The sequence below is a fragment of the Mesorhizobium intechi genome, assembly GCF_002879535.1.
Lineage (GTDB): Bacteria > Pseudomonadota > Alphaproteobacteria > Rhizobiales > Rhizobiaceae > Mesorhizobium > Mesorhizobium intechi.
This window is the reverse complement of the sequence record NZ_PNOT02000223.1, coordinates 1-52,094: the sequence shown is the minus strand read 5'-3', so window position 1 is coordinate 52,094 and position 52,094 is coordinate 1. Positions and strand designations below refer to the sequence as shown.

Annotated in this window: 55 protein-coding genes; 33 read left to right on the top strand and 22 right to left on the bottom strand. The window is 63.6% G+C overall.

Annotation, left to right across the window (positions count from 1 at the left end; genetic code table 11):
- Positions 1-8: 8 nt before the first annotated feature.
- Positions 9-320 carry a hypothetical protein gene (locus C1D09_RS19610; protein ID WP_143975868.1) on the bottom strand — a complete coding sequence of 104 codons (312 nt, stop codon included), beginning with the start codon at positions 318-320 and terminating at the stop codon, positions 9-11.
- Between the two features lie 68 nt (positions 321-388).
- Between C1D09_RS19610 and C1D09_RS19605 the strand changes: the two genes are divergently transcribed.
- A complete protein-coding gene (locus C1D09_RS19605; protein WP_143975867.1) occupies positions 389-1,441 on the top strand; it encodes a LacI family DNA-binding transcriptional regulator in 1,053 nt (350 codons plus the stop codon).
- On the opposite strand, the gene gndA is transcribed toward C1D09_RS19605, so the two are convergent.
- The 6 genes from gndA to C1D09_RS19575 all read right to left on the bottom strand — a co-directional run bounded on the left by gndA (position 1,438) and on the right by C1D09_RS19575 (position 7,291).
- A complete protein-coding gene (gene gndA / locus C1D09_RS19600; protein WP_143975866.1) occupies positions 1,438-2,865 on the bottom strand; it encodes an NADP-dependent phosphogluconate dehydrogenase in 1,428 nt (475 codons plus the stop codon). The two genes, C1D09_RS19605 and gndA, sit on opposite strands and share 4 nt — an antisense overlap.
- A gap of 166 nt (positions 2,866-3,031) precedes the next feature.
- On the bottom strand, positions 3,032-4,645 hold the full coding sequence (locus tag C1D09_RS19595) for a copper resistance CopC/CopD family protein (protein ID WP_167514680.1): 1,614 nt from the start codon (positions 4,643-4,645) through the stop codon (positions 3,032-3,034).
- Positions 4,646-4,723: 78 nt separating this feature from the next.
- The gene (locus C1D09_RS19590; RefSeq protein ID WP_143975864.1) at positions 4,724-5,242 is read right to left on the bottom strand and encodes a YcnI family copper-binding membrane protein; all 519 of its coding nucleotides are present in this window, start codon (positions 5,240-5,242) and stop codon (positions 4,724-4,726) included.
- 38 nt (positions 5,243-5,280) lie between these two features.
- Positions 5,281-5,820, bottom strand: coding sequence for a copper chaperone PCu(A)C (locus C1D09_RS19585; RefSeq protein WP_143975863.1), 540 nt, complete (start codon positions 5,818-5,820; stop codon positions 5,281-5,283).
- Between the two features lie 96 nt (positions 5,821-5,916).
- The gene (locus C1D09_RS19580) at positions 5,917-6,267 is read right to left on the bottom strand and encodes a DUF2946 family protein (protein ID WP_143975870.1); all 351 of its coding nucleotides are present in this window, start codon (positions 6,265-6,267) and stop codon (positions 5,917-5,919) included.
- Positions 6,268-6,388: 121 nt separating this feature from the next.
- Positions 6,389-7,291 (bottom strand): GntR family transcriptional regulator, encoded by a 903-nt coding sequence (locus C1D09_RS19575; RefSeq protein WP_143975862.1) that lies wholly within the window; start codon positions 7,289-7,291, stop codon positions 6,389-6,391.
- Positions 7,292-7,543: 252 nt separating this feature from the next.
- Between C1D09_RS19575 and C1D09_RS19570 the strand changes: the two genes are divergently transcribed.
- The 6 genes from C1D09_RS19570 (at position 7,544) to C1D09_RS19545 (ending at position 15,192) form a co-directional block, all read left to right on the top strand.
- Positions 7,544-9,049, top strand: a complete 1,506-nt coding sequence (locus tag C1D09_RS19570) for a UxaA family hydrolase (RefSeq protein ID WP_143975861.1) — start codon at positions 7,544-7,546, stop codon at positions 9,047-9,049.
- Positions 9,050-9,111: 62 nt separating this feature from the next.
- The gene (locus C1D09_RS19565) at positions 9,112-10,110 is read left to right on the top strand and encodes an aldo/keto reductase (protein ID WP_143975860.1); all 999 of its coding nucleotides are present in this window, start codon (positions 9,112-9,114) and stop codon (positions 10,108-10,110) included.
- A 329-nt stretch (positions 10,111-10,439) separates the two neighbouring features.
- Positions 10,440-11,435: an ABC transporter substrate-binding protein gene (locus C1D09_RS19560; RefSeq protein ID WP_143975859.1), complete on the top strand. Its 996-nt coding sequence runs from the start codon at positions 10,440-10,442 to the stop codon at positions 11,433-11,435.
- A 157-nt stretch (positions 11,436-11,592) separates the two neighbouring features.
- Positions 11,593-13,146: a sugar ABC transporter ATP-binding protein gene (locus C1D09_RS19555; protein WP_143975858.1), complete on the top strand. Its 1,554-nt coding sequence runs from the start codon at positions 11,593-11,595 to the stop codon at positions 13,144-13,146.
- Positions 13,143-14,111 carry an ABC transporter permease gene (locus C1D09_RS19550; protein ID WP_143975857.1) on the top strand — a complete coding sequence of 323 codons (969 nt, stop codon included), beginning with the start codon at positions 13,143-13,145 and terminating at the stop codon, positions 14,109-14,111. The genes C1D09_RS19555 and C1D09_RS19550 overlap by 4 nt, the downstream gene beginning before the upstream one ends.
- Before the next feature lie 64 nt (positions 14,112-14,175).
- Positions 14,176-15,192 carry a zinc-binding alcohol dehydrogenase family protein gene (locus C1D09_RS19545; protein WP_143975856.1) on the top strand — a complete coding sequence of 339 codons (1,017 nt, stop codon included), beginning with the start codon at positions 14,176-14,178 and terminating at the stop codon, positions 15,190-15,192.
- Positions 15,193-15,207: 15 nt separating this feature from the next.
- On the opposite strand, the gene phnF is transcribed toward C1D09_RS19545, so the two are convergent.
- Positions 15,208-15,957, bottom strand: coding sequence for a phosphonate metabolism transcriptional regulator PhnF (phnF, locus tag C1D09_RS19540; RefSeq protein ID WP_143975855.1), 750 nt, complete (start codon positions 15,955-15,957; stop codon positions 15,208-15,210).
- Positions 15,958-16,076: 119 nt separating this feature from the next.
- Here phnF and phnG point away from each other — a divergent pair, with 119 nt between their 5' ends.
- From phnG to fosX, 4 genes are read left to right on the top strand one after another with little or no spacing between them, the layout of a single operon-like run.
- Positions 16,077-16,538 carry a phosphonate C-P lyase system protein PhnG gene (gene phnG / locus C1D09_RS19535; protein WP_143975854.1) on the top strand — a complete coding sequence of 154 codons (462 nt, stop codon included), beginning with the start codon at positions 16,077-16,079 and terminating at the stop codon, positions 16,536-16,538.
- Positions 16,538-17,149: a phosphonate C-P lyase system protein PhnH gene (gene phnH, locus C1D09_RS19530; protein WP_143975853.1), complete on the top strand. Its 612-nt coding sequence runs from the start codon at positions 16,538-16,540 to the stop codon at positions 17,147-17,149. The genes phnG and phnH overlap by 1 nt, the downstream gene beginning before the upstream one ends.
- A 1-nt stretch (position 17,150) precedes the next feature.
- Positions 17,151-18,263: a carbon-phosphorus lyase complex subunit gene (locus C1D09_RS19525; RefSeq protein ID WP_143975852.1), complete on the top strand. Its 1,113-nt coding sequence runs from the start codon at positions 17,151-17,153 to the stop codon at positions 18,261-18,263.
- Positions 18,260-18,679 (top strand): FosX/FosE/FosI family fosfomycin resistance hydrolase, encoded by a 420-nt coding sequence (fosX, locus tag C1D09_RS19520; protein ID WP_143975851.1) that lies wholly within the window; start codon positions 18,260-18,262, stop codon positions 18,677-18,679. The genes C1D09_RS19525 and fosX overlap by 4 nt, the downstream gene beginning before the upstream one ends.
- A gap of 2 nt (positions 18,680-18,681) precedes the next feature.
- Here the strand turns inward: fosX and C1D09_RS33200 are convergent, their stop codons facing one another.
- On the bottom strand, positions 18,682-18,888 hold the full coding sequence (locus C1D09_RS33200) for a hypothetical protein (RefSeq protein WP_167514679.1): 207 nt from the start codon (positions 18,886-18,888) through the stop codon (positions 18,682-18,684).
- A gap of 65 nt (positions 18,889-18,953) precedes the next feature.
- Here C1D09_RS33200 and C1D09_RS19510 point away from each other — a divergent pair, with 65 nt between their 5' ends.
- From C1D09_RS19510 to phnE (C1D09_RS19470), 9 genes are all read left to right on the top strand, one after another.
- Positions 18,954-19,853 carry an alpha-D-ribose 1-methylphosphonate 5-phosphate C-P-lyase PhnJ gene (locus tag C1D09_RS19510; RefSeq protein ID WP_143975849.1) on the top strand — a complete coding sequence of 300 codons (900 nt, stop codon included), beginning with the start codon at positions 18,954-18,956 and terminating at the stop codon, positions 19,851-19,853.
- Positions 19,850-20,626 carry a phosphonate C-P lyase system protein PhnK gene (gene phnK, locus C1D09_RS19505; RefSeq protein ID WP_015315654.1) on the top strand — a complete coding sequence of 259 codons (777 nt, stop codon included), beginning with the start codon at positions 19,850-19,852 and terminating at the stop codon, positions 20,624-20,626. Before C1D09_RS19510 ends, phnK begins: the two co-directional genes overlap by 4 nt.
- Positions 20,627-20,628: 2 nt before the next feature.
- Complete coding sequence (gene phnL, locus C1D09_RS19500) at positions 20,629-21,336, top strand: phosphonate C-P lyase system protein PhnL (protein ID WP_143975848.1); 708 nt, start codon at positions 20,629-20,631, stop codon at positions 21,334-21,336.
- Complete coding sequence (locus C1D09_RS19495; RefSeq protein WP_143975847.1) at positions 21,333-21,950, top strand: DapH/DapD/GlmU-related protein; 618 nt, start codon at positions 21,333-21,335, stop codon at positions 21,948-21,950. The genes phnL and C1D09_RS19495 overlap by 4 nt, the downstream gene beginning before the upstream one ends.
- Before the next feature lie 85 nt (positions 21,951-22,035).
- Positions 22,036-22,746: a DUF1868 domain-containing protein gene (locus tag C1D09_RS19490; RefSeq protein WP_143975846.1), complete on the top strand. Its 711-nt coding sequence runs from the start codon at positions 22,036-22,038 to the stop codon at positions 22,744-22,746.
- A gap of 233 nt (positions 22,747-22,979) precedes the next feature.
- Positions 22,980-23,837: a phosphonate ABC transporter ATP-binding protein gene (phnC, locus tag C1D09_RS19485; RefSeq protein WP_143975845.1), complete on the top strand. Its 858-nt coding sequence runs from the start codon at positions 22,980-22,982 to the stop codon at positions 23,835-23,837.
- Between the two features lie 90 nt (positions 23,838-23,927).
- Positions 23,928-24,836 (top strand): phosphonate ABC transporter substrate-binding protein, encoded by a 909-nt coding sequence (gene phnD, locus C1D09_RS19480; RefSeq protein WP_143975844.1) that lies wholly within the window; start codon positions 23,928-23,930, stop codon positions 24,834-24,836.
- 55 nt (positions 24,837-24,891) lie between these two features.
- Positions 24,892-25,863: a phosphonate ABC transporter, permease protein PhnE gene (phnE, locus tag C1D09_RS19475; protein ID WP_143975843.1), complete on the top strand. Its 972-nt coding sequence runs from the start codon at positions 24,892-24,894 to the stop codon at positions 25,861-25,863.
- Positions 25,864-25,973: 110 nt separating this feature from the next.
- The gene (gene phnE / locus C1D09_RS19470; RefSeq protein ID WP_143975842.1) at positions 25,974-27,341 is read left to right on the top strand and encodes a phosphonate ABC transporter, permease protein PhnE; all 1,368 of its coding nucleotides are present in this window, start codon (positions 25,974-25,976) and stop codon (positions 27,339-27,341) included.
- A gap of 125 nt (positions 27,342-27,466) precedes the next feature.
- On the opposite strand, the gene C1D09_RS19465 is transcribed toward phnE (C1D09_RS19470), so the two are convergent.
- Genes C1D09_RS19465 through C1D09_RS19455 form a run of 3 tightly spaced genes read right to left on the bottom strand, consistent with a single transcriptional unit; the run spans position 27,467 to position 30,655 of the window.
- Positions 27,467-28,318: a sugar phosphate isomerase/epimerase family protein gene (locus C1D09_RS19465; protein ID WP_143975841.1), complete on the bottom strand. Its 852-nt coding sequence runs from the start codon at positions 28,316-28,318 to the stop codon at positions 27,467-27,469.
- A gap of 41 nt (positions 28,319-28,359) precedes the next feature.
- On the bottom strand, positions 28,360-29,547 hold the full coding sequence (locus C1D09_RS19460; protein ID WP_143975840.1) for a Gfo/Idh/MocA family protein: 1,188 nt from the start codon (positions 29,545-29,547) through the stop codon (positions 28,360-28,362).
- A gap of 52 nt (positions 29,548-29,599) precedes the next feature.
- Positions 29,600-30,655 carry a sugar phosphate isomerase/epimerase family protein gene (locus C1D09_RS19455; protein ID WP_143975839.1) on the bottom strand — a complete coding sequence of 352 codons (1,056 nt, stop codon included), beginning with the start codon at positions 30,653-30,655 and terminating at the stop codon, positions 29,600-29,602.
- 401 nt (positions 30,656-31,056) lie between these two features.
- Here C1D09_RS19455 and C1D09_RS19450 point away from each other — a divergent pair, with 401 nt between their 5' ends.
- The 5 genes from C1D09_RS19450 (at position 31,057) to C1D09_RS19430 (ending at position 35,323) form a co-directional block, all read left to right on the top strand.
- On the top strand, positions 31,057-31,944 hold the full coding sequence (locus tag C1D09_RS19450) for a sugar phosphate isomerase/epimerase family protein (RefSeq protein WP_143975838.1): 888 nt from the start codon (positions 31,057-31,059) through the stop codon (positions 31,942-31,944).
- Positions 31,945-32,005: 61 nt separating this feature from the next.
- Entirely contained in the window at positions 32,006-33,175 is a 1,170-nt protein-coding gene (locus tag C1D09_RS19445) for a mandelate racemase/muconate lactonizing enzyme family protein (protein ID WP_143975837.1), read from the top strand.
- 2 nt (positions 33,176-33,177) lie between these two features.
- Complete coding sequence (locus tag C1D09_RS19440) at positions 33,178-33,897, top strand: FadR/GntR family transcriptional regulator (RefSeq protein ID WP_143975836.1); 720 nt, start codon at positions 33,178-33,180, stop codon at positions 33,895-33,897.
- A 2-nt stretch (positions 33,898-33,899) separates the two neighbouring features.
- Entirely contained in the window at positions 33,900-34,892 is a 993-nt protein-coding gene (locus C1D09_RS19435; protein ID WP_208760406.1) for a hydroxyacid dehydrogenase, read from the top strand.
- Positions 34,893-34,933: 41 nt separating this feature from the next.
- Positions 34,934-35,323, top strand: coding sequence for a hypothetical protein (locus C1D09_RS19430; protein WP_143975835.1), 390 nt, complete (start codon positions 34,934-34,936; stop codon positions 35,321-35,323).
- A 15-nt stretch (positions 35,324-35,338) separates the two neighbouring features.
- Here the strand turns inward: C1D09_RS19430 and C1D09_RS19425 are convergent, their stop codons facing one another.
- The gene (locus tag C1D09_RS19425; RefSeq protein ID WP_143975834.1) at positions 35,339-36,634 is read right to left on the bottom strand and encodes an amidase; all 1,296 of its coding nucleotides are present in this window, start codon (positions 36,632-36,634) and stop codon (positions 35,339-35,341) included.
- Between the two features lie 114 nt (positions 36,635-36,748).
- Between C1D09_RS19425 and C1D09_RS19420 the strand changes: the two genes are divergently transcribed.
- Positions 36,749-37,096 (top strand): GFA family protein, encoded by a 348-nt coding sequence (locus C1D09_RS19420; protein WP_143975833.1) that lies wholly within the window; start codon positions 36,749-36,751, stop codon positions 37,094-37,096.
- 16 nt (positions 37,097-37,112) lie between these two features.
- Here the strand turns inward: C1D09_RS19420 and C1D09_RS19415 are convergent, their stop codons facing one another.
- Entirely contained in the window at positions 37,113-38,021 is a 909-nt protein-coding gene (locus C1D09_RS19415; RefSeq protein ID WP_143975832.1) for an SDR family oxidoreductase, read from the bottom strand.
- Between the two features lie 98 nt (positions 38,022-38,119).
- On the opposite strand from C1D09_RS19415, the gene C1D09_RS19410 reads away from it, so the two are divergent.
- Complete coding sequence (locus C1D09_RS19410; protein ID WP_246135808.1) at positions 38,120-38,698, top strand: TetR/AcrR family transcriptional regulator; 579 nt, start codon at positions 38,120-38,122, stop codon at positions 38,696-38,698.
- A gap of 37 nt (positions 38,699-38,735) precedes the next feature.
- Here C1D09_RS19410 and C1D09_RS19405 read toward each other — a convergent pair whose 3' ends face one another.
- Positions 38,736-39,950 (bottom strand): MFS transporter, encoded by a 1,215-nt coding sequence (locus C1D09_RS19405; RefSeq protein WP_143975830.1) that lies wholly within the window; start codon positions 39,948-39,950, stop codon positions 38,736-38,738.
- Positions 39,951-40,133: 183 nt separating this feature from the next.
- On the opposite strand from C1D09_RS19405, the gene C1D09_RS19400 reads away from it, so the two are divergent.
- From C1D09_RS19400 to C1D09_RS19390, 3 genes are all read left to right on the top strand, one after another.
- Positions 40,134-41,120: an AraC family transcriptional regulator gene (locus C1D09_RS19400; RefSeq protein WP_143975829.1), complete on the top strand. Its 987-nt coding sequence runs from the start codon at positions 40,134-40,136 to the stop codon at positions 41,118-41,120.
- A 47-nt stretch (positions 41,121-41,167) separates the two neighbouring features.
- On the top strand, positions 41,168-42,139 hold the full coding sequence (locus C1D09_RS19395) for an AraC family transcriptional regulator (protein ID WP_143975828.1): 972 nt from the start codon (positions 41,168-41,170) through the stop codon (positions 42,137-42,139).
- Positions 42,140-42,274: 135 nt separating this feature from the next.
- Positions 42,275-42,706 carry a DUF4437 domain-containing protein gene (locus C1D09_RS19390; protein WP_143975827.1) on the top strand — a complete coding sequence of 144 codons (432 nt, stop codon included), beginning with the start codon at positions 42,275-42,277 and terminating at the stop codon, positions 42,704-42,706.
- 9 nt (positions 42,707-42,715) lie between these two features.
- On the opposite strand, the gene C1D09_RS19385 is transcribed toward C1D09_RS19390, so the two are convergent.
- The 7 genes from C1D09_RS19385 to C1D09_RS19355 all read right to left on the bottom strand — a co-directional run bounded on the left by C1D09_RS19385 (position 42,716) and on the right by C1D09_RS19355 (position 49,429).
- Entirely contained in the window at positions 42,716-43,801 is a 1,086-nt protein-coding gene (locus C1D09_RS19385; RefSeq protein ID WP_143975826.1) for an ABC transporter ATP-binding protein, read from the bottom strand.
- Positions 43,801-44,904: an ABC transporter ATP-binding protein gene (locus tag C1D09_RS19380; protein WP_143975825.1), complete on the bottom strand. Its 1,104-nt coding sequence runs from the start codon at positions 44,902-44,904 to the stop codon at positions 43,801-43,803. The genes C1D09_RS19385 and C1D09_RS19380 overlap by 1 nt, the downstream gene beginning before the upstream one ends.
- Positions 44,901-45,125, bottom strand: coding sequence for a hypothetical protein (locus C1D09_RS19375; RefSeq protein WP_140890314.1), 225 nt, complete (start codon positions 45,123-45,125; stop codon positions 44,901-44,903). Before C1D09_RS19375 ends, C1D09_RS19380 begins: the two co-directional genes overlap by 4 nt.
- The gene (locus C1D09_RS19370; protein ID WP_013892904.1) at positions 45,122-46,081 is read right to left on the bottom strand and encodes a carbohydrate ABC transporter permease; all 960 of its coding nucleotides are present in this window, start codon (positions 46,079-46,081) and stop codon (positions 45,122-45,124) included. Before C1D09_RS19370 ends, C1D09_RS19375 begins: the two co-directional genes overlap by 4 nt.
- 1 nt (position 46,082) lies before the next feature.
- A complete protein-coding gene (locus C1D09_RS19365) occupies positions 46,083-46,988 on the bottom strand; it encodes a carbohydrate ABC transporter permease (protein WP_143975824.1) in 906 nt (301 codons plus the stop codon).
- Between the two features lie 69 nt (positions 46,989-47,057).
- Complete coding sequence (locus tag C1D09_RS19360; RefSeq protein WP_143975823.1) at positions 47,058-48,374, bottom strand: ABC transporter substrate-binding protein; 1,317 nt, start codon at positions 48,372-48,374, stop codon at positions 47,058-47,060.
- Positions 48,375-48,733: 359 nt separating this feature from the next.
- The gene (locus C1D09_RS19355) at positions 48,734-49,429 is read right to left on the bottom strand and encodes a TetR/AcrR family transcriptional regulator (protein ID WP_143975822.1); all 696 of its coding nucleotides are present in this window, start codon (positions 49,427-49,429) and stop codon (positions 48,734-48,736) included.
- Positions 49,430-49,481: 52 nt separating this feature from the next.
- Between C1D09_RS19355 and C1D09_RS19350 the strand changes: the two genes are divergently transcribed.
- The 3 genes from C1D09_RS19350 to C1D09_RS19340 are packed head-to-tail and all read left to right on the top strand — an operon-like array spanning position 49,482 to position 51,980.
- Positions 49,482-50,678, top strand: a complete 1,197-nt coding sequence (locus C1D09_RS19350) for a Tm-1-like ATP-binding domain-containing protein (RefSeq protein WP_143975821.1) — start codon at positions 49,482-49,484, stop codon at positions 50,676-50,678.
- 11 nt (positions 50,679-50,689) lie between these two features.
- Positions 50,690-51,556: a phosphoenolpyruvate hydrolase family protein gene (locus C1D09_RS19345; RefSeq protein ID WP_143975820.1), complete on the top strand. Its 867-nt coding sequence runs from the start codon at positions 50,690-50,692 to the stop codon at positions 51,554-51,556.
- 4 nt (positions 51,557-51,560) lie between these two features.
- The gene (locus tag C1D09_RS19340; protein ID WP_143975819.1) at positions 51,561-51,980 is read left to right on the top strand and encodes a cupin domain-containing protein; all 420 of its coding nucleotides are present in this window, start codon (positions 51,561-51,563) and stop codon (positions 51,978-51,980) included.
- Positions 51,981-52,094: the final 114 nt, after the last annotated feature.

Sequence of the window (52,094 nt, the reverse complement as noted above, 5' to 3'; positions counted from 1 at the left end):
CTGAAACGTTACAGATTTTCGATACGGCAATTGCGCGGATGGCGCAACCCCAGCGGTGGGGACCGTTCGATATTTTTTCGAGTCGCGAATAAAATATGTCGACCGAACTCGTCGTTGTGCGCCGCAATATGAGCAATTGCAGTGCAAGATAGAAAGGGTTCACGCAAGCCGGCAAAGAGCGTCGCCCGGACGGCGTTTCGCTCTGGATTCTCAAGCGAATTCGCGACTCCATTCCGGCCTGTGAATTCGCCCGCAAGCACGGTGCGGTTGGCAATCTGTAACGTTTCAGTATATTGACGGATTGCCGGGTTTGAAATCATGCCACGCCGCCAATCATGGCGATTGCCGACCCGGCCTGCGGCTGCTATGCGCCTGACGGGCGGGACGAATGGACAGACGGCATACGGAAAAGAACGAGGAAGCGTCGGCGCAAGGGAGGCCAACGCTGAAGACGCTTGCCTTCATGACCGGGCTCGGCGTCACCACCGTGTCGCGCGCCCTGAAGGATGCCCCTGAGATCGGCGCCGAAACCAGGCGCCGCGTCCAGCTCGTCGCCAAGCAGATCGGCTACCGCCCGAACCGCGCCGGCGTCAGGCTCAGAACCGGCAAGACCAGTGTCATCAGCCTCGTGCTCAACACCGAGCAGGAGATCATGAGCTTTGTTTCGGACATCATTTACGGTGTCTCGGAAGTCATTGCCGACACGCCCTACCATCTGATCGTCACGCCCTATTCGCGCTCGCAGGATCCGCTCGACCCGATACGCTACCTGGTCGAGACCGGCTCCGCCGACGGCGTCATCATTTCACGCACGCAGCCGAACGATCCACGGGCACGCTACATGCTGGAGCGCGGCATTCCGTTTGCCACGCATGGCCGCACCGAGATGGGGCTGGTCCACCCCTATCATGACTTCGACAATCACGCCTTCGCGGTCGAAGCCGTACGGCGCCTTGCGAGCATGGGACGCCGCAAGCTCGCTTTGCTGACGCCACCCGTCGGATTGACCTATTACGGCCATACGGTCAACGGCTTTGCCGATGCACTGAGCGAGGTCGGCGCCAGCGAGATCCCTTTCAGCACCGTATCGATCGACCATTCGATCGAACAGATCAGGACGAGGACCGCGCAGTTGATGCGCCGCGACATCAGGCCGGACGGTTTTGTCAGCAGCGCGGCCGCCGCCACCCTTGCGCTCGTCGCCGGCATCGAGGATGCGGGCCTCAAGCTTGGCCGCGACGTAGACATCGTCTCCAAGCAGTCATCGGACCTTTTGCATCTGTTCCGGCCCGAACTGCTGATCGTCAACGAGAACTTCCGCATGGCGGGCTCCGAGCTCGCCCGCTCCGTGCTCGGTTGGATCGGCGGCGCGGCACCCGGCTCGCTGCAAAGTCTCAGCGTGCCGGGCGAGGTCCTGGCCTACAATCGCTCTCCGGACTAACCGGCAGCGCCACTGCCCCACGGACCGTGGAAGGCACCCTGCTCGCCGATGCGTTCGAAGCCATGCGCGCCGAAGAAGTCACGCTGCGCCTGGATCAGGTTCGAGGTGCCGCGGCCCTGGCGATAGCTGTCGAAATAGGCAAGCGCGGAAGACAGCGCCGGCACCGGCGCGCCGGCCTCGGAACCCCTCGCCACGATACGCCGCAGCGACGGATGCGCTTCCTGCATCAAGCTGATGAAAGCCGGCGCCATCAAAAGATTGGTCGAAGCTCCGCCGCTGCTGAAGGCCTCTGCCATCGTATCCAGCATCTGCGAGCGGATGATGCAGCCGGCACGCCAGATCCTGGCAATTGTCGGCATCGGCAGGTTCCAGTTGAACTCCTTCGAGGCGCCGCTCATCACCGCGAAACCCTGCGCATAAGCCGCGATCTTGCCGGCGAACAGCGCCAGTTCGAGGTCTTTCAGCAGCGCATCCTTGTCGCCGGAAATCTTCGATACCCCCATGTTGCCATAGGCTTTCTCGGCCGCCAGCCGCTCGTCCTTGATCGACGACAGCACGCGCGCCGCCACGGCCGCCTCGATCGCGGTCGCCGGAATGCCGAGTTGCTGCGCCTCGATGACCGACCATTTGCCCGTGCCCTTCTGGCCGGCGCGATCGAGGATGATGTCGACCACCGGCTTGCCGGTCTTGGGATCATCGGCGGCGAGCACCTTGGCGGTGATCTCGATCAGGTAGGAGTTGAGCCGGCCCTTGTTCCAGTTGGAGAACACCGCGCCGATGTCCTTCGGGCCCATGCCCAGGCCATCGCGCAGAATGCCGTAGATTTCGGCGATCATCTGCATGTCGGCATATTCGATACCGTTGTGGATGGTCTTGACGAAGTGGCCGGCGCCGTCGGTGCCGAGCCAGGCGGCACACGGTTCGTCCTTGAACTTGGCGGAGATGGCGGTCAGCACTTTTTCGACCCGCTTCCATGAATCCTCCGTGCCGCCGACCATGATCGACGGGCCGTGGCGCGCGCCCTCCTCGCCGCCGGACACGCCCATCCCGATGAAGGTCAGGCCCGAGCCGGACAGTTCGGAGAAGCGCCGCATCGTATCGCGGAAATTGGCGTTGCCGGCATCGATGACGATGTCGTTGCTGGACAACACGCCGCGCAAGGCGTCGATCTGCTCATCGACCGGCTTGCCGGCCAGCACCATGATGATGATCGGGCGCGGCGGCCGGATCGCAGCGGCAAGTTCTTCCAGGCTGTAGCAGGGCACAACCATGTTCTTTAGCGCGCCGGCATTCTCGACGAAAGCGTCGGTGCGCGCTTGGGTGCGATTGAAGACGGCGATGCGGTGCCCGTGTTCGGCGATGTTCAGCGCCAGGTTGGAACCCATCGTGCCAAGGCCGATCAGGCCGATTTCGGCTTTTTCCATCGTTTCTTCCCCGCTTTCGGATCTTGTTGGTTGGAGCCCGCGATTTTGTCGGGATGCCTATTCTTCCCGAGATGATTGACGGGCCTTTCTGGCCGCGTCAACCGCCTCGCCGAATTGTGTTGCGTTCGCACAATACAGGCCGTCCGACAACGATCACATCTGTCGGCTACGGCCGGATGTCCACAGGCGCTTCGATCTTCACCATCTTGAAATCCGAGACCAGGATGTCGATGCGCACCATCCAGCGCCCAGGAACCGGAATGATGAGGTTGTCGACGCGCCAGCTGCCGTCGCCGGGCTTGGTCGCCGCGCGCTTCAGCGGCTCGATGCCTGAATCGGGCTTCGACAGCACCAGCGTCACCTCCTTGGCGTCGAGTGGCCCGAAATCGCCGGTCATGATGATCATCGAGGCGGCGACAGGCCCGGCATGGCCTGGCGTGATGCTGAGATCGGCCATCGCCTCCAGCGCGTGGATGTGGACCGAGGCCGGCTGCGCGGCCGCGATCGCCAGCGCCCTCGGGGGCGGGGTGAAGCGCCAGCCCGCGGCAACGCCGAAGATCGCCAGGACGATCAGCATTTCGACGCCGATCGAACGGGTCAGCCTGCGCCGCACCTCCGTAGCGCCGGCCTCGGCGGAAGCGGTGAGTTTCCAGCGATTGACCGCGGCCAGTGTGAACAGGAAGACCAGCAGCGCCAGCTTGCCCAGCAGCAGCCGGCCATAGGCGGTGCCGGCCAGCGCCGAGGGCGTCTGCACCTGGATGACGGCAAGCCCGATGCCGGCCGCGGCAAGCACGGCCACCACAGGCAGGATCGCGCGGGAGAAGCGGCGCAGGAACGCGGCGGCGCCAGCCGTCTGGCGCTTCAGCGCGAGACCGAGCGGCACTAGCGCGCCGGCCCAGAAGGCGATGCCGATACCGTGCACGAACACCAGCGGCCGCGTCAGCCATTGCGGCTCGGCCACGCTGGCATGGCCGCTGGCGGCAAGCGCGAGACCGACACCGAGGAGGCTGGCGAGCGCCAATGGCCTGGCGAGCACACGCGGTCCAGCCAACGAAAGTAGACCGATCCCCAGCGCGGTCAGGGCGGCCAGTACCGACCAGCCGAAGGCGGTGCCGAGCCCGGTCCGCCAGATCACCGGCTGTGCCAGATGGGAGAGCGGTGCTCCGAGCGCATCGAGCCCCTGAAAGCCGAGCGACAAGGGTGCCGCCACGAGCCCGCACAGGATCGCGGCCGTGACAAAACGCCGACCGGCGGCTCCGTTGCCGGCCAGCCAGGCAAGGGCGAAGGCGCCGCCGACGCCGAGGAAGAGGCCGATGTAGAGAAGGACCTTGCCGATCCAGATCGACAAGCGCAGCGGCCAGTCGACGGCTTCGGGCACGGCGGGCGGCTCGGTCGGCGCTCCGATGGAAAACAGCAGCGAGCCGCCGACCGGATGGCCGTCGGCGGAAATGACGCGCCAGCTCAACACATGCGTGCCGGATTTAAGCGTCTGCGGATTGTCGATCTCGAGCGTCTGCTCGCCGAGGCGGAAGGATGTCAGCGCAACCGGCGTGCCGTCGGGCTTCACCAGCGTCAGCACCAGCGGCGAAACCGGTTCGCTGAAAGTCAGCGAGAACTGGGTTGGCGCTTGCGCCAGCACGACACCGTCGGCCGGGTCGGTCTTGATCAGCGCGGCATGGGCAAATGCCTGGCTGGTCGAGGCCATGACGATAAGCACCATGAGCAAGCGCAGCAGTCCACCGGCGATCCGGCCGACGGGCTTGCTGGTGATATCGACCATCCGGGACGATGTTGCGGTCATGCCAGGCCACGGGGCTGCGGCGCGCTCCGGCAGGCAGAGCGCGCCAAGGGGAGAAACCTATTTCTTCGGTGTGAGCTTGATGCCGGGCGCCGGGTTCTCCAGCGCGTCTTCATCCTGCCCCGTCATCGGGATTGCGATCCAGCGGTCGACGGCATCGCCGCATTCCTGCACCACCGGGAAATAGAGCTTCTGGCCGACGGGCAGATCCGCCGTCAGCATGGCTCGGAAGACGAACTCGTCATAGAATTCATCCGGCAGATTGCCGCCGCTCCAGTCGACTTCCTTGACGCCATCGGTCACCGCCTGGCCATAGAGCTGATAGGACTTGTCATATTTGCCCTTCTTGGCCTGCAGCGTCCAGCCGGGTTTCGGCATCGGCTTCACCGCGATCACCCCTTCCGGGATTTGCACCCGCACGGCGGTCGTCGCCTTGCCGTCGCAGCCATGCGGCACCCGAAGCACCGCCTTGTAAGTCGAGCCGACCTCCGCCTCCTGGGTTTCGAGCGTGATGTGCGCGAAGGCGGCATTTGTCCCGAGAGCCAATATCGCGCCGGCAGCCAAAAGATACTTGTTCATGATGATCCCTCTAGAATCTTGATCGGCACGACGGCGGTTCAGTCGTTGTCTTCTTGAGGCGCCGCGCTGCCCAGGGCCTGCACAGCGAATTTGATCGTCACCGTCCCGGCCTTTTCGAAAGTCAGCGTGGCGGCGAACATCTCTCCTTGCTTGGGTGGCTGCTTCAAATCCATGAACATCACATGATAGCTGCCGGGACCCAAAACGACCTTGCCGCCGGCTGGAATCTCCAGGCCGCCGGAAACCGGCCGCATGGTCATGACGCCGTCGTTGACACCCATCTCATGCAGCTCGGCCTTTTCGGAGATGTCGGACGAAATCGACAGCAGCCTGTCCGGCGCGCTGCCGTTGTTTGCAATGGTGAAATAGCCGCCGGCCACCTTGGCGCCGATCGGCGTGGCACGCGACCAGGGATGGTCGATCTCGAGATCACCGACCTTGAACTCATGCGCCAGGACGGATTGGACGCCGGCGAGCGTGATCGCCAAGGCCAGCACGGCAGCGCCGAGACGGTCCTGGACGCCGGACAGAATGCGGCCGAACGGATTGCCCGCCGCTATATCGGAAAAATGGGACATGGTTGCTCCATGAAGTGATGATCGCGCCGTCGCCGGTCGCGAGCCGTTTGGTCGTTGGATGGGTGCGCCCGCGAAAGGTTCCGCTGGGCAAAAAGCTCAGGCCGCCGGTGGCGGCGCGCGCGGGTTCGACGGCGAGCGTTCGCGCGCGAAGTCGAGGTGGATGCTCGCCGGAAAAACGAAGGCGACCGCTTCAAACGAAAGGCTGGCCAGGGCCAGCCCGGCGTCGGGCGGCGGCGCAAAAGCGGATGAAAACATGCTGCAGCCAAGGGTGCAGCAGGCCGGGAGATGGGATGGGTGCTGGTCACCCCCAGGAAGCTGGATCGCGCCGTCACGGGTACAGATCACATTGCCGAATGCGTCGAGCTGCGCGGCGTTGGCCCCGGCAGCGAAGGCACCGAGCATCGACTGAAGCAGCAGCACGCAGGCCGCGACAAGCGCGGTCGGCATGCTCCAGCGTCTCCCCCGGCGGTTCAAGCCATCTGCCTCTTCAAGCACTTCCTGGAAGATACCTATCATGGCGGCGGCAGGTCGAAAATCGCCAATTCGATGCTGCGGCAACGCGGCGCGATCAAGGTTTCTGCAAGGACCGGCTTTCGGGGATGGAGGTCAAAAGCGTCTGGCGCGCAGACTTCAGGTGCTTGCGGCAGGCGGCGTCGACCTTGCCGAGGTCGCGCGATTTGAGCGCCTCGATATAGGCGAGGTGCTCACCCACCGCGACTTCGTTGCGCTCGCGCTCCTGCGCCTTGTTCCACTGGTAGTGATAGTGGAAGATCATGGCGATGACGTCGTAGAAGTCGACGATGAAACGGTTGTGCGAGGCCCGGTGGATGAGCCGGTGGAAGCGCTCGTCCAGCTCGGAAAACGCGTTGAAGCGCGTGGTGATCTCTCGCGCCAGCAGACGATGTTCGTCCTCCAGGCGTTCGAGATCAGCCCAGACCGGACTGTCTTGCGGCAGAGCGGCGAAGGCGGCCGCCGAGCGCAGTTCGAACATTTCGCGGATCTCGGTCAGTTCGAGCGCGAAGGCCCGCGTAAAACCCTTCAGCACCCAATGGCTGTTGCGGCGCTTCTCGATCAGGCCGAAGCGCGAGAAGCGGATCAGGAACTCGCGCACGCTGGTGGTGCCGACCCCGATCTCGCGCGCCAGTTCAAGTTCGTTGATCTGCATGCCGGCCTCGGCGCCGCCGGCGAGCAGCCGTCGCATGAACGACCGCTCGATGATCTCGGCCAGTGTGTCTGTCTCTTCCTCAGGGAAAAAATCGTCCGGACGCGGCTCGCGCAGCACCGTTTTGGCGCGCTTGTTCCAGGCGATCAGCCCGGTTTCCTCCATGCGCGCCAAGATGCTGCGCACGGTCGTGCGGCTGACGCCGAGCAGTGTGCCCAGCTCTGGTTCCGACGGCAGGCTGCGCGTTTCGTCGAGCAGCCTGAGGCACCTGTTGTAGGCGTCCTTGTAGACGTTGTTGCTCTTGGACATCCCTGACCCATTCATGCCGGCGCTTGCGGCGGCCGGCTTGAAGCGCAATATGACGTTCCCATGACCCTGAAAAGCAGGAATCGCTTTCGCCGGGGCACGGTCCATTGTTTGCAGCGGCACCGCCAGCCAGAGGCGTGCGGAACGCCCGCGAAAAAACAATTGACGCAAAACTGTTTTTTCACGATAAAAGACATTAGCTCTTAACAGACGCGTGTCAATCCGCGCATCCCAGGATCACCCAGGAAACCGCCCGTGAACGTCTCGAACACCATTCTTCTGTCTCCCGCAGACAATGTCGCCGTTGCCAATGGCCGCGTCGAGATCGGCACGGTTCTGCCGGGCGGCGCGGTTGCCACCGCCGTTATCGAGCCGGGCCACAAGGTGGCGATCAAGCCTATTGCCGCCGGTGAAGCCGTGGTCAAATACGCCCAGGCGATCGGCCGCGCCACGCAGGACATCGCACCGGGCGAGCATGTCCATTCGCACAATCTAGTGTTCGAGGCCGGCCGCCTGCCGGTGGTGCCGCCAAGCGAGGCCGAGCATGCGACAGCGGCCGACCGCGCCCGCACCTTCATGGGGTATCGTCGCGCGGATGGCCGCGCCGGCACGCGCAACTTCATCGGCATCATCGCCAGCGTCAATTGCTCGGCCACGGTCTGCCACTCCATCGCCGACACCGCCAACCGGACTTTGCTGCCGAAATATCCCGGCATCGACGGTTTCGTGCCGATCGTCCACGGTCAGGGCTGCGGCATGAGCGGCACTGGCGACGGCATGATGGTCCTGCATCGCACGCTTGCCGGCTATGCCCGCCACCCGAATTTCGGGGGCGTGCTGATGGTCGGCTTGGGATGCGAGGTCAATCAGCTCACCCTCTATGGCCAGAAGGGTGTCGCCGCGGGAAAACGCCATTTCAACATCCAGGACGCCGGCGGGTCGCGCAAATCGGTGGAGAAGGCGATGGCCGTGCTGGCCGAGATCGCCGAGGAAGTCGGTCAGTTGAAGCGCGAGCCGATCCCGGTCAGCGAGATCGTCGTCGGTCTGCAATGCGGCGGATCCGACGGCATGTCGGGCATAACAGCCAATCCGGCGCTGGGCGCGGCCGTCGACATTCTGGCCGGCGTCGGCGGCATCGGCATCCTCTCCGAGACAACGGAAATCTACGGCGCCGAGCATCTGCTCGCCTACCGCGCGGCGACGCCCGAGATCGCCAAGAAGCTCGATGGCTATGTGAAGTGGTGGGAAGATCACGTCGCCAAGCATGGCGCCTCGATCGACAACAACCCCTCGCCCGGCAACAAGCGCGGCGGCCTCACCACCATCCTGGAAAAATCGCTCGGCGCCGTCGCCAAGGGCGGCCAGACGCCGCTCAACGGCGTGTTCGGCTATGCCGAGAAAGTCACCGGCAGCGGACTGGTGTTCATGGACACGCCCGGCTACGACCCGGTCTCGGCCACAGGCCAGGTCGCGGGCGGCGCCAATGTCATTGTCTTCACCACCGGCCGTGGCTCCTGCTTCGGCTGCCGGCCAACACCGTCGATCAAGGTCGCCACCAACTCGACCATGTATCACCAGATGGAAGAGGACATGGACGTCAATTGCGGCGTCATCGCCTCGGGCGAAAAGACCATCGCCGGCATGGGCCGCGAGATTTTCGAACTCATCGTCGAGACGGCTTCCGGCCGCAAGACCAAGAGCGAGGATTTCGGCTATGGCGACAATGAGTTCGTGCCCTGGCATCTCGGCGCGACGCTCTGAATTCAACGCATATGTGGTAGAACCGCCGGGCTGGACAGCGGCCGGCGACGGGGAGGGTTTGCATGGAAAAACGCCGCATCGGCAAGACGGCGCTCGAGGTCACCGAGGTCAGTTTCGGCGGCGCTGCGATCGGCGGCCTGTACCGCGCCTGTTCACGCGAGGCGGCGATGGAGACGCTGCAAGGCGCCTGGGATGCGGGCCTGCGCTATTTCGACACCGCGCCGTTCTATGGGTTCGGCTTGTCGGAACGACGCTTCGGCGATTTCCTGCGCCACAAGCCGCGCGATTCCTACGTGCTGTCCACCAAGGTCGGCCGCCTGTTCCGGCCGGTGCCTGAAGACCAGGTGCCCGACCACTCCTATGTCGATCCGCTGCCCTTCGCGCTCGACTACGACTATTCGTATGACGGCATAATGCGGTCGGTCGACTTCAGCTATGCGCGGCTTGGGCTGAACAAGATCGATATCCTGTATGTGCACGACATCGGCGCCTACACGCATGGCGTCGAGAAGACCAAGTTGCACTTTCGCCAGCTCATGGATGGCGGGCTCAAGGCACTCGAGGAGTTGAAGCGAGCCGGCACGATTTCCGCCTATGGCCTCGGTGTCAACGAAGTCCAGGTCTGCCTCGACGTAATGCGCCGGGCGCCGCTCGACTGCATCCTGCTCGCCAGCCGCTATTCCTTGCTCGACCGCAGCGCCGAAGCCGAACTGCTGCCGCTGTGCCGGGCGCAGCAGACGTCGCTGGTGATCGGCGGCGTCTTCAACTCGGGCATATTGGCGACCGGCCCGGTGCAAGGCGCGCATTTCGATTATCAGCCCGCCGGCCGCGATATGCTCGATCGGGTCGATGCCATGGAGAAGATCGCCGGCGAAGGCGGTTACCCGCTGGCGGCCGCAGCCTTTCAGTTTCCCCTGCACGAACCGACGGTCGCCACCGTGCTGACCGGCACCGCCAAGCTGGCAAACCTGACACGTAATCTCGAACTGCTCGAAACCAGGGTGGCGGAGACGGAATACGCCAAATATCGTCCCTACACGGTGGTGCAGAGCCTTGCGTGAAGCGGGCGTCCACCAGCCTTGGCGGGAGAGGCTCGACTTCACAAACGCGCGACTCGACGGAAAGAATGAATGTTCCACATTGACTAACTCATGGAATTAATATTCCATGTTTGCACGAAACAGAAGCGTTAGGCTGTGTCCAGGGAGGAGCGGCGCCTGAATGTGTCCGTGCCTGACATGGGATCGGGTGCGAAACACCGCTTGCATCGTCCAGATCGATGCACTATCAAAACAGCGTAAATGTTTTTTATTGATAAAGTTCTGTTTGGGCCACGCCTATCCGAACGGAGCTTCCGTAACGTTCACCGGGCGACTTAGGGAGGAATCCTATGAAATTCGTGACCAGCATTCTCAACCGCCGCGCCGTCATGGCGCTGGCAGCAGCGTCGATGCTCGCCGGCGTCATGCACTCGGCGCCGGTTTCGGCGGCGGATGTGACCATTCCGATCATCGTCAAGGACACCACGTCCTTCTATTGGCAGATCGTGCTCGCCGGTGCCCGCAAGGCCGGCAAGGATCTCGGCGTCAACGTGCCGGAACTCGGGGCCCAGGCTGAAACCGACGTCAACGGCCAGATCTCCATCCTCGAGAACGCCGTCGCCGGCAACCCGGCCGCCGTCGTCATCGCGCCGACCGAAGCCAAGGCGCTCGGCAAGCCGATCGATGAGGCAGCGGCCAAGGTCAAGGTCATCGGCATCGACTCCAGCGCCGACTCAAAGGCCTTCACCTCGTTCCTGACCACCGACAACGTCCAGGGCGGCCGCGTCGCCGCGGACGGTCTTGCAGCTGCCATCGGCGCGGCCAATGGCGGAAAGGTCGAAGGCAAGGTTGCCCTGATCACGGCACTGCCCGGTGCTGGCTCGCTCGAGCAGCGCGCCCAGGGCTTCAAGGAACAGCTCAAGGCCAAGTACCCCGGCCTCGAACTGGTCGCCGACAAATATGCCGACGGTCAGGCCACCACCGGCCTCAACATCGCGACCGACCTGATCACCGCCAATCCGGACCTGAAGGGCATCTTCGCCTCCAACCTGATCATGGCGCAGGGCGTCGGCCAGGCGATCGCCGAGAACAAGCTTGCCGGCAAGGTTGGCCTGATCGGCTTCGACAGCGACGAGAAGCTGATCAAGTTCCTGAACGACGGCGTCATTTCCGGCCTCGTCGTCCAGGATCCCTACCGGATGGGCTATGACGGCATCAAGACCGCCCTCGCCGCTTCGAAGGGCGAGAAGGTCGAGGCCAATGTCGACACTGGCGCCAACCTCGTCACCAAGGCCAATATGAAGGATCCCAAGATCGACGCGCTGCTCAATCCGAAGCTCAACTGAGCCTTAGGCGCAATCGCACAGTTTCCGGGGCCTCGCGCCCCGGAAACGACATCCATATCGCTTGGAAATCCGCCAGCCTGGGCTAGGTTGCTCTGGATGGCATTTCAAAGCCTCGCCGCATGCCAAATCGTGAGGCCAATCTGGGAGGAGGATTGTCATGACATCGACGGCGCAAGACCTGCATCCCGCCCCTGTGCTGGAGCCCGGCAGGACGATCCTCGAACTGCGCGGCCTCGAGAAGAAATATCCCGGCACCCATGCGCTGAAGCCGGTGACGCTGGCCTTCAAGTCAGGCGAAATCCACGCCATCGTCGGCGAGAACGGTGCCGGCAAATCCACCCTGATCAAGCTCCTCACCGGCGTTATGCCGCGCACCTCCGGCGATGTCATTTGGGAAGGCAATCCGGCGGCGCTGGCGACCCCGCACGAGGCGATGGCGCTCGGCATCAATGCCGTGCACCAGGAAGTCGTGCTCTGCCGTCATTTGACCGTCGCCGCTAACATGTTCCTCGGCGAGGAGAATTCGCGCTTCGGCATCCTGCAGCAGCGCGCCATGGTCAAGGAAGCGCAAAAGATCATCGACGATCTCGGCTTCGACCTGCCGGCGCATGTCATGCTGGGCGATCTCACCATCGGCCAGCAGCAGCTGATCGCCGCCGCTCGCGCCACCGTGCGCGGCACCAAATTCCTGATATTCGATGAGCCGACCGCCTACCTGACCCGCAAGGAGGCCGACCAGCTCTTCACCCTGATCCGCCGCCTGAAGTCCGAAGGCGTGACCATCATCTACATCAGCCATCGCATGGAGGAGGTCTTCGAACTCGCCGATCGCGTCTCGGTGCTGCGCGACGGTACGCTGGTCGGCACCAGAAACATCGCCGAGACCAACGATGCCGAACTGGTCAAGCTGATGATCAACCGCTCGATCGAGCAGGTTTATCACAAGGAGCACTTCACGCCGGGTGCCGCGATCGTGGAGACCAGGAACCTGTCGGGCAAGGGCTTCGAAAATGTCTCGATGACCGTCCGCGCCGGCGAGATCGTCGGACTCTACGGGCTGATCGGCGCCGGGCGCAGCGAATTCGTCACCACGCTCTACGGCCGCCATCGCAAATCGGCCGGCCAGATCCTCTGGGAAGGCAAGCCGGTTCAGGTCAATTCGGAGCATGATGCGATCAAGCTCGGCATGGCGCTGGCGCCGGAAAGCCGCCGCGACCAGGGCCTTTGCCTCAATTTGCCGGTTGGCCTCAATCTCAACCTGCCGATCTACAAGCGCATCTCCAAGAACCTGTTGATTTCCGGGGCGCAGGAGAAGACCCAGGCCGACCGCCAGATCGCCGATCTCCGCATCAAGACGCCGACACGCAATGCGTTGGCCTCCAGCCTGTCGGGCGGCAACCAGCAGAAGATCGTCATTGGCAAATGGCTGGCGCATGGCGCCAAACTGTTCATTTTCGATGAGCCGACAGTCGGCGTCGATGTCGGCACCAAGGCCGAAATCTACCGCCTGTTCGGCGCGCTCTTGTCGAAGGGCGCGGGCATCATCCTGATCTCGTCCTACCTGCCGGAAGTCTATGAGCTGGCCGACACGTTGCATGTGTTCCGCCGTGGCAAGCTGGTGGCAACACACGGATTCCGCACCGCCGACCACGAGGAAATTCTCACACAGGCGCTGGCCGAGAAACAAGAAAAGCTGGGAGGAACGATATGAGCACCGAGGCGATTCCTGCCGAAAAACCCAAGCGCAATTACAACGCCCTGTTCGGGCTGACGCTGCTGGCGCTGCTGGTGCTGCTCTGGGTCATCCTGTCGCTGTCGACATCGAGCTTCGCCTCGGCCAACAACATCTCGAACCTTTTGCGTCAGGGTTCGATGATCGCCATCCTGGCGGTCGGCCAGACTTTCGTCATCATCACCGGCGGCATCGATCTGTCCGTCGGTGCGGTGGTCGGCTTCGCCACCGTCATTGCCGCGATGCTGATCAACGCCGGCATACCCGTCTTCCTCGCCATCCTTATCACGCTGGCGGTTGGCGTTGCGATCGGCCTGTTCCACGGCTTCGGCATCGTCAAGATGGGCCTGCCGCCTTTCATCATCACGCTGGCGACGCTGACCTCGCTGCGCGGCATCGGCCTTTTGATGACCAACGGCAACTCGATCTCCATCAACAATGATGCCTTCCAGGAATTCTCGCGCAACTCCTTCCTCGGCGTGCCCAATCTGTTCTGGATGGTCATCCTGGTCGGCATTCCGGCCTACATCTTCCTGCATCACAGCCGCTGGGGCCGCTACCTCTTCTCGGTCGGCTCGAATGCCGAGGCTTCGCGCCTCTCCGGCGTCAATGTCCAGCGCACCATCTACATGGCCTATACGCTGTCTGGCCTGTGCGCGGCTTTTGTCGGCGTGCTCCTGGCCTCGCGCATCGGCATCGGCAACCCGACCCAGGCCGAAGGCTGGGAACTGCAGGCGATCGCGTCCTCGGTCATCGGCGGCACCTCGCTGTTCGGTGCGGTCGGCTCGGTGCACGGCCCGCTGCTTGGCGCCTTCATTCTCGCCACCATCAACAACGGCGCCAACCTGCTCAACGTCAACGCTTTCTGGCAGCGCATCATCACCGGCGTGCTGATCATCGTCATCGTCTATTTCGACGGTCTGCGCCGCCGCGGCGGCAAGTGACCACTGCTGAAATCGACCTCCGGCCCGGCGTGAAGACGGGTCGGAAACCCAATTGGACTGAGACATGAAAGCCGTTATCTGTCGCTCGCCTGGGGAACTCGTCCTGGAAGACCGCCCCGCGCCCGGCGCGCCCCCTGCCGGCTGGGCGCTGGTCGCGGTCAGCCATGTCGGCATCTGTGGCACCGACTACCACATTTTCGAGGGCAAGCACCCGTTCCTCGCCTACCCCCGCATCATGGGCCATGAAGTCTCCGGCACCGTCATCGAGACTGGCGAGGGCGTCGACCTTGCCGTTGGCGAACCGGTCGTCATCAACCCCTACCTCTCCTGCGGCAAGTGCATCGCCTGCCGGCACGGCAAGCCGAATTGCTGCGTCAAGATCGAGGTGCTGGGCGTCCATCGCGACGGCGCCATGTGCGAACGCATTCTGGTCCCGGCGCAGAATCTGTATCCGGCCAACGGGCTGTCGCTGGCCGACGCGGCCGCCGTCGAATTCCTGGCCATCGGCGCGCACGCCGTACGTCGTGCCCGTGCCGACCCCGGCGCCCGCGCTCTTGTCATCGGTGCCGGCCCGATCGGGCTCGGTAACGCCATCTTCGCGCGCATTGCCGGGCTCGACGTGACGCTGCTCGACATGAGCAGTGAACGCCTCGCTTTCGCCGAGAACGAACTTGGTTTCAGTATCCTCGACGGCTCACACGGAGCGGTGCCGGACCTGGTCAGGGAAGCCACATCAGGCGAAGGCCTCGACGTGGTCTTCGACGCCACCGGCAACACGCGGTCGGTTCAGTCGGCCTTCGCCCATGTCGCGCATGGCGGCACACTGGTGCTGGTCAGCGTCGTCAAGGACGACATCGTCTTCTCCGATCCGGAATTCCACAAACGCGAAATGACGCTGGTCGGCAGCCGCAATGCACTGCGCGCCGATTTCGATCATGTTGCTGCCTCGATCCGCAACGGCGCGGTTCCCCTGACCAAGCTCGTCACCCACCGCACGACCCTGGCCGATACGCCGAGCGATCTCGCCCGCTGGGCGCATGAGAAATCCGGCCTGATCAAGGCGGTGATCGAGATCGGGTAGCCGGCGGAACTCGGCTCACAACGCCGACAGTTTCAGTTCGACCCGCTCCGCCGGAAAGCGCGACTCGGAGAACTGGATCGGCTGGCCGTCCGACGTGATGTTGACGGCCACCGTCACCAGCACGATGGCGCCTGGCTGCAGGTCGAGATCGGCGAGATCGGCCGCATCGGCATGGCGTGCCGACAGCACGGTCGATTGCCTGAGATAATCGTCGATGCCGAAGCGGGCTAGCGACGCGGTGATCGAGCCAGTCTCAGCCATCGCCTTGTCGATGCCGGCAAAGCGCCTGGCATCGAACCAGCCGGCAGCGCGTGACACAGGCCGTCCGTCGGCTTCGCCGCGCGTCTCCAGCCTGATCACATCGGCCGCCCTGGCCAGTCCAAGCCCCTCGGCGACGCGCTGGCTGGCCGGCTCGACCGATGAGGAAAGCAGCACGATATGGCGTTCCGAGGTCTGCCCCTGCAGGCCTGTTGAAAAGCGTGTACGTGCGCCGATCGGATACGATAGCCGCTTGCGCGACAAGACGAAGGTGCCCCGTCCCTGCTCGGCCCGCAGCACCCCTTCCTGCACGAGCGCGGATATGGCGCTGCGCACCGTGTGACGGTTCACGCCATAGCGCTCGGCGAGCGCCACCTCGGGCGGCAGCGCGGCATTCTCGGCGAAATCGCCAGTGGCGATCGCCTGCAGGATCCTGTCGGCGATCTGCCGCCACAGCGAGACGCCGCTGCGCCGTTCGATGCTGTCGGCTTCCTGTCGCCCGATCATGAATGTCCCCTGCCTTCCGTCCCTGTCATCCATCCGTCATGGACTCGCGCTAGGTAATATGTATAATTTGTATAGTTGTCTATATCAATAGACAAATTTAGCAAAGAGGAATGCTGCCAATGCGAGGACAGGAAGCCCGCGACCAGGCCGAACGCAAAGCCGCGATGGCGACCCTGGCACAATCGAGCGGCGACGACATCGTCCGGCTCTGGAACGAAGCCGGCCTGCCTTCGCAAGCCGAACTGTTGCGCGGTCCCGAGACCGGGCTGGTGACGCTGCGCGGACGCATCGGCGGCGGCGGCGCTCCGTTCAATGTCGGCGAGGCGACCGTCACCCGCGCCACCGTCCGGCTGCCGTCCGGACAGGTCGGCCATTGCTACGCACTTGGCCGCGACAAGCAGAAGGCGAGGCTGGCGGCGATAGCCGACGCGCTCTGGCAGGACCCTGCCCGCCGCGCCGAGGTCGAGACCAGGCTGATCGCGCCTTTGCGGTCGGCGCTCGCGACTACCCAGGAAAAACGACGCGCCGAGACAGCGGCAACGAAGGTGGATTTCTTCACCATGGTTCGCGGAGAAGATTGATGGATATCGCAGCGCAATCGATCGAGGGCGGCTTTGCCGATCCGGTCTTCAATGCCCAGACTGTGTTTCGCGCGGTCATGGACGCGATGGCGCGTCCGGGCAGCGTGCAGCCTCTGCCGGCCCTTGCCCGTCCGCCGGCGCCGCTCTCGGCAACCGCTGGCGCCGTGGCACTGGCGCTGTGCGACAACGACACGCCGCTCTGGCTCGACCCGGCCCTGCACGCCTCCGCCGCGATCGGCTCCTGGCTTGGTTTCCACACCGGCGCGCCGCTGGCCAATACCCCTGCCGACGCGCATTTCGCCTTTGTCGCCACGCCGGCCGAGATGATGGCGCTCGACGGCTTTGCGCAGGGAACGCAGGATTATCCCGACAGGTCGACCACCCTGATCCTGCAGGTCAGCGACCTCGTTTCAGGCACTCCGTTGCTGCTGGAAGGTCCCGGCATCGAAACCAGCGCCACGATCGCGCCGGCGCAGATGCCGCGTCATTTCATCGAGCAGTGGAAGCAGAATATCCAGCGCTTTCCGCGCGGCGTCGACATCATCCTCGCCACAGCTGAAGGCATAGCCTGCCTGCCGCGCACCACGCGCATCAAGACGATGGAGGCGTAAGATGTATGTCGCGGTAAAAGGCGGCGAAGCCGCTATTCGTAACGCCCACAGCCTGCTTGCCGACCGCCGGCGCGGCGACCGTTCGGTGCCTGCACTGCGCCTCGACCAGATCGTCGAACAGCTGGCGCTCGGCGTCGACCGGGTGATGAGCGAAGGCTCGCTCTATGACCGTGAACTCGCGGCGCTCGCCATCGTCCAGGCACGCGGCGACATGATCGAGGCGATCTTCCTGGTGCGTGCCTATCGCACCACGCTGCCGCGCTTCGGCTACAGCAAGCCGATCGATACCGGCGCCATGCTGGTCGAACGGCGCGTCTCGGCGACCTACAAGGACCTGCCGGGCGGCCAGTTGCTCGGCCCGACCTTCGACTACACGCACCGGCTGCTCGATCCCGGGCTTGCCGCCGGCGCCGATGTCGCCGAACCCTTGCGGCGCGAGACGGAAAAGCTGGCCATGCCGCGCGTCTCGGCGATCCTCGCCCGCGAAGGCCTGATCGAAGCGGATGGCCAGATGCCGCAGGATCATGTGCCCGGCGACATCACCCGCGAGCCGCTGGAATTCCCGATGGCGCGCGACATCCGCCTTCAGGCGCTGTCGCGTGGCGATGAAGGTTTCCTCCTGGCGCTCGGCTATTCCACCCAACGCGGCTATGCCCGCAACCATCCCTTTGTCGGCGAGATCCGAATCGGCGAGGTCGAGCTCGAACTCGATGTCCCCGAACTGCCCTTCGCAGCCCCCCTCGGCACGGTGCGGGTCACCGAATGCCAGATGGTCAACCAGTTCAAGGGCTCGGCCAAGGCGCCGCCGCAGTTCACCCGCGGCTACGGCCTCGTCTTCGGCCAGAGCGAGCGCAAGGCGATGGCCATGGCGCTTTGCGACCGGGCGCTGCGCGCCTCCGAGCTCGGCGAGGACGTCGTCGCCGCCGCCCAGGACGAGGAGTTCGTCATCTCGCATTCCGACAACGTCCAGGCGACCGGCTTCGTCGAGCATCTGAAGCTGCCGCATTATGTCGACTTCCAGGCCGAACTCGACCTGGTGCGCCGCATGCGGGCCGAATACGAGGCCCGGGAGAACCCCACCAAGGTGGAAGAGAAGAGGGAGGCCGCGGAATGATCGAGGGCCTCTCCCACATGACCTTCATCGTCAGGGATCTCGGCCGGATGACTGAGATTTTGGAGGGTGTATTCGACGCCCGCGAGGTCTATGCCAGCGACGCCGCCCAGTTCTCGCTGTCGCGCGAAAAATTCTTCCTGATCGGCGACCTCTGGATCGCCATCATGCAAGGCGAAAAGCTGCCGGAGCGCAGCTACAACCACATCGCCTTCAAGATCGCTGACGCCGATTTCGACCGCTACGCCGGGCGTGTCGCCAAGCTAGGCCTCGACATGCGCCCGCCACGTCCGCGCGTCGAGGGTGAAGGTCGCTCGATCTATTTCTACGACGACGACAACCACATGTTCGAACTGCACACCGGCACGCTTGCGGATCGGCTGCAGCGCTATGCGAGGGGTTTGGAGACGGTGCAATGAATTCAGTGCCCGCCCCCATGGCCGCCACCGTCGTGGCTATGACCGCCATAGCTGTCATACCCGGAATAGTCGCCACCGCCGATGCCCACGGGCTCGCCTTGGGAGCCCCCTTTGGCAACGGGAAAAACCATGCGCCGAAGGAAAAAAAGAACGACGCCGGCGAACACCACCAACACAATTGCGAGATGCACCCACCCGGCCGAGCTCATCTGAATTCGCCCCTGTTCCGGCGTCCTGGACGCCAATTTGATAGCACAATGTGGATGTGATCGCCATGACCGACATCGCTACCTACAACTTCGCCTATCTCGACGAGCAGACCAAAAGGATGATCCGCCGGGCGATCCTCAAGGGCATCGCCATTCCCGGCTATCAGGTGCCGTTCGCCTCGCGCGAAATGCCGATGCCCTATGGCTGGGGCACCGGCGGCGTCCAGGTCACCGCCTCGATCATCGGCCCCGACGACGTGCTGAAGGTCATCGACCAGGGCGCCGACGACACCACCAACGCCGTCTCGATCCGCGCCTTCTTCAAGAAGGTCGCCAACGTCGCTGTCACCACCGATACCGCCAGCGCCACCATCATCCAGACCCGCCATCGCATTCCCGAGCATCCGCTGACGGCGGGGCAGGTGCTGGTCTATCAGGTGCCGATCCCCGAGCCGCTGCGCTTCCTCGAGCCGCGCGAGACCGAGACGCGCAAGATGCATGCGCTGGAGGAATACGGCCTCATGCATGTGAAGCTCTACGAGGACATCGCCAAGCACGGCCGCATCGCCACAACCTATGCCTATCCGGTCAAGGTCGAGGGCCGCTATGTGATGGACCCCTCGCCGACGCCGAAATTCGACAATCCCAAGATGCACCGCTCGCCCGCCTTGCAGCTGTTCGGCGCCGGCCGCGAGAAGCGCATCTACGCGGTGCCGCCCTTCACCGATGTCGTCAGCCTCGACTTCGAGGACCATCCGTTCGAGGTGCAGACCTTCGACCAGCCCTGCGCACTTTGCGCGGCCGAGAATGTCTATCTTGATGAGGTCATCCTCGACGACCATGGCGGCCACATGTTCGTCTGCTCTGACACCGACCATTGCGAGAAGCGGCGCCAAGAGGGCCATCGCGGCCATCTTGCTCCGGAAATCCATCTTGCTTCCGAGAAAATGGAGCCTGCACGATGACCGACGAACCGCTGCTGCGCGTCTCGGCGCTCTCCAAATTCTACGGTTCGCGCGTCGGCTGCGACAACGTCTCCTTCGACCTGTGGCCGGGCGAGGTCCTGGCTGTCGTCGGCGAATCCGGTTCCGGCAAGACGACGCTGCTCAATTGCCTGTCGACGCGTCTGTTGCCCTCGTCGGGCACCGCCAGCTACCGCATGCGCGACGGCCAGTTCCGCGAGCTCTACCGTATGAGCGAGGCCGAGCGCCGCTTTCTGATGCGCACCGACTGGGGCTTCGTCCACCAGAACCCGGCCGACGGTTTGCGCATGACGGTGTCAGCCGGCGCCAATGTCGGCGAACGGCTGATGGCGGTGGGCGACCGTCACTACGGCAAGATTCGCGCCACGGCGGTCGACTGGCTGTCGCGCGTCGAGATCGAGGAAGACCGTATCGACGATGAGCCACGTGCCTTTTCCGGCGGCATGCGCCAGCGCCTGCAGATCGCCCGCAACCTCGTCACCGGCCCACGGCTGGTGTTCATGGACGAGCCGACCGGAGGCCTCGACGTCTCGGTACAGGCGCGCTTGCTTGATCTCTTGCGCGGGCTGGTCACCGATCTCGGCCTCGCTGCCATCGTCGTCACCCACGACCTCGCGGTGGCGCGCCTGCTGTCGCAGCGCATGATGGTGATGAAGGACGGCCGCGTCGTCGAAAGCGGCCTCACCGACCGCGTGCTGGACGACCCGCGCGCGCCCTACACGCAGCTTCTCGTTTCCTCCATCTTGCAGGTGTAGCGATGCCAACCCCACTCGTTGTTTCCGACGTCGCAAAAAGCTTCACCATGCACCTGCGCGATGGCATCAAACTGCCTGTCGTCGCCGGTGTCTCGTTCTCGATCAAGGCGGGCGAATGCACCGTGCTCGGCGGGCCGTCCGGCGCCGGCAAAAGCTCCATCCTGAAAATGCTCTACGGCAACTATGCCGTCGACGAGGGGCAGATCATCGTCAGCCACGAGGACGGACTGATCGATCTTGCCAATGCCAGCCCGCGCACCGTGCTTGCCGTTCGCCGGCAAACGATCGGCTATGTCAGCCAGTTCCTGCGCACCGTGCCGCGCGTCTCGGCGCTCGATGTCATCGCCGAGCCACTGGTCGAGCGCGGACAGGAACGCGAGGCGGCCAGAGGCAGGGCGCGCGCGCTGCTGGCTCAGCTCAATTTGCCGGAAAAGCTCTGGGCGCTGCCGCCGGCGACCTTCTCCGGCGGCGAGCAGCAGCGCGTCAACATCGCGCGCGGCTTCATCACCGAGCACCCCATCCTGCTGCTCGACGAGCCAACCGCCTCGCTCGATGCCACCAACCGCGACGTGGTGATCGAACTCATCGCCGCCAAGAAGGCGGCGGGCGTCGCCCTGCTTGGCATCTTCCACGATCATGATGTGCGCGAGGCGGTTGCCGACCGCATCATCGACGTCACCGCTTTTGCTCCAGGAAAACTCGCCGCATGACCAGGAAATTGTCGGAGACGCCGCTGGTCCACCCAACGGCGGAAGTGCACAATTCGACGCTCGGCCGCTGGACCGAGATCGCCGACCGCAGCCGGGTTTCGGAAAGCGAACTCGGCGACTATTCCTACATGATGCAGGATTGCTCGGTCTGGTGCGCGACGATCGGCAAGTTCGCCAATATCGCGGCAAGCGTGCGCCTCAACGCCACCAACCACCCGACCTGGCGGCCGACGCTGCATCATTTCACCTACCGCGCCTCGGATTACTGGGACGACGCCGAGCATGAGAGCGAGTTCTTCGCCCAGCGCCGTGCCAAGCGCGTCACCATCGGTCACGACACCTGGCTCGGCCATGGCTCGACCGTCCTGCCCGGCGTCACTGTCGGCGATGGCGCGGCGGTTGGTGCCGGGGCGGTCGTCTCGAAGGATGTCGCGCCCTACACCATCGTCGTCGGCGTGCCGGCCAAGCCGATCCGCGAGCGCTTCGACCGCCGCACCGCCGAACGCTACCAGGCGCTTGGCTGGTGGGACTGGGACCACGCGCGGCTGCGCGCTTCGCTCGATGATTTTCGCGAGCTGTCGGCGGAGGCTTTCCTGGAGAAATACGAGGGATAGCTCCTCACATCATCGTTATTCGGGAACCCGTTCATATCTCTGACACAGGACTCGGACAGGACGCCATCTCCCCAAGGAGATTGCCATGCTTGCCACCGTCAGACCCTCGCTCGCCGGATTCTTTGCCGGCTCCAACCCGACCCCGCCGGCGCATCTCGGCACGCGCTACGACACCTCGGGCAACTTCCTGACCGAGCCCGGCAACACGATCGTCAGCCACCTCGTCAGCGGCTCGCCGTCCGAAGCCGTGGTGCTTGCGGTGCGCGCGAAGATGCTGGCGATGCCCGACGCCGACCGGCTCGCCTTCACGCCTGTTTCCAGCCTGCATATGACGCTGTTCCAAGGTATCATCGAACATCGCCGCCGCTTGCCTTACTGGCCGCAGGACGTACCGCTCGACACCAGCATCGATGCCATGACCCGCCTCTATCTGGAGCGCCTGAAGGGCTTCGAGGGCTTCGGTCCTTTCAACATCAAGGTTGTCGAGGTCGTGCCCACCGGTCTCACCGTGGCCGGCGCGACCGACGAGGACGTGCGCATCATGCGTCAATGGCGCGATGCGCTGGCGATGCCGTTCGGCTACCGGCACCCCGATCATGACGCTTATGTCTTCCACATCACCTTCGCCTATCAGATCCGGCGCCTTGCCGACGACCGCGCCGCCGCGTGGCGGGCTCTGTTCGACGATTGCCTGGCGCTTTTCGCAAGGCAGGCTCCGACAATCGAGATCAGGGCGCCCGCCTTCTGCGCCTTCCGCGACATGAAGCACTTCGAGGAATTGCTGGTGCTCGGCTGATCGCCGACAAGGCGCCAACGCATGTCGCCCGAAAGCGGCCCCGGCTTGGGAGAACGACACGCATAAAGACCAAGGACCTGAAGCGCGTCGCATGAATTCGATTCAGCGCGACGCGCTGCAGGCGTCGCGCCTGTGGAGCGTAACAAAACTGACATGCTGGCGACATGGCAGGTTCATGTGGCTGCGTTAGGCGAGTGCCTGACGATCAACAAGGTCCGGACTGGAACCTGCTCATGTCAGCAAGCTCTGCCACGCTCGAAATCCGCGGCGTCAGCCGACGATTTGGCAAGAACACCGCCGTCAGCGACGTCAACATTTCGATCCCGCAGGGTCAGATGGTTGGCGTCATCGGCCGTTCGGGCGCTGGCAAATCGACCCTTCTTCGCATGATCAACCGTCTTGTCGACCCCAGCCAGGGGTCGATTTTTTTTGACGGCGCCGAGGTTTCCCGGCTGCGCGGCTCGCCGCTGCGGCGCTGGCAGCGCGATTGCGCCATGATCTTCCAGCAGTTCAACCTGGTGCCGCGCCTCGACGTGCTGACCAACGTCCTACTTGGCAAATTGAACCACCGTTCGACCCTGTCCAACCTTCTCGGCATGTTCTCGCGCGCCGAATGCGCGGAGGCGGTCGCCGCGCTCGAGCGGCTCGACATAGCCCGCACCGCGCTTCAGCTCGCCGGCACCTTGTCTGGCGGACAGCAGCAGCGTGTCGCCATCGCCCGCGCCATGATGCAGCAGCCCAGAGTGATCCTCGCCGACGAGCCGATCGCCTCGCTCGACCCGCTCAACGCCAGGGTGGTGATGGATTCGCTGCAGGACATCAATCTGCGCGAGGGCATCACCGTCGTCACCAATCTGCACACGCTCGACACCGCCCGCGCCTATTGCAACCGCATCATCGGCATGGCAGCCGGCAAGGTCGTCTTCGACGGCCCGCCGGAAGAGCTCAACCGTGAGGCCGTGCGCCTTGTCTATGGCGCCGACAGCAATGGCGCGGAGATATCGGAGGCCATCACCTCCACCAGCGTTGCCTTCAGGCAGAAGATCGCAGCATCCGCCGGACCGCTCGAACCCGCATTCCCGGGTTACTGAGCGCACTGGATCGTCCGCCCGCGTCAAGGGCACTTGTCAAGATCACGAACGCTGCCGGCACGGGGCCGGAACTTAAAGGAGAGACATCAAATGTTCAGGAAGATGGTTTTCAGCGCCGTTTCGGTGCTCGCCATGGCAACCAGCATGGCCCACGCCGCCGACATGAAGGAGTTCCGCGTCGGCATTCTGGGCGGTGAAAACGAGACCGACCGGCTGCGCAACTACCAGTGCCTGGCCGATCATCTGAAGGCCGAATTCGGCTTCGAGAAGGTCTCGCTGTTTCCTGCCGCCGACTATGACGGCGTTGTCCAGGGCCTGCTCGGCGGCACGCTCGACTTCGCGGAACTCGGCGCCTCCGGCTACGCCAGCGTCTATCTCAAGGATCCGAAAGCGGTGACCCCGATCCTCACCACCCGGCAGACCGACGGTTCCACCGGCTATTATTCGATCGGCCTGGCCCTGAAGACCTCGGGCATCACCGACATCAAGTCGGCCAAGGGCAAGAAGCTCGGCTACGCCGATCCGGACTCCACCTCGGGCTACCTGATCCCACTGACCCAGATTCCGAAGGAAACCGGCGCCTCGAACGAAACCTTCTTCGCCTCGACCCAGTTCAACGGCGGCCATGAGAACAACATCCTCGCCGTGCGCGACGGCAAGGTCGATGTCGCGGTCGATGATTCCTCGGGCATCGGCGACTTCAAGAACGGCTTCACCTCCGGCACCTTCCACAAGGTCGTCGCCAAGGGCGCCGTCGACCCGAACGACTTCGTCGAAGTCTGGCGCTCGGGCCTGATCCCGAACGGCCCGCTGGTCGTGCGCACCGCGCTCGGCGACGAGATGACCGCCAAGCTCGCCGCCTTCTTCACCGAACTGCCGAAGAAGGACAAGGCTTGCTTCGAGGGCGTCGAAGGGGGCGATTTCACCGGGTACGTTCCGGTCAAGCCGGACTTCTACAACGTCATCGTCGAAGCCCGTAAGGCAGCCATCGGCGGCTAACGGCGAAATCGAAAAGGGCGGTGTTCGAACACCGCCCTTTTTTGCATCTCCGATCATGACCCTTTCCGTGACAGCCCCTTCTTTGACAACCCCTTCTGGTGCTCCCCACCAGATGGCCGATGCCTGGCGACGCCAGACGTCGCTGCGCCGGTTCTATACAGTACTCGGCGTCGGCCTGCTGCTGGCCGCGATGTTCGCCAGCATGTGGTTTGCCGACGAGGCCAATGCCGGGCACTTCTTCGACCGGCTTCCGCATATTCTGGATTTCCTGGGCTGGCTGGTCCCCAAGGATTGGAACGACGTCTGGCGGGCACTGTTCGATATTGCCTCGCCGCATGACACGGGCACCCAGGAATACAACTTCCCACTCGGCCGGATCTATGTCTGGGCCGGATTCTACATCCCCGAATATTTCGAGCTCATGCTGACCACGGTGAACGTGGCGCTGGTCTCCACCTTCATCGGCTTTATCTTCGCGGTGCCGTTTTCCTTCATGGCGGCGCGCAATCTGACACCTCATCCGGCCCTGCGGCTGGTCGTCAAGCGCTTCATGGAACTGCAGCGCGCCTTTCCCGAAATCGTCATTGCCGGCCTGTTCGCGGCCATCGTCTCCATCGGCCCGATCGCAGCCATCATCGCCATCGGCCTGCATTCGATCGGCGCGCTCGGCAAGCTGTTCTACGAGATCAACGAAAACATCGACATGCGCGCCGAGGAAGGCCTGCGGGCGGTCGGAGCCAACTGGTTCGAGCGCGTGCGCTTCGCCGACCTGCCGCAGGTGCTGCCCAATTTCATGTCCTACACGCTGCTGCGCGTCGAGATCAATGTCCGCGCCTCGACCATCATCGGCGCCGTCGGCGGCGGCGGCATCGGCGAGGAATTGAAGCTGTCCATCTCTCGCGGCTTCGGCGCCAAGACGCTGGCGCTGGTGCTGCTCTTGTTCACGACCATCTTCATCATCGACCAGTTCTCCGCCTGGCTGCGCCGCAAGCTGGTCGGCGAGCAAGCCTTTATGATGGCGGCGTAGACCATGATCCCGACCCGATGGACCGCGTTAGCGAAAAGTCGCATCCGGTTTTCCCGGACAAACGGGAAGCGTTTTGTCCAGGACATCACGGTCAAAGGGAAAGACAAACCATGGCGACCATGACCGCCGAGGAGATACTGTCGATCGAGGAGCGCTATCCGCAAGTGTTCCGACGGCCGCCATACAAACGCTTCGCCCCGCTCTTCCTGTCCGTCGGCATCCTGACCTATCTCGTCTATGTCCTGTGGTTCTTCAGCCTGCCGCAAGTGCTGCGGGAATCGCATTGGGAACGTCTGCCGCTGTTCCTGACGCAATGGATCAGCTACGACCTGCAACCGGAATTCCGCCTCGACCAGCCTGAGATCACGCCAAAATACCCGCGCTTTTCCGCGCTTGGCGAGAACCCCAACCCCGACTGGGTGATCAAGAATCCGGACGGCACCTTCACCGTGCTGATCGATGGTCCGGCGAAATCCGTCACCTTCGACAAGGCGCGGGCAACGATCGTCGCCAACGGCCAGACCGTACCGGTTTCGCTGACAAGCGACAAGCCGGTGATATCAGGCCCGGTGCCGGACTGGATCACCGCGCATGACGACGAGGTGGTCGCCAAGATGGGCTTCGTCGGCGAGGTGCGCGTTACCGTCGACCGCGTCAAGGTGCGCAAACGCTTCCTCGGCTGGGCGAATTTCGTCTTCGACACGCGCTCGCCCTTCTTCGGCAAATCAGCGGGAGAGGTGATCTCGCTGATCGTGTCCGGGCCCGAACTGAAGCCGGGCACGTCGAACCTGGCGCTGGCAGGCGACAACATCTGGAACAACGCCCAGTGGCAGCACGGCGACGTCTGGACGAAGCTTTTGCAGACGATCGTCATGGCGTTCCTGGGCACGCTGCTCGGCGGCATCGTCGCGTTCCCGCTCGCCTTCTTCGCCGCCCGCAACATCACGCCGAGCGGCGTGCTCAGCCAGGTCCTGAAACGCTTCTTCGACTTCATGCGCTCGGTCGACATGCTGATATGGGCGCTGTTCTTTACCCGCGCCTTCGGCCCCGGCCCGCTCGCGGGCAGTGCCGCGATCTTCTTCACCGAGATCGGCACGCTCGGCAAGACCTACTCCGAGGCGCTGGAGAACATCGACGACAAGCCGCGCGAAGGTGTGTTGTCGACCGGTGCCAACGGCCTTCTGGTACAGCGCTACGGCGTGATGCCGGAAGTCATCCCGGTCTTCATCAGCCAGACGCTCTACCAGTGGGAATCAAACACACGCGGCGCCACCATCATCGGCGCCGTGGGCGCTGGCGGCATCGGCCTGAAACTGTGGGAAGCAATGCGCACCAACTCCAACTGGGCCAACGTCTTCTACATGGTGCTGCTGATCCTGCTGGTCGTCTTCATCTTCGACAACATCTCGAACTTCCTGCGCCGCCGGCTGAGCCGGACGATTCACGACTACAACAGAATCCAGGCCGAGCAGGGGTGATGCACTCGGCTTCAGGATCGACAGCGGCTCGACCCGCCTTCAGCGCTCGAACGTCGCGGCATGGACCCTCGGGTCTCCGCGTCCGCTTCGCCCCCGCCCCGCTTGTGGATGACGAAGAGAGGGGCCTAGGCGGCTTTCCTCCACCCATTCCTGATGTGCTTATAGCCCTCGCGATAAACCGCTTCCGGCGTTTCGGAAAAATCGCGCCACACCTTTGTCGCCGCCGCCAGATCCTTCAACGACCGCCCGAACGCCTCGATCGTCAGCCAGTCGTCATAGCCGCTCTTGCGGATCGCCGCGAACGTCTCTTTCCACGGAATGTTGCCGCGCCCCGGCACGCCGCGATCGTTCTCCGATATGTGGATGTGCACGACATTCCTGCGATGCTTCGTATAGGCGCCGATCGGGTCGGCCTCCTCGATATTGGCATGAAAGGTGTCGTACATCGCCTTGATGTGAGGCCGGCCGACGGCATCGATGTGTTCCGAAAGGTCCGCCATCGTGTTGAAAAGATAACATTCGAACCGGTTCAGCGCCTCCAGCCCGATGGTCACGTTCCGCGTGCCGGCATGGTCGCCTATGGCGCGCTGCGAGGCGATGGAACGGTTCTTCTCGGCGGGCGTCGGCCCGCTGCCGGAAAAGGCGCCGAGCGTCGAGTGCAGCGGCCCGCTGAGCGTCCTGGCGCCAAGCGCGTCGGCGCAATCGACAGCCCATTTCATGTAAGCGATACCGGCCTTGCGCGTTGCCGCATCCGGCGAAATCAGGTTCATTGCGGGATCGCCCATCGCCGAGACCGCGGTGCGCTCCAGCCCGATGCGATCGAGCAGATCGCCGAGCTTTTTATAATCGTCGGGCGTGCCGGCGAAGATCGGTATCTCGACGCCGTCGAAGCCCGTCGCCTTGATGTCGCGAAGCAGCGGCTCGTGCTTTTTCGATACCGCTGTCGTCCACAAGAACATGCACATGCCGATTTTCATCGACGCCCTCCCCCCGTTTGATCCCCCGGATCATTTTTGTTTTAGAGCTTCGTCCACGCTCCATTCTTCTTCGAGGATTTCACACAGGCCTCGATGAAGGCCATGCCTTCGACGCCATCCTGGATGGTCGGAAAGACGACGTCCCTGGCCGGCTTGCCACCCTTCTTGCGCGCCGCGCGGATGGCGCGTGCAGCCTCCTGATAGATATTGGCGAAACCTTCGAGATAGCCCTCGGGATGGCCTGACGGCACGCGGCTGACACGGCCCGCCACCGGCAGCGCGCCGGCGCCGTTGCGGGTGATCAACTGCTTGGGCTGGCCGAACGGCGTGTACCAGAGGTAGTTCGGATCGGCCTGCACCCATTCCAGCCCGCCCTTCGAGCCATAGATGCGCAGCTTCAGCCCGTTCTCATGGCCCGGCGCCACCTGGCTGGCCCAGATCATGCCCTTGGCCGGGTGCGTCTTGCCGGTGGGCTTGAAGCGCAGCATGACGTTGACATTGTCGTCGAGCAGCCGCCCCGGCACGAAGGCATCGAGATCGGCCGACAGCGAATCCAGCTCCAGCCCGGAGACGAAGCGGGCGAGATTGTAGGCATGGGTGCCGATGTCGCCCAGCGCGCCGCCGGCGCCCGCCTGCTTGGGATCGCCGCGCCATGAGGCCTGCTTCTGGCCGGTGGCGGCGAGATCCTCGGTCAGCCAGTCCTGCGGGTATTCCGACTGCACGATGCGGATGTCGCCAAGCACGCCCTTGGCCACCATTTCGCGTGCCTGCCGCACCATCGGATAGGCGGTGTAGTTGTGGGTGAGCACGAACACCTTGCCGGTCTTTTCGACGACTGCCGCGAGCTTTTTCGCCTCGGCCAGTGTCGTCGCCAGCGGCTTGTCGCAGATCACGTGGATGCCGGCCTCGAGGAAGGCCTTGGCAGCCGGCACATGGACATTGTTGGGCGTGACGATGGCCACCGCCTCGATGCCGTCGGGGCGCTTGGCCTCGGCCTTGGCCATCTCGGCATAGGAAGCGTAGCTGCGGTCCGGATCGAGCCCGAGTTCCGCGGCCGAAGCCCTGGCGCGTTCGGGGTTCGCCGACAGCGCACCAGCCACCAGCACGAACTCATTGTCCAGGCGCGCCGCGATGCGGTGCACCGCGCCGATGAAGGCGCCTTGCCCGCCGCCGACCATGCCGTAGCGGATCGGGCCGCCTCCCGTTTCCGATTTCGATGCGCCGACCATGTTTTGTCCCTCGTGTCTTGGATGCTCCTCCCCTCCGGGGAGGAAAGCTGTGTTAGATTCCCATCATCGCGCGCAGGACTTTCTTGTCCGTCGCGCCGCCGGCGAAATCGTCGAATGCCTTTTCCGTCACGCGGATGATGTGGTGCTGAATGAAGGGCGCCCCTTCGGCTGCTCCATCCTCCGGGTGCTTCAGGCAGCACTCCCATTCCAGCACCGCCCAGGAATCATAATTGTACTGCGTCAGCTTGGAGAAGATGCCGCCGAAATCCACCTGCCCGTCGCCGAGCGAGCGGAACCGGCCGGCACGGTTGGTCCAGCTCTGATAGCCGGAATACACACCTTGCCGCCCGGTCGGGTTGAACTCGGCGTCCTTGACGTGGAAGGCCTTGATACGCTCGTGATAGATGTCGATGAATTCGAGATAGTCGAGTTGCTGCAAAAGGAAGTGCGAGGGGTCGTAGTTGATGTTGCAGCGCTTGTGGCCGCCGACCGCATCGAGGAACATCTCGAAGGTGGCGCCGTCGAACACGTCCTCGCAGGGGTGAATTTCGTAGCCGACATCGACGCCATTGTCCTCATAGACATCGAGGATCGGCTTCCATCGCTTGCCGAGCTCGCCAAAGGCCTCCTCGATCAGTCCGGCCGGCCGCTGCGGAAAGGGATAGAGGTAAGGGAAAGCCAGCGAGCCGGTGAACGATACCGAAGCATTCAGCCCAAGATTGCGCGACGCCTTGGCGCCGAACTTCATCTGCTCGACCGCCCATGCCTGCCGCGCCTTTGGGTTGTTGTGGACCGAGGCTGGCGCGAAGCCATCCATCTGGGCGTCATAGGCTGGATGCACCGCCACCAACTGTCCCTGCAGATGCGTCGACAATTCGGTGATCTCGACGCCGGCATCGGCGCAGACGCCCTTCACCTCGTCGCAATAGGCCTTGGAAGACGCCGCTTTCCCGAGGTCGAACAGGCGCGCGTCCCAGGTCGGGATCTGCACGCCCTTATAACCGAGACCGGCGGCCCATTTGGTGATCGCTGCCAGCGAATTGAACGGCGCTGCGTCACCCGCGAACTGCGCCAGAAACAGTCCGGGGCCCTTCATTGTCGTCGGCATCGGCATCCTCCCTCATTATGTGGCGACCAAGCATAGCGCCGATTGGAAGCAGGGCCAGCCACTTTGGTCTTTTTGCATCGGGCGCTTTGCAGGCACTGCCATTCTGGTATTACCAAATCGGGGAATTTGGTCAAGCCTGACACTGCATCAGCCGAGCTCGCCGGGCGCCCGGCGCATTGGCATATATCACAATATAATCAACGTAATAATTCGCGCAGCAAGTTGCACATCCGCGCTTCTTGCCGTTCCAGACAATTTGCTGTAGACCTCACTTCAGGCCCAATTGGTCGAACCAGTTAGCAGGAAAAGGCTGGGGATGCCTTGGGGAGGAATCCTTGCGCCGCCTTTCGGCGACGCATGTCGAAGGCAAACGATACGGACGAATTTGGGAAGGACAGACCATGCATCTTTCGACGCACAACTGGATGCGGGCGGAACCATTGGAAACGACGCTAAGGCGCATCAAGAAGTTCGGCTACGAGTCGATCGAGATTTCCGGCGAGCCCGAGCAGTACAAGACCAAGGAGACGCGGGCGCTGTTGAAGGAGCATGGCATTCGCTGCTGGGGCGCGGTGACCTTGATGCTGGGCGAACGCAACCTTGCCGCCAAGAACCAGGGGCAGCGCGAGCGCTCCGTGCAGTACGTCAAGGACGTGCTGACCATGGTCAGCGAGCTCGATGGCGAGATCATCACGCTCGTCCCCGCGACGGTCGGCAAGGTCGTGCCGGACGGCACCGAGGAAGAGGAATGGAAATGGGTGGTCGACGCGACCCGCGAATGCTTCACCCATGCCAAGAAGGTCGGCGTCAAGATCGCCGTTGAGCCGCTCAATCGCTTCGAGACCTATCTGTTCAATCGTGGCGCCCAGGCGCTGGCGCTGGCCGACGCGGTCAGCCCCGAATGCGGCGTCTGCCTTGACGCCTACCACATCCATATGGAGGAATTTAACGTCTACGACGCCATCCGTAAGGTTGGAAAGCGCTTGTTCGACTTCCATGTCGCCGACAACAACCGCTTCGCGGCCGGCCTCGGCCAGATCGATTGGCCGAAGATCGTCGCCACCCTGAAGGAAGTCGGCTACGACGGCGCGCTGACCAATGAATTCGTCGCCCCGGTCGACCGCACGCCGGCGGCACCCTATCCCGAAATGGTCGAGCGCCACCCGGTCGATATCTCGCCTGAGCAGCTGAAGTTCATCCAGGACCACGGCTCAAGCGTGCTGACCGAGAAATTCTACACCGACCAGATGCGCATCACCGCCGAAACGCTGCTGCCTCTGATCAAGTAGTCGACGACTGTTGGGAAACTTGCCCTTTCGGCCTGACCGGGCGGCGGGGCTGGGGAAAAATATGCGCATCAAGACCGTCCAAGCCTGGTGGGTCCGCATCCCGATCGAAGCCGCTCGGCAGCACCGCAGCGACTTCGGTCAGGTGACGACCTTTGACGCCGCCATCCTGCGCATCGAAACCGATGACGGACTGGTCGGCTGGGGCGAAGGCAAGAACGCCGCCGGCAGCGCCGGCAGCTACGGCGCCCTCGTTCACATGCTCAACCAGGAGGTCGGGCCGCAGCTGATCGGCCGCGATCCGGCCGACATCGGCATCATCTGGGAAATGCTCTACAACGGCGTGCGCCACGACAGTGCCGCCCGCGCCGGCCACGCCATGCCGCAACTGGCGCGGCGCGGCATGAGCGTCGCCGCCATCAGCGCCGTTGACATCGCCCTTTGGGATATCCTGGGCAAGTCGCTCGGCCAGCCGGTGTGGCGGCTGCTCGGCGGCCGCAAGGTCGACCGTATGCAGGCCTATGCTTCGGGCGGCTGGGCGTCCGCCGATGCGATCGGCGAGCAGTTGAAATCCTACATCGCCCGGGGCGGCTTCAAGGCGCTGAAGATGCGGGTAGGCGCCATGGATGGCGCCGCGCACGTCTCGGCGGACCGTGTCCGCGCCGCGCGCCAGACACTCGGTCCCGACGTCGAGCTGATGGTCGACGCTCACGGCACCTATACCGTGGCGGAGGCCAAGCGCTTCATCCACCTCGTCAACGACCTCGACCTCGCCTGGTTCGAGGAACCGGTGATCGCCGATGACAAGCCGGGCATGGCGGAAGTGCGTGCCTCCGGCGCCGTGCCGATCGCCACCGGCGAAAGCGAGGCGACGCGCTATGCCTTCCGCGACCTTGCCGTGCTCAAGGCTGCCGACATTTTCCAGCCCGATCCCGCCTTTTGCGGCGGCATCAGCGAGGCGATGAAGATCGGCACCATCGCCAGCGCCTTCAATCTGCGCTTTGCGCCGCATCTGTGGGCCGGCGCGCCCTGCTTCTTCGCCGGGCTGCATGTCTGCGCCGCCTCGCCGTCGAGTTTCACCGTCGAATATTCGCTCGGCGCCAACCCGATGATACACGATCTGATCGAAGAGACTGTCGAAGCACAGGACGGTATGATAGCGATCCCGGAAAAGCCGGGATTGGGATTCACCGTGTCTGAGCGATTCCTGGAGGCGCACGCGCAACGCAATTGACGATGAAAGAAAAGAACCTTCTCGCGGAACTCGCGGCCTATCTGTTTTCCCACTCGGACAAGGAGAGCGGCCGCACCCCTTCCGAACGTGAGCTGGCGGAGCATTTCGCCGTGAGCCGCGGCCAGATCCGCGAGGCGCTGGCCATCCTCGAAGCCATGCGCATCGTCGAGCGGCGCGCCAAATCCGGCATCTACATCGACACCAAGCAGGCCAGCGTCGAGGCGCTGGCGCTATTCGCGCGCGCCGGCCTGCCGCTCGACCCCTTGCAGATCTACGAGACAGTCGAATTGCGCAAGATCCACGAGATCAAGGCCGCCGAACTTGCCTGCTCGCGCGCCACCGAGGAGAATTTCGAGCGGCTGCGCGAGATCCTCAAGGCTTCCGAGGAACGCATCGCCGCGGGCGAAGGTCTGGCCAAGGAGGACCGCGAATTTCACCTGGAGATCGTGCGCGCCACCAAGAACAGCGTCTTCCACAACATCTGCAGCGTCTACTATCTGATGGGCGAACAGCGCCTGCCGATCTACTTCAATGACCCGGAACGCAGCGTGCGTTCGCATGCCGAGCATGTGCAGATCTACGAGGCGCTGCTGCGCCGCGACGGCAACCTTGCCCAGGCGCTGATGAGCGCCCATCTGCAAGGGGCGGAGAGCTACTGGAAGGGCCTGATCGAAGGCGGCAAGGCGAGTGCGGCCGCGAGCCCGGCGCTCGAAAAGGCCTGAGAATGGCCCAGACCGTGCCGAAGATCCTGTCGACCCATCCGCTGCACCCGCGCGCCTCGGCCAGGCTCGCCGGCGCCGGCCAGCTTGTCGTCGCATCGGCGCTCGATCCCGCCACCTTGACCCGGGAGGCCAAGGACGCCGACATCGTCATCGTGCGCGCACCCCTGCCGCCGGCGCTGTTCGAGGGCGCCTGGAAGCTGAGGGCCGCGATCCGCCATGGCGCCGGGCTCGACATGATCCCCATGGAGGCCGCGACGGCGGCCGGCGTACTGGTGGCCAATGTGCCGGCGGCCAATGCCCGTTCGGTTGCAGAACACGTCATGTTCGCCGCCCTTGCGCTGCTGCGGCAATTCCGCAGGGTCGACCGCGACCTGCGCGCCAAAGGCTGGCTCGCCGGGCGCGAGCACGCCAATGCCAACATCGAACTTGCCGGCAAGACCATCGGCATCGTCGGCCTTGGCGCCGTCGGCCAGGCCGTCGGCCATATCGCCGCGCACGGTTTCGACCTGAAAGTGGTGGCAACGACGCGCAGCATGCAGCCGGCGCCCGAGAAAGTCGGCTTCCTGTCGATCGACGCGCTGGTCGAGCAGAGCGACATCATCGTTTTGTGCTGCCCGCTGACGCCGGAGACGCGCGGCCTGATCAGCCGCGAGCGCATCGCGCGCATGAAACCCAATGCGCTTTTGATCAACGTTTCGCGTGGCCCGGTCGTCGATGACGACGCCCTGATCGACGCCTTGCGGGAGCACCGCATCGGCGGTGCGGCGCTCGACGTGTTTTCGACGCAGCCGCTGCCGTCAAATCATCCCTATTTCGGTTTCGACAACGTCATCATCACCCCGCATATGGCAGGCATTACCGAGGAATCGATGATGCGCATGGGCATCGGCGCGGCGGGCGAAGCCCTGCTGGTGCTGGACGGCAAGCTGCCGGTCAATCTGCGCAATCCGGAAGCGGTCGATCATTACCGCAGGCGGTTTCCGCTCGCCCTGTAGCAATCGCGGTTTCGCCCCAATTCTCCGCGACGTTTGGAGCCATGCCCGGTCTTCGTCTCGCATTCCTGATTGCCGCAGCCTCGTCCATCGGCGCCCTGCCGGCATTCGCCACGGCCGACAGCAGCTATGTCTATTGCGACAATGGGTTGCGCTGCTTCAAACAGCCTTGCCCGTCGAACAGCGCACTCGACCTTGCCACGGGCAAGGTTATCAAGGGTGTATCGATCGACACCAGTCGATTGCCGCAGGCCGACAAGGCGATAACGGATCAGTCCGACGTGCTCTACACCGGGAAGATCGTCGTCAGAGGCTTGATCGAGCAACGCACCCAGACCATCACCGGCAAGGATTACAGCCTGCCCTGGCTGATCGCGATGCGCATCGCGCGCACCGCCAAGGACAGCGAACGCAAACACTGTTCCTCGCCCTGATCCGCCAATCGCCGATCATCCGGCCAGCAGCCTCTCCACTTCGGCGGCGATCCGCAGCAGACGCCGGTCATGGCCGTTGCGCGCGACCAGCATCAGTCCCGCCGGCAGCGCCATGCCGGGCATCGGCAGCGAGATCGCGCAGAGATCGAACTGGTTGGCGACCTGCGTGTTGCGCAGAAGCAGGCCTTCGACATGGTCGCGCAACTCGGCATCCCCGGCCAGGGAAACAATGGCCGGCGCCGTCACCGGCGTGGTTGGCAGTGCCAGCACATCGACCGATGCCAACCGCTCGTCCATGGCGGCTGCCAGGGCGGCACGGCGGCGCAAGGCTCGGATATAGACCGGCGTCGGCAGCATTGCCGCCCGAGACAAGGGGCCGCTGACATGCGGGTCGACCGGCACCGATGCCCCCGTCGCCAGCCAGTCGGCATGAACCTCGGCTCCTTCCATGGCGGCGATCGAGCCGCGCTTGGTGGCGGTCCTGAGCTCCGCGATCATGTCGTCGATCACCAGATCCGCCATGCGCGCGCCGGCTTGTTCGATCTTGCCGAGACAACGCTCGAACGCCACGGCAATCTCACCTTCGGTGTCGCCGAAAAGAACGCCGCGCGGCACACCGACCCGAAGTCCCGCGAGCGATATGGCCGTCGGTTCGGCCGGCACGTCGCCGGCCAGCACCGCGTCTGCGGCGGCACATTGCGCGACGGTCCGGGCAAGCGGCCCGATCGAGTCCAAGGTGCCGGACAGCGGAAAGGTGCCGGTCAGCGGCACCCGCCGCGCTGTAGGCTTGAAACCAACCACACCATTGAGCGCCGCCGGAATGCGGATCGACCCGCCGGTGTCGGAACCGATGGAGATATCGCTCGTCCCCTCACCGACTGAAACGCCGGCGCCCGAGGACGAACCGCCGGGAATACGGCCGGCATCGGCGGCATTGCCCGGCGTGCCATAGTGCATGTTGTCGCCGATCGCCGTGAAGGCGAATTCGGTCATGTTGGTCTTGCCTATGATGACGGCACCGGCTTGCCGAAGCCGGCTGACGATGGCGGCGTCGCGCGCGGCGGGCGTAGCGGTCTTCCGCATCAGCGAGCCGGCCGTGGTCGCCTCGCCGGCGACATCGAACAGATCCTTGACCGAGACGATCGTGCCGTCGAGCGGTCCGAGCGTCACGAGTGCCCGGCGGCGGGCGTCGCTGGCATCAGCCGCCGCCCGCGCAGCCGCGATATAGAGCTTGGTGAAGACCTTTTCGTCGGCCGCGCGATTGGCAAGACGTGACAGGATGATTTCGAGACGGTCGCGGATGGATTGCATGTCGATGTCGGACTCCGTCAGGATGCAACGTCTTAAGGCAGGCAGTCGGTTGGACCTGCGAAAGGGATAACCGGCCGGCGTACCTTTGCACCTGCCAGCGATAGGAAGATACCGATGCTCTACAAAGGCAGCTGTCATTGCGGCAAGATCGCCTTCGAATTCAAGGCGGAACTGACCGGTGCGGTACGTTGCAATTGTTCGATCTGCTCGCGCAAGGGCGCGCTCTTATGCGCCATCCCGCATGAGAAACTGACGATCCTGGCCTGGGGCGATGACCTGGGCACCTACACATTCGGCAACCACGCCATGGCGCACCGCTTCTGCCGCACCTGCGGCATCCATCCTTTCGCCGAGGACGTCCGGGAAGGCGCTGAGCGCAGCGCCTATATCAACCTCAACTGCGTCGCCGACATCGACCCATCCACCTTGTCGATCTTCGACTTCGACGGGCGTTCGGCTTGAGCGGGTCCGGAGTGCTTTACCGGTAACCCGTTGCGTCGGCGGGTTTGCCGGCGTCCTGGACTTCCGGCAGGTAGCGCCAGGCATCGGGCCGCGAACCGTCGAGATCGGTAAAGCCGTAGACCTGCGCCAGCCCGCCGCTGGACAGCGACTGCCCGTTCCAGCGCGAACGGTCCGGATCCGCCGCCAAAGCTACGACGGCACGGCCGACAAAGCGCGGCGTCTCCGAAATGACGAAATGCGGAACCTTTGCCGTGGCATCGCGCCAATTCTCCTCGAGCACCCCAAAAGCCTCCAGCATCATCTCCGACCGCAGCCAGCCCGGCGTCAAAGAGACTGACGTGGCGCCGTGTTTGGCAAGATCCTTGGCGTGAGCCCACGCCATGCGGTTCACCGCGACCTTGGCAAGGTCATAGAATGGCGACAGGCGGTAATGCTCGGCATTGTATTCGGCCGTGCCGTCGGTGACTTCGACCAGCAGTCCACCCGGCTGCTCGATCATGAGCGGCAGCGCATGGTGGGCGGTGATCAGGTGTGTGTCGATGGCCAGACGCAGCATGCGCAAGCCATTGTCCAGATCGTGCTCCCAGACAGCCTTGTCCCATTCGAACAGCTTTTCACCGCCCCAGATGTCGTTGACCAGTATGTCGAGACGGCCCTGTTCCTTGCGGATGCGCTCGACCAGCCCACGCACGTCGTCGGCCACGAGATGATCGACTTGCATGGCGATGCCCCTGCCGCCGTTCGCCGTGACCAGTTCCGCCGTCTCCTCGATTGTTTCTGGCCGGGCATATTCGGATTGCTGGGCACGTGTGCTCCGCCCGGTGACATAGACAGTGGCGCCGGCAGCACCGAGTTCGACCGCTATGCCGCGTCCGGCGCCTCGCGTGCCGCCGGCGACCAGGGCAACTTTTCCTTGCAACGTCATTGAACTCTCCGAAGAACGATAACATCGATGAAATCCGAGCTGGCCCGCGCCGCTCGCATCATATATAAATGATCATTCGGTTATATCAGGATGTCAAGGTGACCCGACCCAAAACCCAGTCCGACGAACAGGTGCTGGAAGCCGCATTGCGATTGATCCACGAGCATGGCCCGGAGGCGCTCACCTTCGAGCGCCTGGCGAAATCCTGTGGCCTCTCCGGTGCGACCCTGGTGCAACGCTTCGGGAATAAGGCACGGTTGAAGCAGCGCACACTGCTGCATGCCTGGGACGGTCTTGACGACAAGACCAGGACGCTGGCGACCGCCGTTCCAAGAACGCCTGCCGGTGCAATCGAATTGCTGGTGGCGCTGTCGCAGGGCTATGGCGGCATCGAATCCTATGCCCAGGGCCTGCTCGTCCTGCGCGAGGATCTGCGTGACCCCATGCTCAGGGCGCGCGGTGCCGCTTGGAAAACAACCCTGTGCAATGCCCTCGCGGCTTGCTTTGCCGGAACGCCCGGCTCCCCGCAGGACATCGGCCTGCTGATGGCGTCGCATTGGCAGGGATCGTTGCTGTGGTGGAGTTTCGATCCGACGATCGAAGTCACCATCTACGTCGACAACAGCCTCATCCGCTTCGTTGCCGCCATCACGACGGCAGCGGCCCGAAAACCATGATGGTTCTCGGACCGCTGGATAGCTCGGGGATGAAGGACTACGCGGCCTGCTTCGGGCCGCGCAGGAACACAACGATGGCCGCCAGCAGGGTTGCGATGCCGCAATAGGCGAAGGCGCTGGCCACGCCGGCATGGTCGACCAGCAGACCGCCGAAGACGGCGCCCAGCGCGATCGCCACCTGGAAAGTCGCCACCATCAAGCCGCCGGCGCTTTCGGCTTGGTCGGGCGCCGCCCGAACCAGCCAGCTCTGCAGCCCGACCGGCACCGCGCCGAAGGCAAAGCCCCAGGCGGCCACGGCGGCCGCGGCGACCGTCGGCGAGGCGCCAAGGATTAGCATCAAGGCGGCCGCAAGCGCGATCAGCAGGGGCGCCAGCGCCACGGCTGTCTTGAGGTTGCGCTCAGCCAGGAAGCCGCCGGCGATATTGCCGAAGAACCCGCCAATGCCATAGGCCAGAAGCACCAACGAGATCGTCCCGATGTCGAGCACCGGCACCTCTTCGAGAAAGGGGCGCACATAGGTGAAGCCGGCAAAGTGCCCCGAAGCGACCAGTAGCACGACCAGCAGGGCCACCCGGATCGACGGCCGCTTCAAAACATCAAGCAAGGTCCGGAAACTCGCGACACCCACCGGCGGCAGCTTCGGAATCGTGGCCAATTGCACCAGCAGCGCCAGGGCACCGACGGTGGTCGCGATCATGAAGGCCGTGCGCCAACCCCAGATGTTGCCGACATAGGCCCCGACCGGGGCGGCGGTGACGGTGGCCAGCGAAACGCCGGTCAGGATGATCGACATGGCGCGCGGCATCAGCCGCATCGGCACCAGCCGCAGCGCCATGGCCGCCGACATCGCCCAGAAGCCACCCAGCGCCACGCCCAGCACCACGCGGGCCAGCAGAAGCATGGGCAGCGACGCGGCAAAGGTGGCGAGAAGGTTCGACAGGATGAGGAACGAAGTCAGCATCCACATCACCAGCCTGCGGTCCATGCGCCTTGTAATGATTGCCATGGTGGGCGCGGCAATGGCGCCGACGATGGCGGTTGCGGTCACCGCTTGCCCCGCGACACCTTCGGTGACGCCGAGATCGTGCGCCATCGGCGTAAGCAGGCTGGCGGGCAGGAATTCGGCGGTGACGAGACCGAAAACGCCAAGTGCCAGCGAAACCACGGCGCCCCAGGCCGGATCGGCTCGTTCATCGCTGTCAGCAGGGTTCAGAAGTGCGGCGTCGACGACGCCCGTTGTGGGATCGGCCATGGTCAGTCTCCGGTCTGTTTGCACCGCCACATAGGAAATGACCGCCTCGGGCTTCCACCCGATCCATGCCTTGCGATCACCGCTTACCATGGGGACGGTCTGCTATTTGTTTGCGACGCAGCATTTGGCTGCAGTGCAACATAGGGAATGACGCCCTGGAGTTTCCATGCTAGAAACCCCATAATGTTTGACCATTCGTCCAAAATTCCGGTCACCGGCGACCCGCTTACGGACATACTGCGCGGCCTGCGCCTCGATGGTGTCGAGTACGGCCGCTGCGAGATGAAAGAGCCTTGGGGCATCCAGTTTCCGGCTCAGCCAGGCGCCCGTTTTCACTTCATCGGCCGCAAGGGCTGCTGGCTGAAGCAGCCCTCCGGAGAATGGGTCGAGCTCAATGCCGGCGATTCGGTGCTGCTGCCGCGCGGCGAGGCCCATGTACTGGCCAGCGAACCCGGTGCGAAGGCCTGGCCGATCCATGGCTACCAGCTCGAGGAAGTCTGCAAGGACGTCTATTGCACATCGAACGCAGAGATGTGCGACAAGGATTGCCAGCCGGGAACGCTGCTGTTCTGCGCCGCGATGTATTTCAACCTCGATGGCCTGCATCCGCTGCTCGGCATGATGCCGGACGTGATGCGCTCGCATGAGCTGGAAGCCTATGAGCCGGGCATTCCACATCTGCTGGAGTCGATGGCACGCGAAGTGACAATGGAGCGCGTCGGCTCCGGCGGCATCCTGGCGCGGCTGGCCGATGTGCTGGCCGCCACCGTCATCCGCTCATGGGTCGAGCGTGGCTGCGGCGATTCGTCCGGCTGGATCGCGGCGGTCCGGGACCGCGACATCGGCCGCGTGTTGGCCGCAATCCATCTCGAACCCGACCATGACTGGACGGTCGAGTCGCTGGCCCGGATGATGGGTGCTTCGCGCTCGGGCTTCGCCGAGCGCTTCGCCACCATCGTCGGCGAAACGCCGGCAAAATATGTCACCCAGGTCCGGATGCATCAGGCGCGGCAATGGCTGGTCCGCGACCGGATGAAGATCTCGGTCGTTGCCGCACGCCTCGGCTATGAATCGGACGCCGCCTTCAGCCGTGCCTTCAAGCGTGTCATCGGTTCGGCGCCCAGCCATCTGCGGGCCGAGGAGCAGGCCGACATCCGCAAGGCCGGGTAACGCATCTCGGCCGTGACGGACGGTCGATTGCACGCTAAAAGCCAGGCATGGATTTCACATCATCCGAGGGTGTCTCGCCGGCATCAGGCGGCCCGCTGACCGACATATTGAGAGGATTGCGGCTTGATGGCGTCGATTATGGCCGCTGCGACCTTGGCGAGCCGTGGGCGGTGCTCTTTCCAGCCCAGGAGGCGGCACGTTTCCACTTCATCGGCCGGCGCGGATGCTGGCTGTTTTCGCCGTCCCGGCAATGGCAGGAACTGAAAGCCGACGATGCGCTGTTGTTGCCGCGCGGCGCCGAACACATCCTTGCCAGTGCGCCGGGCGTCCATGCCGTGCCGATCGAAAGCTACAGCATCGAGCCTTTGCAGGACAATGTCTACGCCGTCTCGAACGGCGGCTACGGCGCCAAGACGCAGCTGTTTTGCGGCAGCATGCACTTCAATCTGGGTGGATCGCATCCTGTGCTCGCCATGATGCCGGACATGATGCGCGCCCGGGACTTGATGGCCGACGAGCCGGGCATTCCGCACCTTCTGGAAGCCATGGCCAGCGAAGTGACCGGCAATCGCGCCGGCTCGGGCGGCATACTGGCGCGTCTGGCCGACGTATTGGCCGCAAGCATTATCCGGTCATGGGTGGAGAACGGCGGCGACGGTACCACCGGCTGGATCGCCGCGATCAGGGACCGGGACATCGGCCGCGTGCTGGTGGCCATTCATCGCCAGCCCCACCGGAACTGGACCGTCGAAGCCCTGGCCCGCGAAATGGGGGCCTCACGTTCGGCCTTCGCCGAACGGTTCACGGCAATCGTCGGCGAAACGCCGGCGAGATATATCGCCCGGCTGCGCATGCACCAGGCGCGACAGTGGCTGATCGAAGACCGGATGCGGGTATCCGTGGTGGCCGCCAGACTGGGCTACGAGTCCGAGGCTTCGTTCAGCCGGGCGTTCAAGCGGATCGTCGGCACGGCGCCCAGCCATTTGCGCCCCGTCAACGGCACCTCCGACGAACGCTGAGGCAGCACGCACCTTGCCGTGTTGAATTGCTGGATGAATTGCCAAGTCTTCCGGACGCCGTGTCATTGCCGGGCCGGCTGCATGCAATAGCCTGCCTGTCCCAACAGTGAGCGGGTCGATTCAAGGAGATATGCCATGCCAATTCATCTGAGGTTCCTAACGCTCGCCAGCATGTTCGTCGTCTCCGGCCAGGCCTTCGCCCTCGAGGACAGCTATCTTCCGGCCAACAAGATCCCCTATGTCGCCGAGGCGCCGGACCAGCCGCAGCGTCTCGGACCGCTATGGGGCGAAAGGGCCAAGGGCCCTGCAGGCACGCTGCTGAAAGTCCCAGGCAAATGGCGCGCTCCTGTTCACGCGCACACCGCCGACTATCGCGCGGTGGTCATCAAGGGTCTGTGGGCGCATTGGCAGATGCAAGGCGGCGAGGCGACCAAGGTCGAACTGCCTCCGGGATCCTATTGGACCCAGAAGGCCAACGAGATGCATGACGACGCCTGCCTGTCCGATACGGAGTGCGTGATCTTGCTGATCAACGACATGCCTTACGAGACCTACCTGGCGAAGTAACCGGACGCTCTATCCGGCGTGGCGCAAGCTGACACCGCTGCCCTTGTCGAACAGCACCACCTTGTCCGGGTTCCAGGCAAAGCGCACCGGCTGCTCGATGGCGACATCTGTCCTTGCCGGCACAGTGGCGCGCAACATGGTGTCGCCGACGCGCAGCGTCAGGATCTTTTCGACGCCATGGTTCTCGACATCATGGACGCGCGCCTCGACGGGCGCGCCGCTCTCGAGATGGACGTCTTCGGGACGGATGCCGAAGACGAGCGGGCGACCGTCGGTCGCCGAAGTCGCCTTGGCCCCCCCTGAAAAGGGCAGTTCGAAATTCAGCGGCGCCATCACCGCGCGGCCATTGACCAGCTTGCCGTCGATGAGGTTCATCGGCGGCGAGCCGACGAAGCTCGCCACATAGGTGTCGCGCGGATTGTTGTAGATCTCGTGCGGCGTGCCGGTCTGCACGATGCGGCCATGATTAAGTACCCCCACCTTGTCGCCCATCGACATCGCCTCGATCTGGTCATGGGTAACGAACAGGAAGGTGGCGCCGAGCTGTATCTGCAGGTTCTTCAGTTCCGTGCGCAGCGCCTCGCGCAGCTTGGCGTCGAGCGCCGACAGCGGTTCGTCCATCAGGAACACGCGCGGCTTGCGCACGATGGCGCGGCCGATCGACACGCGCTGCATTTCGCCGCCTGAGAGCCGGTCGGTCTTGCGGTCAAGCAGATGTTCGATGCGCAGCGTACGGGCCGCGCGGTCGACGCGGTCCTTGATCTCGGCATCGGGCAGCCTGCGGATCTTGGGCTTCAGCGGAAATTCGAGATTCTCGCGCACCGTGTAGCGCGGATAGAGCGAGTACTGCTGCAGCACCAGCGCCACGTCGCGCTCGGCCGCGCCCCAGTCGGCAACGTCGACGCCGTCGATGAGGACTTGGCCTTCGCTGGGTTTTTCGAGGCCGGCAATCAGCCGCAGCGTCGTCGTCTTGCCGGCTCCCGTCTCGCCCAGCAGCACGAAGAACTCGCCGTCGGCGATGTCGAGATCGAGCCCGGTCAACGCAGTATGGTTGACGAAATTCTTGGAGATGTTCTTGAGCTGGATATGGGCCATCAGAGCCTCACCTCAAGCGACTTGCCGCTTGCCTTGTCGAAGAAATGCGCCTGGGTGGGATCGATCCGGGCAAAGACCCTCTCGCCGGGGCCCGAGATGAAGCCGCTCTTCGTGCGGGCCCGCAGCATGTTGGAGCCGACCTTCAGGTCGACGATGTCAAAGGAGCCGAGCGGTTCGACGATCTGCGTCTCGACGGCCATGAAACCGTCGGCCGCCTCACGGCGAACAAGCACGCCTTCCGGCCGGATGCCGAGCGCCAGCTGACCGCCGGCATGGCCGTTGAGTTTCGACAGCAGCGCGCGAGGAAACTCAAAGCCGGTGGCCGCGTCGCCGAGCGTCACCGATACGGACGCGGCTTTCTCGGCCACCGCCGCGTCGGCGACATTCATCACCGGGCTGCCGACGAATTGCGCCACGAACAGATTGGCCGGGCGAGAATAGACCTCGTCGGGTGAGCCGACCTGCTGCAGCACGCCTTCATGCATGATGACGATGCGGTCGGCGAGGCTCATCGCCTCGATCTGGTCGTGCGTGACATAGATGGTGGTCGAGCCCTGCTTGATGTGCAGCCGCTTGATCTCGGCCCGCATCTCCTCGCGCAGCTTGGCATCGAGCGCGCCGATCGGCTCGTCCATCAGCATCGCCTTCGGCCGCCGCACCAGCGCCCGGCCGATGGCGACGCGCTGCATGTCGCCGCCGGACAGCGCCGACGGCTTCTTGCCTAGCAGATCCGTTATCTGCAGCGTCTTGGCGACCGAACGCACCTCGCTGTCGATCTCCGACTTGCTCTTGCGCGTGGCGCGCAACGGGAAGGCGATGTTCTCGTAGACGCTCATATGCGGATAGAGCGAGAACGACTGGAACACCATGGCGATGTCTCGGTCAGCCGCCTTCAGGTGCTGGACCGGCTTGCCGTCGATGAGGATGTCGCCCTCGTCGATCGTTTCCAGCCCGGCGATCGCGCGCAGGGTCGTCGTCTTGCCGCAGCCCGATTGGCCGAGCAGCACGATGAACTCATTGTCCGATATCTTGAGGTTGAGGTCCTTGATGACCTGGACAGCGCCAAAGAATTTCTGGACGCCGCGAAGCTCGATCTGGGTCAATGCTGTGCTCCCGGATTTCGCGCGGCATGACCGGTGCCGGCCTCCTCCTCAGGCGCGATCTTCGAAGTGATGTTGAAGCCGATCAGCCCGATCAAGATGATGGTCAGGCCATAGGTGTGCAGCACCATGTTCCAGGGCTGGCAGAGTGCCACGATGCCGAGCACCATGAGCACTTGCGAACCGGGCTCCAGATATTTCTGATTGATGGCGCGAAAGCTCATTTGCGGATTGCTCCGAAGGACATGCCGCGCAACAGATGGTTGCGGAGCAGGAAGGTGAAGATCGCGACCGGCAGCAGGAACAGGAAGGTTCCGGCGGCGATCACCGTCCAGTCCGGCAGGCCGGAGCCGACCTGGCTGGGAATGAAGGGCGGGGCTGTCTGGGCGCGACGATTGGTCATGATCAGCGCGAAGGCATACTCGTTCCACGCCGTGATGAAGCAGAACACGGCAGTGGCGGCGATGCCGGTGGCGGCCTCGGGTAGCACGATCTTGAAGAAGGCTTCCATGCGCGTATAGCCGTCGACAAGCGCCGCCTCCTCATATTCCTTCGGGATTTCGTCCATGAAACCCTTCATCAGCCATACCGAGAAGGACAGGTTGAAGGCGGTGTAGAGGATGATCAGGCCGACATGGGTGTCGTTGAGGCCGACCGCGCGGTACATCAGGAACATCGGGATCGCCACCACCACTGGCGGCAGCATGCGTGTCGACAGGATGAAGAAGAGCAGATCCGCCTCCCCCTTCACCTTGAAGCGTGAGAAGCCATAGGCGGTGAACGTACCCATGCCGACCGCCAGAACCGTCGAGGTGATGGCGATAATCAGCGAGTTCAGGAAGCGGCTGGGATAGCCCGACCACTGCACCTGGCCTTTGCCATCGCGCACGATCTTCTCGCCGCCATCGAAAACGACGCGCTCCCACCACGGCGCCGCCGCGTATTCTTCCGGTGTCGGCGGGCTGCGCAATTGCGAGCGCTTGGTGAACAGCTTCACGAACGGCGAAATTTCCGGCTGGAAGACGACCGTCGGCGGGATGGTGGTGGCCAGGTTGCGCGGCTTGAATGCCGTCGAGGCGATCCAGTAGATCGGCGCGAGGAAGATGATCGTCACCAACAGCACGGCGACGATGGCGACGCGGTTGAAGCCGATTTCGGAAGAAGTGCGGACTGCCGCCATCTCAGCGCTCCTTCACCTTGTTGAGGTACTTGACGTAGATGTTGGTGATGGCCAGCACCATGATCAGCACGATGTAGGCCATCGCGCAGGAACGCCCGGTCTGCCATTCCTGGAACGCCATCTTGTAGAGCCGGATCGAGATCAGTTCGGCCGTCGGCTGGCTGGTCAGGATGTAGGCGAGGTCGAAGGTCTTGAACGCTTCCATGGTGCGGAAGATGACCGCGATCATCAGGATCGGCGCCACCAGCGGCAGCGTGATACGGAAGAAGGTATAAAACGGTCCGGCGCGGTCGATCGCGGCGGCCTCGTAGAGATGTTTCGGTACCGCCGAGAGACCTGCCAGCGACAACAGCATGACGAAGGGCGACCACATCCAGATGTCGGTCAGCGCCACGGCGTAGAGCGCCATCTTGGGGTCGGCCAGCCACTCGAAATTGCCGAGCCCAAGGGCATAGTTGATGACGCCCCATGACGGATCGTAGAGAAGCTTCCAGAACAGCCCGACGACAGCCATCGACAGCATCATCGGCAGCAGCAGCAGCGTCGTGATAAGGCCCTTGAGGGGGATATCCCTGTTGAGCAGCATCGCCACGCCGAAACCGACAAGCAGCTGGCCCGCGACGGAAATGATGACGTATTTCGCGGTGATGGCGAAGTTGGACCACACATAGGGATCGTTGAGCAGGTCGCGATAGTTCTGCAGCCCGACGAAATTGGCCGGCGCGTTGGTCGACGCGCGGAAGTCGGTGAAGGAATATCCAAGCGAATAGATCAGCGGAAAGATGTTGAAGACGATCAGGAACAGGACCGTCGGAATAATGAAGAGGTTGCGGATCGAAATGTCGCTCAGGCCGCGCGCGGCCGCCCGCGAGGACCTCTCCAGTGTTGTGATCATCGTGGTCGCCAAGACCCCTGCTCCCGTTTGCAGAAAAAGAAACGGAGGAGGCGCCAACGCCCCCTCCGTGATGCATGGTTGTTACTGAACGCGACCGTACTTCTTGAACGTCGCGTTCCAGTCGGCGGCCAGAGCGTCAAGCGTTTGCTTGGCGGTGCCTTCGCCGCCGATCATGTAGGGATAGACGCGCTGGTTGAGCTGCTGCAGCAGTTCGGCATATTCCGGCACGGCCCAGAAATCCTTCACCTTGAACATGGTCTCATAGAAGGCCTTGTTGTAAGGCGTGGCGCTCTGGAATTCCGGCGACTTGAGCACCGCCGCGCTGCAGGTATAGCCGCCAAGCGCCGCCCACTTCTTCTGGGTCTCGTCCTTGATGAACCATTCAAGGAACTTCATCGCCTCGTCCTGCTTCTTCGAGTACGAGATGACGGAAATGCCTTGACCGCCGAGTGCGGCGAACTGGTCGCCATTCGGTCCCGGTGGGTTGGCGAAGAAGCCGGTGTTCTTGGCGTTCGGGTTCGACGCCTCGTTGATCAACGAGGGGAAGAACGCGAAGAAGTTCATGCTCATCGCCGCCAGGTTCTCGGTGATCGCCTGGTTGTCCTCGACGAAGAACGATTTGGCCCAGCCCGGAGGCGTGAACTTGTAGAGTTCCTTGTAGGCGTCGAGCGCGGCGACCGCCTTGTCGGAATTGATGTGGCCATCGACCTTGTAGGTCGAATAGTCACCCAACTCGCCGCCATAGGAGAACAACGCGTTCTCGAAGCCCATTGCCATCGCATCATAGGAATTGTCCGTGTAGATGGCGATGCCGTAGCGCTTCTGGTCGGGCCGATAGAAGAACTCGGCGATGTCGCGCAGCGCCTTGAAATCCTTCGGCACGTCGAGGTCGTAGCCATATTTGGCCCTGAAGGCTTCCTTCTCCTTGGGGTCCTCGAACCAGTCCTTGCGGTAGGACCAGCCGACGGCGTCGCCTTCGAGCGGTATGGCCCAGTACTTGCCGCTGTTGCCGGGATACTCGGCGTAGTACTTCACCGTCGCCGGCGCCATGACATTGCCGAGGTCGTGCTTCTTGAAGAAGTCCGTCAGGTCGACATAGTGGCCACCGGTCGAGCCGGCACCCAGCCACTGCGAGTCGCCAACGACCAGATCGTAAGCGTCGCCATGGGCGTTGAACTCGGTGAAGGCCTTCGTCTGGAAGTCGGACCAGGGTGTGGTCTCCACCGTGATCTTGACACCGGTTTCCTTCTCGTACTCGTTGCCGAGTTCCTGCAGATAGTTGGCCGGATCCCATTCCGCCCAGAAGATGGTGAGCGACTTTTCCTGCGCGTAAACGGACGTTCCGCAGGCAAGCGTTAAGCCGATACCAGCAAGCACGCTGGTCACTAACTTGCGCATAATGATTTCCTCCCTTGTGCGCATTCTACCCTGTCATGCGAGCCGGCAACGGGGCCGGTTCCGGTAGTTCCTCCCGTGATCGCACCTTCCCGGTTTCGGGCCTCCTCGCCCTGCCGGAAAACGGATCGCAACCCTCACCTTTGATCCATTTTTCTTTCCTGATCTGGTATTACCAATTCTACATCGACGTCAAGCCCTTTCTTGGACGGCGAGCCTGGCCATTCCGGCGGAATTCAAGCTTTATCTGCCTGTTTTCCAATGTTTTTCCTACTCAATGATACGCTGAGGCGTTGCACGACCCCGCGCGTCCGGGATAATATTGATGGTCGGCATGCAAATCTGGTCGAACCAGATAGGGCCTACCCCAGGACCGGCCGCGAACCGCCGTCGCCTCCTTCATCGATCGATCCCGCCACCGCCGCGCGCACCAGGGCGCCTGCCGCCCATTGCGCGACAGACCGCGTCCCGCGGCTGTCCAGGCCCCATATGTCCTTGAGCACTATCAGCACCTCGACGCCGAAGATCAGCGACAGCGCCTGCGCCAGGCGCTTGAAATCGTGCGGCGGCAAATGACCCTGGAGCGGCGCGATCGCCTGCTCCAGCAAATCGACGCGATGACCGCGCGTGAAGGCCGGCTCACCGCCCAGCGTGCCGGCCTGCCGACGCGCCCATTGATCGAGCGACAGCTTCAGCGCCGCCTTGAACGTCGCCTCAAAAGCCTCGATGCGCGGCATGGCCGTGTCGAACAGCTCCGCGACCCGCCGCTCGGCGTCCGCCGAGGTCGATTGCCAGGTCAGGATCGGGCCAAGCCCCTCGTCGACGACGGCCTGCACCAATGCCGCCTGGCTCGGAAAATATCGGTAGGCGGTGGCGCGGGAAACTTCCGCCGCTTCCGCCACCTCGCTGACCGACGGCGTCACGCCCGCCTGCATCAGCCGTGTCGCCGTCTCCAGCATCAGCCGTTTCGTGCGCGCCCGGGGTCCACGCTCGGCGGCCTGGCCGCTTCCCCGCTCGGTGTCGCCCGTTGCTGTGGATCGTTGACGCGAGACATCCATGTCAATATGATACGCGCGTCTCAAAAATTTGCAATGACCTTGGAAGGCGCCAATGAAGCGCATCTATGTGGTGGGCACCGCTGACACCAAGGGTGAGGAACTCGCGTTCCTGGCCGATGCGATCGCCGCAACTGGCGCCAATGTTTGCCGCGTCGATGTCGGAACGCGCCACGCGACGGTCCCGGTCGATATTGCGGCGAAACAAGTCGCCGGTCACCATCCGCGCGGCCATACAGCCGTGCTCGGCGGCGATGACCGTGGCGCCGCGGTCGCCGCCATGGGCGTCGCCTTCACCCATTTTGCGCAATCGCGGAACGACATCGCCGCCATGATCGGCATTGGCGGCGGCGGCGGCACGTCGATCATCACATCGGGCATGCGCGCGCTGCCGCTCGGCCTGCCGAAAATCATGATCTCGACCCTCGCCTCGGGCGACACGGCTCCCTATGTCGATGTCTCCGACATCATCATGATGCCATCGGTGACCGACATGGCCGGGCTGAACCGGCTCTCCCGTGTCGTGCTGCATAATGCCGCCCAGGCGATATCGGGCATGGCGGCACGGCCGGCGCCGCCGCCCGACGGCAAGCCCTCGATCGGTTTGACCATGTTCGGCGTCACCACGCCTTGCGTCACCGCCATCGCCGACCAGCTTCGCACCGCGTATGATTGCATGGTCTTCCACGCCACCGGCACCGGCGGCCGCAGCATGGAAAAGCTGGCCGACAGCGGCCTGCTGTCCGGTGTCATCGACATCACCACGACAGAGGTCTGCGACCTGTTGTTCGGCGGCGTGCTGCCGGCGACGGAAGACCGCTTCGGCGCGATCGCCCGCACTGGCCTGCCCTATGTCGGCTCGGTCGGCGCGCTCGACATGGTCAATTTCTGGGCGCCTTCCACCATCCCGGAACGCTATCGCGGGAGGCTGTTCTACGAGCACAATCCCAACGTCACGCTGATGCGCACCACTGCCGACGAGTGTCGCAAGATCGGCGAGTGGATCGGCGGAAGGCTCGCCCTGTGCGAAGGGCCGGTGCATTTTCTCATTCCGGAGAAGGGCGTCTCGGCGCTCGACATCGAGGGGGGCGCCTTCTTCGATCCGCAGGCCGACGCCGTGCTGTTCGACGCCATCGAGCGCACCATCAAGCCGAATGCCAATCGTCGCGTCACGCGCCTGCCGCTGCACATCAACGACCGCGAATTCGCCACGGCCGCGATCGCGGCCTTTCTCGACATCGCCAGGCACTGAGGTTCAAAGACATGCCCGCAATACCACGCAAGGACATACTGAAGAAATTCAGGGGAATGATCGACAAGGGCGTACCGATCGTCGGCGGCGGCGCCGGCACCGGCCTGTCGGCCAAGGCCGAGGAGGCCGGCGGCATAGACCTGATCATCATCTACAATTCCGGCCGCTACCGCATGGCCGGGCGCGGCTCGGCGGCCGGCCTGCTCGCCTATGGCAATGCCAATGAGATCGTCAAGGAAATGGCCTATGAGGTGCTGCCGGTGGTCAGACACACACCGGTGCTGGCCGGCGTCAACGGCACCGATCCCTTCGTCATCATGCCACTGCTTCTGGCCGAGCTGAAGACGATGGGCTTTTCCGGCGTACAGAATTTTCCGACCATCGGCCTGTTCGACGGCACCATGCGACAGAGCTTCGAGGAGACCGGCATGGGTTTCGGGCTTGAGGTCGACATGATCGCCGAGGCGCACAAGCTCGATCTGCTCACCACTCCCTATGTCTTCAATCCCGACGAGGCGCGCGCCATGACCAAGGCCGGCGCCGACATCGTGGTCGCCCACATGGGTGTGACGACCGGTGGCTCGATCGGCGCCACCTCGGCCAAGTCACTCGACGATTGCGTCGTCGCGATCGACGCCATCGCCGACGCCGCCCGCTCGGTGCGCAAGGACGTCATCTTGCTCTGCCATGGCGGCCCGATCTCGATGCCGGACGATGCCCGCTACATTCTCTCCCGGGCCAAGGGACTGCATGGCTTCTATGGCGCGAGCTCCATGGAGCGGCTGCCGGCGGAAACGGCGATTGCCCGGCAGACAGCCGATTTCAAGGCTGTCACACTCGGCGGTGAGAAGACCAAGCCAAAGAAAAAGAAGGGATGAGACCGTGACCGACAAGAGCAAGGTATTTGTCTATCCGAATGACGTCAGCGCCTTCGGCTTCGATTGGGGCAGGCTGGCACTGACAGTCGCTCCGGAAGTGAACGGCGCCACCCGTTTTTCCGGCGGCGTCGTCGACCTGCCCTCCGGCAAGGGCCATACCCGCCACAACCATCCGGGCGCCGAGGAAATCATCTTCGTCATCTCCGGCCATGGCGAGCAGATGGTCGAGGACGAGAAGGGCAATCCGGTGGTCGCGAAGGTCGGCCCCGGCTGCACCATCTATGTACCGGAGAGCCGTTTCCATTCGACGCTGAATACGGGCGACGGGCCGATGCAGCTCTTCGTCGTCTATTCGCCGGCCGGACCGGAACTGGCTCTGCGCGACCTGCCGGATTTCAGGCTGATTCCCGCAGAGCGGCAATGAACTTCTTATAGGGCGGCGTCGCCCCTCATTGTCCTGCCGGACGTTTCTCCCCGTAGAACGTGGACGATTTCGCCAGTCGCCAGAACTGCTCTTTTCTCACCGCTCCACGGGAAG

Coding starts and splice junctions, on each gene's coding strand:
- C1D09_RS19610 (WP_143975868.1), bottom strand. CDS start 320: ATGATTTCAAACCCGGCAATCCGTCAATATACTGAAACGTTACAGATT.
- C1D09_RS19605 (WP_143975867.1), top strand. CDS start 389: ATGGACAGACGGCATACGGAAAAGAACGAGGAAGCGTCGGCGCAAGGG.
- gndA (WP_143975866.1), bottom strand. CDS start 2,865: ATGGAAAAAGCCGAAATCGGCCTGATCGGCCTTGGCACGATGGGTTCC.
- C1D09_RS19595 (WP_167514680.1), bottom strand. CDS start 4,645: ATGGTCGATATCACCAGCAAGCCCGTCGGCCGGATCGCCGGTGGACTG.
- C1D09_RS19590 (WP_143975864.1), bottom strand. CDS start 5,242: ATGAACAAGTATCTTTTGGCTGCCGGCGCGATATTGGCTCTCGGGACA.
- C1D09_RS19585 (WP_143975863.1), bottom strand. CDS start 5,820: ATGTCCCATTTTTCCGATATAGCGGCGGGCAATCCGTTCGGCCGCATT.
- C1D09_RS19580 (WP_143975870.1), bottom strand. CDS start 6,267: ATGCCGACCGCGCTTGTCGCGGCCTGCGTGCTGCTGCTTCAGTCGATG.
- C1D09_RS19575 (WP_143975862.1), bottom strand. CDS start 7,291: ATGTCCAAGAGCAACAACGTCTACAAGGACGCCTACAACAGGTGCCTC.
- C1D09_RS19565 (WP_143975860.1), top strand. CDS start 9,112: ATGGAAAAACGCCGCATCGGCAAGACGGCGCTCGAGGTCACCGAGGTC.
- C1D09_RS19560 (WP_143975859.1), top strand. CDS start 10,440: ATGAAATTCGTGACCAGCATTCTCAACCGCCGCGCCGTCATGGCGCTG.
- C1D09_RS19555 (WP_143975858.1), top strand. CDS start 11,593: ATGACATCGACGGCGCAAGACCTGCATCCCGCCCCTGTGCTGGAGCCC.
- C1D09_RS19550 (WP_143975857.1), top strand. CDS start 13,143: ATGAGCACCGAGGCGATTCCTGCCGAAAAACCCAAGCGCAATTACAAC.
- C1D09_RS19545 (WP_143975856.1), top strand. CDS start 14,176: ATGAAAGCCGTTATCTGTCGCTCGCCTGGGGAACTCGTCCTGGAAGAC.
- phnF (WP_143975855.1), bottom strand. CDS start 15,957: ATGATCGGGCGACAGGAAGCCGACAGCATCGAACGGCGCAGCGGCGTC.
- phnG (WP_143975854.1), top strand. CDS start 16,077: ATGCGAGGACAGGAAGCCCGCGACCAGGCCGAACGCAAAGCCGCGATG.
- phnH (WP_143975853.1), top strand. CDS start 16,538: ATGGATATCGCAGCGCAATCGATCGAGGGCGGCTTTGCCGATCCGGTC.
- C1D09_RS19525 (WP_143975852.1), top strand. CDS start 17,151: ATGTATGTCGCGGTAAAAGGCGGCGAAGCCGCTATTCGTAACGCCCAC.
- fosX (WP_143975851.1), top strand. CDS start 18,260: ATGATCGAGGGCCTCTCCCACATGACCTTCATCGTCAGGGATCTCGGC.
- C1D09_RS33200 (WP_167514679.1), bottom strand. CDS start 18,888: ATGAGCTCGGCCGGGTGGGTGCATCTCGCAATTGTGTTGGTGGTGTTC.
- C1D09_RS19510 (WP_143975849.1), top strand. CDS start 18,954: ATGACCGACATCGCTACCTACAACTTCGCCTATCTCGACGAGCAGACC.
- phnK (WP_015315654.1), top strand. CDS start 19,850: ATGACCGACGAACCGCTGCTGCGCGTCTCGGCGCTCTCCAAATTCTAC.
- phnL (WP_143975848.1), top strand. CDS start 20,629: ATGCCAACCCCACTCGTTGTTTCCGACGTCGCAAAAAGCTTCACCATG.
- C1D09_RS19495 (WP_143975847.1), top strand. CDS start 21,333: ATGACCAGGAAATTGTCGGAGACGCCGCTGGTCCACCCAACGGCGGAA.
- C1D09_RS19490 (WP_143975846.1), top strand. CDS start 22,036: ATGCTTGCCACCGTCAGACCCTCGCTCGCCGGATTCTTTGCCGGCTCC.
- phnC (WP_143975845.1), top strand. CDS start 22,980: ATGTCAGCAAGCTCTGCCACGCTCGAAATCCGCGGCGTCAGCCGACGA.
- phnD (WP_143975844.1), top strand. CDS start 23,928: ATGTTCAGGAAGATGGTTTTCAGCGCCGTTTCGGTGCTCGCCATGGCA.
- phnE (WP_143975843.1), top strand. CDS start 24,892: ATGACCCTTTCCGTGACAGCCCCTTCTTTGACAACCCCTTCTGGTGCT.
- phnE (WP_143975842.1), top strand. CDS start 25,974: ATGGCGACCATGACCGCCGAGGAGATACTGTCGATCGAGGAGCGCTAT.
- C1D09_RS19465 (WP_143975841.1), bottom strand. CDS start 28,318: ATGAAAATCGGCATGTGCATGTTCTTGTGGACGACAGCGGTATCGAAA.
- C1D09_RS19460 (WP_143975840.1), bottom strand. CDS start 29,547: ATGGTCGGCGCATCGAAATCGGAAACGGGAGGCGGCCCGATCCGCTAC.
- C1D09_RS19455 (WP_143975839.1), bottom strand. CDS start 30,655: ATGCCGACGACAATGAAGGGCCCCGGACTGTTTCTGGCGCAGTTCGCG.
- C1D09_RS19450 (WP_143975838.1), top strand. CDS start 31,057: ATGCATCTTTCGACGCACAACTGGATGCGGGCGGAACCATTGGAAACG.
- C1D09_RS19445 (WP_143975837.1), top strand. CDS start 32,006: ATGCGCATCAAGACCGTCCAAGCCTGGTGGGTCCGCATCCCGATCGAA.
- C1D09_RS19440 (WP_143975836.1), top strand. CDS start 33,178: ATGAAAGAAAAGAACCTTCTCGCGGAACTCGCGGCCTATCTGTTTTCC.
- C1D09_RS19435 (WP_208760406.1), top strand. CDS start 33,900: ATGGCCCAGACCGTGCCGAAGATCCTGTCGACCCATCCGCTGCACCCG.
- C1D09_RS19430 (WP_143975835.1), top strand. CDS start 34,934: ATGCCCGGTCTTCGTCTCGCATTCCTGATTGCCGCAGCCTCGTCCATC.
- C1D09_RS19425 (WP_143975834.1), bottom strand. CDS start 36,634: ATGCAATCCATCCGCGACCGTCTCGAAATCATCCTGTCACGTCTTGCC.
- C1D09_RS19420 (WP_143975833.1), top strand. CDS start 36,749: ATGCTCTACAAAGGCAGCTGTCATTGCGGCAAGATCGCCTTCGAATTC.
- C1D09_RS19415 (WP_143975832.1), bottom strand. CDS start 38,021: ATGACGTTGCAAGGAAAAGTTGCCCTGGTCGCCGGCGGCACGCGAGGC.
- C1D09_RS19405 (WP_143975830.1), bottom strand. CDS start 39,950: ATGGCCGATCCCACAACGGGCGTCGTCGACGCCGCACTTCTGAACCCT.
- C1D09_RS19400 (WP_143975829.1), top strand. CDS start 40,134: ATGTTTGACCATTCGTCCAAAATTCCGGTCACCGGCGACCCGCTTACG.
- C1D09_RS19395 (WP_143975828.1), top strand. CDS start 41,168: ATGGATTTCACATCATCCGAGGGTGTCTCGCCGGCATCAGGCGGCCCG.
- C1D09_RS19390 (WP_143975827.1), top strand. CDS start 42,275: ATGCCAATTCATCTGAGGTTCCTAACGCTCGCCAGCATGTTCGTCGTC.
- C1D09_RS19385 (WP_143975826.1), bottom strand. CDS start 43,801: ATGGCCCATATCCAGCTCAAGAACATCTCCAAGAATTTCGTCAACCAT.
- C1D09_RS19375 (WP_140890314.1), bottom strand. CDS start 45,125: ATGAGCTTTCGCGCCATCAATCAGAAATATCTGGAGCCCGGTTCGCAA.
- C1D09_RS19370 (WP_013892904.1), bottom strand. CDS start 46,081: ATGGCGGCAGTCCGCACTTCTTCCGAAATCGGCTTCAACCGCGTCGCC.
- C1D09_RS19360 (WP_143975823.1), bottom strand. CDS start 48,374: ATGCGCAAGTTAGTGACCAGCGTGCTTGCTGGTATCGGCTTAACGCTT.
- C1D09_RS19355 (WP_143975822.1), bottom strand. CDS start 49,429: ATGGATGTCTCGCGTCAACGATCCACAGCAACGGGCGACACCGAGCGG.
- C1D09_RS19350 (WP_143975821.1), top strand. CDS start 49,482: ATGAAGCGCATCTATGTGGTGGGCACCGCTGACACCAAGGGTGAGGAA.
- C1D09_RS19345 (WP_143975820.1), top strand. CDS start 50,690: ATGCCCGCAATACCACGCAAGGACATACTGAAGAAATTCAGGGGAATG.